Raw genomic sequence first — 55,268 nt, forward strand, 5'->3', positions numbered from 1 at the left:
TCCTTTTACAGCTCCGGCTCTTGGGCATACAGCCCGAGAGCCGGAGCTTTTTTGCGTTGAGGTAGGGTCGGGGAGCATCGTTGGCTCATTTCCGCACAGGAGGCTTCCGGGTGGAGGTCCAGGAGACCCGTGTTCAGACAGAACGGGTGCTCACCATCCCCAACATCCTCAGCATGGCGAGGCTCGTCGGCGTACCCGTCTTCCTCTGGCTGATTCTGCGGCCGGAGTTCGGGGGCCCCAACAGCGACGGCTGGGCGCTGCTCGTCCTGGCCCTGAGCGGGATCAGCGACTATCTCGACGGCAAGCTGGCGCGTCGCTGGAACCAGATCAGCAGCCTCGGGCGATTGCTCGACCCGGCCGCCGACCGGCTCTACGTGCTGTCCACGCTGCTCGGACTCACCTGGCGGGAGATCCTCCCGCTCTGGCTGACCGCGCTGCTCCTCGCCCGCGAACTGCTGCTGGCCGTGATGGTCGGCATCCTCCGTCGGCACGGCTACCCGCCGCCCCAGGTGAACTTCCTCGGCAAGGCGGCCACGTTCAACCTGATGTACGCCTTCCCGCTGTTGCTGCTCAGCGACGGGCACGGCTGGATCGCGTCAGCCGCCGCGGTTTTCGGATGGGCGTTCGCCGTGTGGGGTACAACCCTCTACTGGTGGGCAGGAGTGCTGTACGTGGTACAGGTCCGCCGCCTGGTTCGAGCGGATGCCACGACCGACTGAGCTCGTCGAATTGTCCTGACATGCTGCCGGCCCCCAATGGCCCCGTGCGTGAATGTGCGGGAGACTGGAGGCGGGTGAAGTCGGTTAGACCGTCATCTCTTTGGTAGGAGGACGCTTCCGACATGAAGGCCGTAGTGATGGCCGGTGGCGAAGGCACTCGTCTTCGTCCGATGACCTCCAGCATGCCCAAGCCGCTCCTTCCGGTCGTGAACCGGCCGATCATGGAGCATGTGCTTCGGCTGCTCAAAAGGCATGGGCTCAACGAGACCGTCGTGACCGTGCAGTTCCTGGCGTCTCTCGTCAAGAACTACTTCGGTGACGGCGAAGAACTCGGCATGGAGCTGACCTATGCCAATGAGGAGAAGCCACTCGGTACCGCCGGAAGCGTCAAGAACGCCGAAGAGGCACTGAAGGACGACGCGTTCCTCGTCATTTCCGGCGACGCCCTGACCGACTTCGACCTGACCGACCTCATCAATTTCCACAAGGAGAAGGGTGCGCTCGTCACGGTCTGTCTGACGCGCGTTCCCAATCCGCTGGAATTCGGCATCACCATTGTCGATGAAGAGGGCAAGGTCGAGCGCTTCCTGGAGAAGCCGACCTGGGGCCAGGTCTTCTCCGACACCGTCAACACCGGTATCTACGTCATGGAGCCCGAGGTCTTCGACTACGTCGAAGCCGATGTGTCCGTGGACTGGTCCGGTGACGTCTTCCCGCAGCTGATGAAGGAAGGCAAGCCGATCTACGGCTATGTCGCCGAGGGCTACTGGGAGGACGTGGGCACCCACGAGAGCTACGTCAAGGCGCAGGCCGACGTACTCGAAGGCAAGGTCAACGTCGATATCGACGGATTCGAGATCTCGCCGGGCGTCTGGGTGGCCGAGGGCGCCGAGGTCCACTCCGACGCCGTGCTGCGCGGGCCGCTCTACATCGGTGACTACGCCAAGGTGGAGGCCGGCTCCGAGATCCGCGAGCACACCGTGGTGGGCTCCAACGTCGTCGTCAAGAGCGGTGCGTTCCTGCACCGGGCCGTGGTGCACGACAACGTCTACGTCGGCCAGCACAGCAATCTGCGCGGCTGCGTCGTCGGCAAGAACACCGACATCATGCGAGCGGCGAGAATCGAGGACGGCGCGGTCATCGGGGACGAGTGCCTGATCGGCGAGGAGTCGATCGTCCAGGGCAACGTCCGGGTGTACCCGTTCAAGACGATCGAGGCCGGTGCCTTCGTCAACCAGTCGGTCATCTGGGAGTCCAGAGGCCAGGCGCAGCTGTTCGGGGCGCGCGGGGTCTCCGGCATCCTGAACGTGGAGATCACCCCCGAGCTGGCCGTCCGGCTGGCGGGCGCGTACGCGACGACGCTGAAGAAGGGATCCACGGTCACCACCGCCCGTGACCACTCCCGCGGTGCCCGTGCCCTCAAGCGTGCGGTCATCTCCGCGCTCCAGGCGAGCGCGATCGACGTGCGGGATTTGGAGAACGTGCCGCTTCCCGTGGCCCGGCAGCAGACCGGGCGGGGCAGTGCCGGTGGCATCATGATCCGGACCTCGCCCGGTGTGCCCGACTCGGTGGACATCATGTTCTTCGACGGGCAGGGCGCGGACCTCTCCCAGGGCGGCCAGCGGAAACTGGACCGGGTCTTCGCCCGCCAGGAGTACCGGCGCGCGTTCCCCGGTGAGATCGGTGACCTGTACTTCCCGGCCAGCGTGTTCGACTCGTACACCGGGTCGCTGCTGCGGAACGTGGACACGGCCGGGATCGCGGACTCGGGGCTGAAGGTCGTGGTGGACGCCTCCAACGGCAGTGCCGGACTCGTACTGCCCAGCCTCCTCGGCAAGCTCGGGGTGGACTCGCTGACCATCAACCCCGGTCTGGACGAGGCGCGGCCGACCGAGACCGGCGACATGCGCCGCAAGGGCCTGGTGCGGCTCGGGGAGATAGTGGCGTCGTCCGGTGCGGCGTTCGGCGTGCGGTTCGACCCGGTCGGCGAGCGGCTGTCCCTCGTGGACGAGAAGGGCCGGATCATCGAGGACGACCGGGCGCTGCTGGTCATGCTCGATCTGGTCGCCGCCGAGCGGCGCAGCGGCCGGGTGGCGCTTCCGGTGACCACGACCCGTATCGCGGAGCAGGTGGCCGCGTACCACGGGACGCAGGTCGAGTGGACGACCACGTCGCCCGACGACCTCACCCGCGTCGGCCGTGAAGAGGGCACCATCTTCGGCGGCGACGGCATGGGCGGGTTCATCGTCCCCGAGTTCAGCAGTGTCTACGACGGCACGGCCGCGTTCGTACGGCTGATCGGGCTCGTGGCGCGGACGCAGCTCACGCTGAGCCAGATCGACGCCCGTATCCCGCGCGCCCACGTGCTCAAGCGGGACCTGGCCACGCCGTGGGCGGTCAAGGGGCTGGTGATGCGCCGGGTCGTGGAGGCGGCCGGTGACCGGTTCGTGGACACCACGGACGGGGTGCGGGTCGTGGAGAGCGACGGGCGCTGGGTCATGGTGCTGCCGGACCCGGCGGAGGCCGTCACCCATCTGTGGGCCGAGGGCCCCGACGACGCTTCGGCGCAGGCCCTGCTGGACGAGTGGTCGGCCGTCGTGGACAGCGCGGGCCGGTAGCGAGTCCGTCGTCCGGACCGGTCTCCTCGCGGGGGCCGGTCCGGCACGCTGGTGGGGCCGTTCGGAGCAATCGCGCACGGCGTGCGACGATGTGCGGCATGCCGCAGCAGCCCCCCGTTCGGAGCAGCCCCCGCGGGGCGCCGCGTCCGGACGCCTCCATGTCGTTGATCACCAATGTCATGGACCACAGCCTCGACGACGGTTACGCCGAGGCCGCCACCCGCAAGCGTGCCGCCGGTGGCACGGGCGGGCTGCCGAACACACTGCGCGCGAGGCTGGTGCTGGCGGGCGGGCTCGTCCTCGCCGCGCTGGTCGTCACCCTGGGGGCGGCGCAGACGCATGTCGCGGCGCCCGTCGTGGCCAAGGAGCGCCAGGAGCTGATCGACCGCATCGACCGCGAGACCAAGGACGCCGACCGGTTGCAGGGCGACGTCGATGCGCTGCGCGACGACGTGGGGGAGCGGCAGCGGGTCGCGCTGCGGGAGAGCGGTGGCAGCGCCGGGGCCGATCTGGTGGGGATGCTGTCGGGCGCAACCGCGGTGCACGGTCCTGGCGTCAAGCTGGTGGTGGACGACGCCAAGGAGGCCGACTCCGGTGACGGCGGCACCAATCCGCGGCAGACCGCGGACTTCTCCGACACCGGGCGGCTGCGTGACCGGGACCTTCAGCGGGTGGTCAACGGGCTGTGGGCGTCGGGCGCGGAGGCGGTGTCCGTCAACGGGCAGCGGCTGACCGCCCTGTCGGCGATCCGGGCCGCCGGTGACGCGATACTGGTGGACAACAAGCCGCTGGTGCCGCCGTACACGGTGCTCGCGGTGGGGGACGGACAGCGGCTCGCCACGCGGTTCCAGGACGGTGCGGACGGGCTGTATCTGCACGCGCTGGAGCAGAACTTCGGCATCCGCGCCACCATCTCCGCCGAGGGCGACGTCCGGTTGCCCGCCGCACCGAGTGTGATCGTACGAACAGCACAGCCGAGCACCGAGAAGACTGAGAAGGGCACATCGTGATCGCCGTACTGGGCCTCGTCGTAGGAGTCGTGGCCGGCCTGTTGGTCCGCCCCGAGATTCCGGCGGTCATGGAGCAGTATCTTCCGATCGCCGTCGTGGCCGCGCTGGACGCGGTGTTCGGCGGTCTGCGGGCCATGCTGGACGGCATCTTCGACGACAAGGTCTTCGTGGTGTCGTTCCTGTGCAATGTCGTCGTGGCCGCGCTGATCGTGTTCCTCGGTGACGAGCTGGGCGTGGGTGCCCAGTTGTCCACCGGGGTGGTGGTCGTCCTCGGTATCCGTATCTTCTCCAACGCCGCGGCGATCCGGCGGCACGTGTTCCGGGCGTGACGGGGATGAGCGACGAGCAGGAGCGGCCGGAGCACCGGCTGCGCAGGGAGCTTCCCGCCGAGGTGCCCGCGTCCGAGCCGGAGTACGGGGGTGCCCCGGAGCCCAAGGAGAGCGCGGAGCCGCAGGTCACCGGGCGGCAGCGGCTGTGGGCCGGATTGTGGCCGCCGCGTCTGAGTCGGGCCCAACTGATTGTGGCCGTGCTGCTGTTCGGCCTGGGTTTCGGGCTGGCGGTGCAGGTGGCGTCGAACAGCGACAGCGGCAACGTGCTGCGCGGCGCCCGCCAGGAGGATCTTGTACGCATCCTCGATGAACTCGACGACCGCACCCAACGTCTTGAGGACGAGAAGCAGGGGCTGGAGAAGCAGCGGGAGGAGTTGCAGAGCAGTTCCGACCAGGCGGCGGAGGCCCGCAAGCAGACCGAGGAGAAGGAACGGCAACTCGGCATCCTGGCGGGCACGGTGGCCGCGCAGGGTCCCGGTATCACCATGACGATCGAGGACCCGAAGGGCGCGGTGAAGGCGGACATGCTGCTCAACGCGATCCAGGAGTTGCGCGCGGCCGGTGCCGAGGCGATTCAGGTCGATCAGGTCCGGGTGGTGGCGAGCAGTTACCTGTCCGACACGGACAAGGGTGTCACGATCGACGGGAACAAGATCAACACCCCTTATCGTTTCAAGGTCATCGGCAAGCCGCAGGATCTGGAACCGGCTCTGAACATTCCGGGAGGAGTGGTGCAGACGTTGGAGAAGGAGCAGGCCACGGTGACGGTGGACCGGGCGGACAAGATCGTCGTGGACGCCTTGCGACAGGCGAAGCAGCCTGACTACGCTCGGTCGTCGGCCCGGTGAACCGACGGTGCATGCGGGTCGTCCGGCAGGGGCATGAGGTTGCGGGGGGTCGGCGCACCGAAGGGGTGGTGCGTGATGGAAACTGTCTGGTGGCCACGGACGTTGTGAAGGTGTCCGGGTCGGCCGGTGTAGGCATTCAGGGTTCGTCCTGCCCCACGGGCGGGTCTGTTTCGGTCAAGGGGAATCGCCCGTGAAGTTGTTTGCGAAGTTGTTCGGCAAGAGCGCGCGAGACGGCGGCGAGAACACGGCGGCCCGTCATCGCGCGGAGCCAGACGCGGAGGGGACGCGTCCCCTGTTCCGGGACCAGGTGGCTGGTCCGGGCGGTGACATTCCCGGGAATCCGGGCGGGGCGTCGGTTGACCCTGCTCAGTCCGGCGGCATAGGTTTCGGGCAAGCCTCAAGTGCGGGTGGAGGGTTCGCCTCCGACCCCTATGCGTCGAACGCTCCCGCGGGGCAGCCGCGGCAGGAGGAACCGTCCATGTCGGTCCTGGTGTGTACGAGGTGCGGCAACCGGAACGCGCAGAACGCCCGTTTCTGTTCCAACTGCGGTGCGCCGCTGCGTCCCGGAGTGGCGCCGGAGCGCGCGTCGGAGACGACGTCCACGATCTCCATCTCGGGTCTTGAGGCGTACGACAGCGAGATGACCGGGCAGACGCAGGTGCCCGCGCTGTCGCCCGAGGCGCAGGCGGCGGTCGATGCGCTGCCGATGGGGTCCGCCCTGCTGGTGGTGCGGCGCGGTCCGAACTCGGGCAGCCGCTTCCTGCTGGACAGCGACCTGACCACGGCGGGCCGTCACCCGCAGAGCGACATCTTCCTGGACGACGTGACGGTCTCCCGCAGTCATGTGGAGTTCCGCCGCTCGCCCGAGGGCGCGTTCACGGTCGCCGACGTCGGCAGCCTCAACGGCACCTATGTCAACCGCGAGAGCATCGACCAGGTCCCGCTCGCCAACGGCGACGAGGTCCAGATCGGCAAGTACCGGCTCGTTTTCTACGCGAGTCGGCAGGGCATCTGACCGACCCCCCGGGCGCCGTCCGGGGGGACCCTTAGGGAAGGTCCATGCTTCACACACCGAACGGCGGTGCCCGCGGCGGCATCGCCGGCACGGACAGCGGCCTGCTGAGCATCGGCGCGGTGCTCGGCGCGCTGCGTGACGAGTTTCCCGAGGTCACGGTCTCCAAGATCCGGTTCCTGGAGTCCGAGGGCCTCGTCGAGCCGCGGCGGACCCCGGCGGGGTACCGCAAGTTCAGCCCCGGCGACGTGGAGCGCCTGGCCCACGTACTCCGGATGCAGCGCGACCACTATCTGCCGCTCAAGGTGATCCGGGAGCACCTGGACGCGATGGAGCGCGGCGAGGCCGTACCCCTGCCGGTGGTCGGACGGCAGCGCAGCGGCGAGGAAGCGCCCGAGTCGCCCGAACGGCCGACCGTGGCCCGGATCGGCCGGGACGCGCTGCTCGCGGCGGCCGGCATCACCGAGGCCGACCTCACCGAATGGGAGTCGTACGGCCTGCTCACCGCGCAGGCGGACGGCGCGTACGACGCCGAGGCGGTCACCGTGGCGGGACTCGTCGGCGAACTGGGCCGGTTCGGCATCGAACCGCGCCATCTGCGCCTCATGAAGGCGGCGGCGGACCGGGAGGCCGGTCTCGTGGACCAGGTGGTCGCCCCGCTGAAGATGCACCGCAACCCGCAGACCCGCGCCCACGCGGAGGCCCGCGCGCGCGAGCTGGCGGCGCTCACGGTGAAGCTGCACACCGCGCTGGTGCAGGTCGCTCTCGGCGTCCGGCTGCCCTGAACGGCGGCTCGGCCGGGGCTCGGGCACGGTCTCCGATCGGTCGCCTGTTGAGGGCCCGACTACCCAAACGTCCCGAGCACGGCCTAGGGTTGCTGTGTGAACGAGCTCGATGTCGTAGGTGTCCGGGTCGAAATGCCCTCCAACCAACCGATCGTGCTCCTGCGCGAAGTGGGGGGCGACCGCTACCTCCCCATCTGGATCGGGCCGGGGGAGGCGACCGCGATCGCCTTCGCCCAGCAGGGCATGGCCCCCGCGCGACCGCTGACCCACGACCTGTTCAAGGACGTGCTGGAGGCCGTCGGCCAGGAGCTGACCGAGGTACGCATCACGGACCTGCGTGAGGGCGTCTTCTACGCGGAGCTGGTCTTCGCCAGCGGAGTCGAGGTGAGCGCCCGGCCGTCCGACGCCATAGCGCTCGCCCTGCGCACCGGGACGCCGATCTACGGCAGCGACACGGTGCTGGACGACGCGGGTATCGCCATCCCGGACGAGCAGGAGGACGAGGTCGAGAAGTTCCGCGAGTTCCTCGACCAGATCTCGCCCGAGGACTTCGGCACCAGCAACCAGTGAGCGGTACCGGTGGGCGGCGACCGGTGAGGGGCGCTCGGCGGGCGGACGATCGGTGAGCGGGCGGGCCCTCGGGCCCGCTTCCGCCGTCCGGGCCGCTTCCCGGCCGCCCGCACGGGGTAGACGCGGGAGGGACGGATGGCAATTGCCGGTGTCCCGTGAGAGCGTCCTACGGCCCTCCACGCGCGCATTCGGCTAGCCTTTCCCCGCGGTGGGGCACGGGAAACCACTCCTTGGGTGAATGTCACTCGGCGTGCCGAGTGTGGCGATCGTTGACGCACCCCTGGTGACTGCCTACCGTCGAGAAGGCAGGTCAAGGACGGAGGTCGGCGTGAGAAGCAGCGGCGACGGTACGGCTGGGGGCGCCCCCGGACGAGGGTTCGGGGAGAGCGGTCCGTACCCTCCCCCCGGTTCTCAGCTATTCGCCGGGCGGCCGTACGCCCAGGCGGGCAGCTCGGCCGAGCGTGTCGCGCAGCGGCCCACGGCCCTGCCGCAGGGCGGCGACGAGGTGTCCGAGGAGATCGGTTACCGGGGTCCCACGGCGTGCGCGGCGGCCGGTATCACCTACCGCCAGTTGGACTACTGGGCGCGTACCGGGCTGGTCGAGCCGAGTGTGCGCTCGGCGCAGGGGTCCGGCACCCAGCGGCTCTACAGCTTCCGGGACGTGGTCGTCCTCAAGATCGTCAAGCGGTTCCTGGACACCGGGGTCTCGTTGCAGAACATCCGGACCGCCGTGCAGCATCTGCGTGAGCGCGGGTTCCGTGATCTGGAGCGCGTGACGCTGATGAGCGACGGCGCCACGGTCTACGAGTGCACCTCGCCCGACGAGGTGCACGCGCTGCTCCAGGGCGGCCAGGGCGTGTTCGGGATCGCGGTCGGCGTGGTGTGGCGGGACGTGGAGAGCGCGCTGTCCCAGCTGCACGGGGAGCGGGTGGACACCGGGGAGACCCTGGTCGGTCACAACCCCGCCGACGAGCTGGCCAGGCGGCGCAACCGCGCGGTCTGACCCGCAGAGAGCGGCCCGGCCGCCGGTTGTCAGTGGTGTGGTGCAGCATCGTAGGTGTGAGAAACGCGCCCACGATCCTGCACCTCGACATGGACGCCTTCTACGCGTCGGTGGAGCAGGCGTCCAAGCCGAGTCTGCGCGGGAAGGCCGTGGTCGTGGGCGGCCTCGGTCCGCGCGGGGTGGTCGCCACCGCCTCGTACGAGGCCCGCGTCTTCGGGGTGCACTCCGCGATGCCGATGGGCCAGGCCCGCCGCCTCGCACCGAACGCCGCCTATCTGGTGCCGCGTTTCACGCTCTACCGATCGGTCAGCGAGCAGGTCATGGCGCTGCTGCGGCAGCTGTCTCCGCTGGTGGAGCCGCTCAGCCTGGACGAGGCGTTCGTGGACCTGGAGGCCGGGGGCACGGCGCGGGACGAGGCGACGGCGCGCCGGGTCGGGGTCGGACTGCGGGCCGGTATCCGCGAGATCACCGGTCTCACCGCGTCCGTCGGTCTCGCCGCCTCCAAGATGCTCGCCAAGATCGCCTCAGAGCGGGCCAAGCCGGACGGCCTGGTCGTCATCGAGCCCGGCACCGAACGGGCCCTGCTGGCTCCGCTGCCGGTGCGCACCCTGCCCGGCGTGGGCCCCGCCACCGGCGACCATCTGCGCCGGGCCGGGATCACCACCGTGCAGGAGCTGGAGGAGGCCGGGGAGGACGAACTCGTACGGCTGCTGGGCAGGGCGCACGGGCACGCGCTGTACGCGATGGCGCTGGCCCGCGACGACCGGCCGGTGGTGGCCGAGCGGGAGGCCAAGTCGGTGTCCGTGGAGGACACCTACGACACGGACATCCACGACCGGGCGCGGGTCGGCTCCGAGGTGCGGCGGCTCGCCGAGCGGTGTGTCACCCGGCTGCGCGGGGCGGGGCTGTCCGGGCGGACCATCGTGCTCAAGGTGCGCCGGTACGACTTCTCCACCCTGACCCGCTCCGAGACGCTGCGCGGACCCACCGACGATCCCGCCGTGGTCCGGGAGGCGGCGGCCAGGCTGCTGGAGCAGGTGGACACCACCGGCGGGGTGCGGCTGCTCGGGGTCGGGGTGACGGGGCTCGCGGACTTCACGCAGGAGGACCTGTTCGCGCAGGCGGCGGGGGAGCGGGCGGCGGAGGCGCCCGCCGAACCCGAACCGGAGGCCGTGCCGCGGGTCTCCGCGGAGCCCGCCGAGCGGCAGTGGCGGGCCGGGCAGGACGTACGGCACGCGGGGCTCGGACACGGCTGGGTGCAGGGCAGCGGGCTCGGCCGGGTCACCGTGCGGTTCGAGACGCCGTACTCCGGACCGGGCCGGGTGCGTACGTTCCGCGGCGACGATCCGGAACTGGAGCGGGCCGAGCCGCTTCCGCTGGTGCCGGAGGAGGACCGGGCGGCGGCCGGGGCTCAGCTCTCCCCGGTGCCCGCGATCCGGCCGAAGTCGTGGTCGGGGGGCGGGGAGGAGGCGGCCACGTCGAGGCCGTAGTGGTGGTAGAGCTGGAGTTCCTGCTCGGGGGAGAGATGACGGCCGACGCCGAAGTCCGGGGCGTCCTTGATCAGGGCGCGTTCGAACGGGATGCGGAGCGTGCCCTCGACCAGCTCGCTCGGTTCCAGCGGGACGAACGCGTCGCGGGAGAACAGACCGGTGCGTATCGCCGCCCACTCCGGCACGCCGGTCGCGTCGTCGAGGTACACCTCGTCCACGGTGCCGATCTTGGTGCCGTCGCGGTCGAACGCCTTGCGGCCGATCAGGCTGCGCGGATCGATGTCGGTCTGCACGGTCCCTCTCCCTCCACGTGGTCGCAACTCGCCCCCAGGCTCTACAAAAGAGCACATTCGTGACGGCGGCCACTCGAAGGCCCGGCTCACGGGCTCGCTGGTAGGCTGGCATCGGCCGCGGACCCCGTGCGGGAGAGTCCTCCGAGCACGTCGGAGGCGCCGAAGGAGCAAATCCTCCCCGGAATCTCTCAGGCTCACGTACCGCACGGACGAGGTCACTCTGGAAAGCAGGGCGGGTGTCACGGCTTCCGCTCTCACCGACGGTGAAAACCGGTGCCCCCGCAGGGCCCGGTGAAGCTCTCAGGTTGAGATGACAGAGGGGGAGGCCGTCCGGGGACATCCATGCCGTGGTGTCCCTCACAGGTCGTGTCAGACCAGGAGGCCCCCCGCCATGACCGCCCACCGCACTCCGCTCTCCGAGCTCGAAGCGGGCATCCCCTTCGAACAGCGCCACATCGGGCCCGACCAGGAGGCGCGGGCCAAGATGCTCGCGCAGATCGGCTACGGCTCGCTGGACGAGCTGACCGCCACCGCGGTGCCCGATGTGATCAAGAACGCCGACGCCCTGGACCTCCCCGGCGCCCGCACCGAGGCCGAGGTGCTGGCCGAGCTGCGCTCCCTGGCCGACCGCAACCAGGTCCTGGCCTCCATGATCGGCCTCGGCTACCACGGCACGTTCACCCCGCCGGTCATCCTGCGCAACGTGATGGAGAACCCGTCCTGGTACACGGCGTACACGCCGTACCAGCCGGAGATCTCCCAGGGCCGTCTGGAGGCCCTGCTGAACTTCCAGACGACCGTCGCCGAGCTGACCGGGCTGCCCACCTCCGGTGCCTCGCTGCTCGACGAGGGCACCGCCGCCGCCGAGGCGATGGCGCTGTCCCGGCGCATGGGGAAGAACAAGAAGGGCCTCTTCCTGATCGACGCGGACGCGCTGCCGCAGACCATCGCCGTCATCGAGACCCGCGCCGAGCCGACCGGTGTCGAGGTCGTCGTCGCGGACCTCACCGACGGCATCCCGGCCGACCTCGCCGGGCGCGAGATCAACGGCGTGCTGATCCAGTACCCCGGCGCCTCCGGTGCCGTCCGCGACATCCGCCCGGTCATCGAGCAGGCCCACGAGCTGGGCGCCCTCGTCACCGTCGCCGCCGACCTGCTCGCCCTGACCCTGCTGGTCCCGCCGGGCGAGCTGGGCGCGGACATCGCGGTGGGCACCACCCAGCGCTTCGGCGTCCCGATGGGCTTCGGCGGCCCGCACGCCGGTTACATGGCGGTGCAGGAGAAGTTCGCCCGCAGCCTGCCCGGCCGCCTCGTCGGCGTCTCCGTGGACGCCGACGGCCACAAGGCGTACCGGCTCGCGCTGCAGACCCGTGAGCAGCACATCCGCCGGGAGAAGGCCACCAGCAACATCTGCACCGCGCAGGTGCTGCTCGCCGTCATGGCCGGTATGTACGCCGTCTACCACGGCCCCGAGGGCCTGCGGACCATCGCCCGCCGCACCCACCGCTACGCCACGCTCATCGCCGCCGGTCTGACCGCGGGCGGCGTGGAGACCGTGCACGGCGCCTACTTCGACACCGTCACCGCCCGGGTGCCCGGCCGGGCCGCCCACGTGGTCGCCGCCGCCCGCGACAACGGCGTCAACCTGCGCCTGGTGGACGCCGACCACGTCTCGCTGGCCTGCGACGAGACCACCGACCGGACCGTCGTCGGTTCCGTGCTCGCCGCGTTCGGCGTGGACGGGGACATCGAGGCGCTGGACGCCACCGCCGAGGACACCCTGCCCGGCGCGCTGCTGCGCACCGACGACTACCTCACCCACCCGGTCTTCCACGAGCACCGCTCCGAGACCGCGATGCTGCGCTACCTGCGCAAGCTCGCCGACCGCGACTACGCGCTCGACCGGGGCATGATCCCGCTGGGCTCCTGCACCATGAAGCTCAACGCCACCACCGAGATGGAGCCGGTCACCTGGCCGGAGTTCGGCGCGCTGCACCCCTTCGCGCCCGCCGAGCAGGCCGAGGGCTACCTCACCCTCATCCGCGAGCTGGAGGACCGGCTCGCCGAGGTCACCGGCTACGACAAGGTCTCCCTCCAGCCCAACGCCGGTTCCCAGGGCGAACTGGCCGGACTGCTCGCCGTACGCGGCTACCACCGTGCCAACGGTGACACCGGCCGGACCGTGTGCCTCATCCCGTCCTCCGCGCACGGCACCAACGCCGCGAGCGCGGTGATGGCCGGTATGAAGGTCGTCGTGGTGAAGACCGCCGAGGACGGCGAGATCGACGTCACCGACCTGCGCGCCAGGATCGAGCAGCACCGCGACGAACTCGCCGTGCTGATGATCACGTACCCCTCCACGCACGGCGTGTTCGAGGAGCACGTCGCGGACATCTGCGCCCAGGTGCACGACGCGGGCGGCCAAGTCTACGTGGACGGTGCCAACCTCAACGCCCTGGTGGGCCTCGCCAAGCCCGGTCACTTCGGCGGCGACGTCTCGCACCTCAACCTGCACAAGACGTTCTGCATCCCGCACGGCGGCGGCGGCCCCGGCGTCGGCCCGGTCGCGGTCCGCTCGCACCTCGCGCCGTACCTGCCCAACCACCCGATGCAGCCGTCGGCGGGCCCCGAGACGGGTGTCGGCCCGGTCTCGGCGGCGCCCTGGGGCAGCGCGGGCATCCTGCCGATCTCCTGGGCGTACGTCCGGCTGATGGGCGGCGAGGGCCTCAAGCGCGCCACCCAGGTCGCCGTGCTCTCCGCGAACTACATCGCCAAGCGCCTGGAGCCGCACTTCCCGGTGCTCTACACCGGCCCCGGCAACCTGGTCGCGCACGAGTGCATCATCGACCTGCGCCCGCTCACCAAGGCGACCGGGGTCAGCGTGGACGACGTGGCCAAGCGCCTCATCGACTACGGCTTCCACGCGCCGACCATGTCGTTCCCGGTGGCCGGGACGCTGATGATCGAGCCGACCGAGTCCGAGGACCTGGCCGAGCTGGACCGGTTCTGCGACGCGATGATCGCCATTCGCGCGGAGATCGACAAGGTCGCCTCCGGTACCTGGTCCGCCGACGACAACCCGCTGCGCAACGCCCCGCACACCGCGCGGGCGCTCGGCGGCGAGTGGACGCACGCCTACACCCGCGACGAGGCCGTCTTCCCTGCCGGTGTCTCCGTCGCCGACAAGTACTGGCCGCCGGTGCGCCGCATCGACCAGGCCTTCGGTGACCGGAACCTCGTCTGCTCCTGCCCGCCGCTGGACGCCTACGAGGACTGATCCGCCGTAGTGACACAGGGCAGCCCCCGTCCGCACGGACGGGGGCTGCCCTGTGTCACGGGTGCCGCTACGCCGTCGCCAGGGAGACCTCGGTGGACTTGATCAGGGCGATCACGTCGGAGCCGACGAAGAGGCCGAGGTCGGTGGCCGCGTCCCGTGTGATCACCGCCGTCAGCTCCGCCCCGTCGGTGGCGACCTTCACGGACGCCATGACGTCGCCGAGCGCGAGATGGGTGATGGTGCCGGGGACGTGGTTGCGGATCGACAGGCCCTTGACCTCGGTGGTGGTGAGGGCGATCTCGGTGGACTTCACCAGCGCGCGGACGGTGCTGCCGGGGGCGAGAGCGAGGTCTTCCACGGCCTCCAGGGTGATGGCGGCCATGAGGTGCTGCCCGCCGTCGAGCCGGACCGAGACCGTGGCCATGACCTCGCCGGTACGGACCTCGGTGACGGTGCCGGGCAGCTGGTTGCGAATGCTCAGTGTCATGGGCACCCACCGTAGAGTGCGCGCGGTCAGGCCGGATAGGCGTGCGTCTGCGTCGCCTTGACCGTCGCCCAGACAGCGGCGCCCGGCGCGAGTTCCAGTTCGGCGGCGGCGGCCGTGGTGAGGTCGGCGGCCAGGGGGAGTTCACCGGTGAGGTCGGCGCGGATCTGGTCGCCGTGCGTCTCCAGTCCGCTCACCTCGCAGCGCCACAGGTTGCGGGCGCTGGCGCCGGTCGGCCGGTCGCGGAAGAGGGTGACGGCGAGCGGCGGGAACGCCACGAACACCGGCCCCGACAACTCCTCCGTCGTGGTGATCGCCGGTCCCGCCGCCAGCCGTACGGTGTGTCCGTCGGCCTCGCCCCGGTAGAGGTTGAGGCCGACCAGCTGGGCGATGTAGTCGGTGCGCGGGTGGCGGGCGATGTCGGCGGGGGCGCCCTCCTGGACGATCCGCCCGTCCTCGATGACGACCAGCCGGTCCGCCAGCACCATCGCGTCGAGCGGGTCGTGCGTGACCAGGACGGCGACCGCCTCGAACTCGGCCAGATGGCGCCGGAGCTGGGCGCGTACCTCCAGGCGGGTACGGGCGTCCAGCGCGGCCAGCGGCTCGTCCAACAGGAGCAGCCGGGGCCGGGTGGCGAGGGCGCGGGCGACCGCGACCCGCTGGGCCTGCCCGCCGGACAGCCGACGCGGCTTGGCGCCCGCGTGCGCGGCGAGCCCCATCCGCTCCAGCCACCCCGCCGCCTGCTCGCGTGCCTCCGCCTTGGAGAAGCCCTGGCAGCGCGGCCCGAACGCCACGTTGTCCAGCGCGGTCAGGTGCGGGAACAGCAGGTAGTCCTGGAAGACCACGCCGACCGGACGGGCCTCCGGCGCGGTCCGCTCCAGCGCGGTGCCGTCGAGCCGGAGATGGCCGTCGGAGAGCGGGACCAGACCGGCGAGGGCCCGCAGCGCGGTTGTCTTCCCGGCGCCGTTGGGCCCCAGCAGGGCCACGACGTCGCCGGGTGCCGCGGTGAGGCGCACATCGAGGCGGAAGGTGCCCCGGTCCACGACCAGATGGGCGTCCAGTCCCTGCGCGGCGCCCTCGGACCCGGGCACGAGGGCGGCCCGGCGGGCGTTGGTGTCGGTCATCGGTGAACGTCCAGCGGGGTCTCGGCGGGGCGGCGGGGTCGGGCTGGGGCGGGACGGTGTGCGGGGGAGGGTCCGGTGCGGGTGGCGGGCGCGGCCGTCGGGTGTTCGCCGGGCGCCCGTCGCGTCGTACGCCTTCGATGGTCCCGCATACGCGCCCTCCCGCGTCAGGAGCCGGTCAGCCAGCGGTCGCGGAGGGCGGCCAGGACGGTGATCGACACGGCCAGCAGGACCAGGCTGAGGGCGATGGCGGCGTCCGGGTCGTTCTGCAGCGCGAGGTAGACGGCGAGCGGCATGGTCTGCGTACGGCCCGGGAAGTTCCCGGCGAAGGTGATGGTCGCGCCGAACTCGCCGAGCGCGCGGGCCCAGGCGAGCACCGACCCGGCGGCGATGCCGGGCGCGATCAGCGGCAGGGTGACCCGGCGGAACGCGGTGAACCGGGACGCGCCCAGTGTCGTGGCCGCCTCCTCGAAGCGCGGGTCGGCCGCCCGCAGGGTGCCCTCGACGCTGATCACCAGGAACGGCATCGCCACGAACGCCTCGGCGATGACGACGGCGGTGGTGGTGAACGGCAGCGTGATCCCGAACCAGGAGTCGAGCAGTTGTCCCACGACACCGTTGCGGCCGAGGGCGAGCAGCAGGGCGACACCCCCGACGACCGGCGGCAGCACCAGCGGGAGGGTCACCAGGGCGCGGACCAGGCCCCGGCCGGGGAAGTTCGTCCGGGCCAGCAGCCAGGCCAGCGGGACGCCCAGGACCAGACTGACGGCGGTCGCGGCCGTGGCGCTCAGCAGGGAGAGCCGCAGCGCGGCCCACACCTCGGAGCTGGTGAGCTGGTCGGGCAGGGTCGCCCAGGGGGCGCGGACCAGCAGGGCGAGCAGCGGCAGCAGCAGGAAGGCGAGCGCCACCAGGCCCGGCACCAGCAGCGGCAGCGGCACCCCGCGGCGGCCCGCGCGCACCGGACGGCGCCGCGGCCGCCCCGGACGGGGGCCGGCCGCGGCGCCGGACTTGTCGAGCGGCGTCACGGCTTCAGGAACCCGGCCTCACCCAGTACCTTCTGGCCCTCGGGCGACTGGACGAGCGCGATGAACTCCTTGGCCGCGGCCGGGTTCTGCGCGTTCTTCAGCAGGGTGATCGGATAGTCGTTGATCGCGCTGCTCGACTCGGGGAACTCCACGCCCGCCACCTTGCCACCGGCGGCCTCGACATCGGTCTTGTAGACGACCGCGGCGTCCGCCTCCTTCAGGACCACCTTGTTGAGCGCGCCCTTCACGTCCTCCTCGTAGGAGACCGGGGTGAGCTTGAGGTGGCTGGCGTCCAGGGCCTTCTGGGCGGCGGCGCCGCACGGCACCGTCTTGTCGCACAGGACGACCTTCAGACCGGACTTGGTGAGGTCCTTCAGGCTGGTGATCTTGTCGGGGTTGCCCGGCAGGGTGGCGATCTCCAGCTGGTTGCGGACGAAGGTGGCGGGGGTGCCCTCCGCGTCCTTCTTGTCCGTCACGATCGCCATCGTCTTCGGGCTGGCGGCGGCGAACACGTCGGCCGGGGCACCGCTGGTGATGGTCGCGGCGAGGGTGTCGCTGCCGCCGAAGTTGAAGTTGACCTTGGTGCCGGGGTGGGCCTGCTCGAACTCCTTGCCGAGCGTCGTGAAGCTCTCCTTCAGCGACGCGGCGGCGAACACGGTCAGATCGCCGGAGATCTTCGAGGACGCCGACGCCGACGCGGAGCCCGAGGGGGTGGCCTTGGCCGTGGAACTGTCGGACGACGAGGAGCAGGCGCTCAGGGCCAGCAGCGCGGCGGCCCCCGCACCGGCGAGCTGGACGGTCCGCCGGGTCCGGTGCACGGAACGGGTCATCACGGATTAACTCCTCGGGTTCTGTCGAACACTTGTCGCGCCGTGGCCCGGCCCCAACGTGCGGCAACCTGCGGCCGTGGGGTGATCATACTGCCGCATCTGCCAGGTGTAAGTCTGTTGTCGTATCGCACCGGCCCCCGCTCGGGGCGTGAAGGCCCGCATGTGCGTTTGTACGGGGCGGTGGCGCGGGTACCGTCCTTACGTGCTGCAGGAGGTGGTCGCAGGTGACGCTCGCCGAACTCGCCCTGACCGGTGATCTCGTACGCCCGGTCCGGCTGACCGTGCCGGACCTGCTGCGCTGGCCGCAGCACCGCGCGGACGTCAGCTTCGACTGCCAGACCAGCGGCACCCAGCGGCACGTCTTCACCGGCCCCCGGCTGTACGACGTGCTCTCCGCCGCCGGACCGGGTTTCGACCCCGCCCGCCGCAAGGACCGGCTGCGCTTCCTCATCGCCGTGACCGGCACCGACGGGCACTACGCGCTGCTGTCCTGGGCCGAGATCGATCCCGACTTCGCGGACGCCCCCGTGCTGCTCGCGGTGTCGATGGACGAGGACCCGCTCGACGGCGCCGGATCGCAGCTGGTGCTGCCGCAGGACCGCTGCGGTGCCCGGCACATCAGCGGTATCACCGCGATTCGCGTGGAGGGCGGGCACGGCTTCGGCAGCCCGGCTCCTCCGGTACCGGCCCGTGAGGGCAGGACGGCGGTCGCGGCGCCGTAACCACGCGGGGCGCGCCGCCGGGTGGTCCGTGGCTCAGATCCGGTCGATGTGCACGTTGGTGGACTTCACCCGCGCCGTCGCCTCCACGCCGACCTCCAGGCCGAGCTCCTCCACGGCCTCCCGCGTCAGCAGCGAGACCAGCCGGTGCGGGCCCGCCTGGATCTCCACCTGGGCGGCCACGTCACCGAGCTTGATCGCGGTGACGATGCCGGGGAACGCGTTGCGCACCGAGGTGTACGGGGTCTCCTCGTCGGTGCCGCCCGCGCCCGCCAGTTCGACGGAGAACGCGGCGAGGTCCGCGCCCGCGACCAGGCGTCGCCCGGCCTCGTCCCGATGGGTGGCCACCCGGCCCGCGTCGGCCCAGCGGCGGGCGGTGTCGGGACTCACGCCGAGCAGCCGCGCGGCCTGGCCGATGGTGTAGGACTGCATGCGGCTCACGATAGGGCCCCCGGGCCCGGATCGCGGAACGCGGGGCGGCCCGCCCCGGCGCGCCGTACTCGCTCCGACCAGCGCGGCCGTCGTCGGCCGGTGCGCGCGGCGGCGCTGAGGCCGGTCCCAGCCGGTGCGCGCGGCAGCCGTGGGGCCGGTCTCAGCCGGTGTGCACGCGTGGTCGGCGGGCCCGGTCCGGTTCGGCCTCGCGCAGCACCTCGCGGGTGACCGGGGCGACCTCGCCCTGGCCGAAGAGGAAGAACCGCAGGAAGTTGGCGAACGGACTGCCCTCGGTCCACTCGAAGTAGATGTGCGGGATGCGGCCGGTCAGATCCCGTACGTGCATCAGCAGCGCCGCCAGCCCGTTCGGGATGGAGGACGACTCCACGGTCAGCACCCGGTACCGGTTGTGCAGCACCTCGCCGCGCACCGTCAGGCACGCCTCGAACTCGGACGGGTCCTTCACCGTGACCTCGACGAAGACGAAGTCCTCCTGCTCGGGCATCTCGTTGTCGGCGCGGATCTGCTCGATCTTGTCCCGGTACTCGGCCTTGTCCCGGCTGCCCGGCTCGTTGGCGATGAACCGGATCTTCCGGCTCGCCATGTCCCGTACGAACCGCTCCGCCATCGGGTCCATCGACACGCTGGTCACCCGGAGTTCCAGGGAGCGGGCGATGCGGGACAGCAGGGAGACCAGGATGATGCCCGCGATGAAGCAGGCGCCGATCTTCACACCGTCCGGGCGTTCGATGACGTTGACGACGGTCGTGTACAGGAACACCACCGAGATCACCGCGAACAGGATCGTCCAGCCCCGCTGGCGTGCCTTGCGGGCGGCGATGGTCACCGCGATGGCGGCCGAGCTGATCAGCACCAGCACACCGGTGGCGTAGGCGCCGCCCTGCGCGTCCACGTTGGCGTCGAAGAGCCAGGTCACCAGGAACGCGATCAGGATGAAGACGATGACCATCGGGCGGACCGCCCGCGCCCAGTGCGGGGCCATGCCGTAGCGGGGCAGGTAGCGCGGCATCAGGTTGAGCAGGCCCGCCATCGCGGAGGCACCGGCGAACCACAGGATGAGGATGGTCGAGATGTCGTAGACCGTGCCGAAGACCCCGCCGAGGTACTGGTGCGCGAGGAAGGCGAGGGCGCGGCCGTTGGCCGGGCCGCCCGGCCGGAACTCGTCCGCCGGGATCAGCAGCGTGGTGATGAAGCTGGTGGCGATCAGGAAACAGCTCATGATCAGGGCGGCCGTGGTGAGCAGCTTCTTGGTGTCGCGGATGCGGCCCGCCGGATGTTCCTCGGTGTCGCCCTGGTCGCCCTGGACGTGCGGCATCACGGCCACGCCGGTCTCGAACCCGGAGAGGCCGAGGGCGAGTTTGGGGAAGACGATCAGGGCCAGGCCGATCATCACGAAGACGCTGCCGTGCTGGGCGGTCAGCGCGGCGGTCCAGTCGGTGACGACGTGGGAGGCGGTGGCGACGTGCCACAGGCCGGTGATCACGACGACCACGTTCAGCGTGAGATACACGCCGACCAGGGCGACCGCGACTCCCATCGCCTCCAGGAAGCCCTTGAGGAACACCGCGCCGAGCAGGGCCACCAGAATGAGGGTGATCAGCAGCTGGTGGCTGTCGAGCAGGCTGTTGAGATGCGGGTTCTCCACCAGGTGGGTGGAGGCGTCGGCCGCCGACAGCGTGATGGTGATGAGGAAGTCGGTCGCCGCGAAGCCCAGCAGGGTCAGCACGAACAGCTTGCCCTGCCAGAAGGAGAGCAGGCGTTCCAGCATGGCGATGGAGCCCTCGCCGTGCGGGCTCTCCTCGGCGACCCTGCGGTAGACGGGCAGCGCGCCCGCGAGGGTGACGACGACCAGCACCACGGTGGCGATGGGGGAGAGCAGCCCGGCCGCGAGTGCCGCGATACCCGGCTGATAACCGAGGGTGGAGAAGTAATCGACACCGGTCAGGCACATGACCCGCCACCAGCGCTGGCCCTTGTGCGGAGGCTTCGGCTCCGCGTGCGGACCCGTGTGGCCACCGGGCTTGCCCATGTCGGACAGCCCCTCCAGCATCCAGGCGCGCAGGCGACTGGAGGGGGGCTCGGTCGTGGCCATCGGCGTGCTCCTGTGGGTGGCGTGAGCTGTTTCCGGCCATCACTCGGACGGCGGCACCAGCGTAAGCAGAGAGTGACGTACGGGCCTACGCGATCAAGGCGGCATGGCGTCAATCTTGCGTTAAGAAGGGCCGGATGAGCGGACACTTCAGGAGGTAACCGCCCCGTTTCCCCGTGGAGCGGAGAAGCGGTGGCCGCCAGCGAGCCTCAGGGAGCGGGCGGAACGGGCGGGGTGCGGTCCGGCTGTCGGACACCGAGCGTCATCGTGCCCGGCGGTTCCATGCTGCCTTTCCGCCCGCCGGGGCGCAGCCGCTGGGGGCGCGAGGGGCGAGGCCGGGGCGCCGGGTGACGCGGAGCCGGGTGACACCGGGTCGGGGTCGGGTCGTCGCGGCGCGGACGCCGGTCCCGGCCGGTACACGTCGTACCCACCGGAACACGCCACGCCTACAGGCCCCGCGTGCTCATCGGCAGGTGCCACGCGTTGCGGCGGTGCGCGGTGACGAGGGCCGACTCCAGCGGGGAGGGCGGGACCGCGAACACCGGGCAGGTCGCGTGGGCGAGGCAGTAGCGGGCGATCCGGCCCGCGAACGCGCGGCGCGGCCCGCGCCGCCCCGCGCCGATCACCAGTACGTCGTCGTCGCGGTCCGCCGTCACCACCAGCGCCGGGCCCGGCGTGCCGCGCACCAGCAGGGCGTGCGTCGGCACGCCGGAGCCGTCCTCGCCGAATATCTCGTCCAGTACGGCGGCCAGCCGCTGCCGTGCCAGCCGCTGCCACTCGTCGGCGGGCGGTACGGCACCGGGTGTGCGGCGCGCGGTCGGGTCGCCGCCCGGCGGCTCCCAGGCCAGCACCGGCCACAGCGAGGCACCCGTACCGCGCGCCAGCAGCGCGGCCCGGCGCAGCGCCCGGACACTCCCGAGGGAACCGCTCACCCCCACCAGAACACGGGGGGTTGCCGAGGGGAGGGGACCGGACATGGCTTCACCGTTCGTCGAGTGGGGGGCGGGGTGGGGTTGCGTGCGGGAGTGCTGCGGGTGGTGCGGGTGGTGCGGGTGGTGCGGGTTCGGGTGGTGCGGTGTGGGGGTGTCCTTCCATCCCACGTCCGACCGGCCCGTTGGACCAGTCGGGGGACGAAGATTCTGGCGGGTTCCTGACGCGGGTGCCGGGTGCCGGGTGCCGGGGGCCGCCGGGCGCTCCGCGCGCGCCGTCAGCGTCGCGTCAGGGTGGGCCGCCTCCCCGTCAGCAACGCGTCATGAGGTGCCCCGGCACCCGGCGGGCCGGGCATAGCGTCCATGACGGCCCCGGTCCGCCTCCCCGCGTCCGGGGCCTTCGAGGCCAACCCACTCCTCCGCTCCTCCCAGGAGGCACACATGTCCGAAATCGTCCACGGCGACGACCCGGAGCCTTCCGAACCCGGCCCGGCCGGGACGCTGTTCGTCCCCGTCCGGCCGGGACCCGCCGGGTGCGCGACCCGTCTGTTCCGCACCCCGCTGGGCGACCGTACGGCCGTCGCCTTCACCTCGGCCGCGCGGCTGGCCGCCACCCTCGGCCCCGGTCAGCCCTGTGTCCGGCTCGCCGCACCCGCCCTGCGCGCCCTGACCGCGCCGCTCGGGGTGCACCGCCTCGTCGTTGACCCGACTCTCTCCGCACCGGCGGTCGCCCCGGTCGCCGGTACGGCCGTACGGGTCCCGGAGGTGAGCACCCGATGACCGCACGGCGGACGATCACCGTCCCGGCACCGGCGGGCGTCGTTGCGGAGCCGCTGGACGCGGCCCCGGGCGCGGGCGGACCGGTGGGCGCTCCGAGCGGGGCCTCCGCCCCCGCCGACCTGTCCGTCTGGCCCGCCTCCGCTGCCGAACCCCGCGCCGGAGACCTGAGCGTCGGCGGAGTCCCGCTGGCCGAGGTCGCCGACCGGTTCGGCACCCCGGTGTACGTCCTCGACGAGGGTGAGGTGCGCGACCGCTGCCGTGCCTACCGGCGGGCGTTCCCCGAGGTCGAGGTGCTGTACGCGGCGAAGGCGTTCCTGTGCCGGGCGATGGTCCGGTGGACCGGTGAGGAGGGGCTCGGGCTCGACGTGTGCTCGGCGGGCGAACTCGAACTCGCCGTCACCAGCGGCTTCCCGGCCGACCGGATCGTGCTGCACGGCAACGCCAAGTCCCCGCAGGACCTGGCGACCGCGCTGCGGCTCGGCGTCGGCCGCGTCGTCATCGACAGCACGGCGGAGATCTCCCGGCTCGCCGCCGCGCTCGGCCCCGGCGACCGGCAGCGGGTCCTGGTCCGGGTGGTGCCCGGTATCGCGGCGGGCGGCCACGCGAAGATCCGTACCGGTACGGAGGACCAGCAGTTCGGGCTCTCGGTGCGGGACGGGCACGCCCAGCACGCCATCGCCCGAGTGCTCGACCAGCCCCGGCTGCGGCTCACCGGGCTGCACTGCCATCTCGGCTCGCAGATCACCGAGGTCAAGCCGTACGTCACCGCCGTGCGGCGGATGGTTGGGCTGCTGGCGCGGGTGCGGGACCAGCACGGGGTGGTGCTGCCCGAGCTGGATCTCGGGGGCGGGCACGGCATCGCCTATCGGCCCGGTGAACCGTTCCTCGACCCGGCCGTGCTGGGCCGCCGGGTCCGGGCCGAACTCCACGCGGCGTGCGCGGCGGCCGGGCTGCCGGTGCCCCGGCTGATCATCGAGCCCGGCAGGGCCATCGCCGGTCCGGCGGGCGTCGCGGTCTACCACGTCCTCGCGGTCAAGCACACCGGCGACCGCACCTTCGTCGCGGTGGACGGCGGCATGAGCGACAACCCCCGGCCCGCGCTGTACGGCGTGCGGTACGCGCCCCGGCTGGTCGGCCGGGACAGCGGCGCCGACCCGGTCCCGGTGACCGTCGTCGGCCGCCACTGCGAGGCCGGTGACGTGCTCGCCGAGGCCCTGCTCCCCGCCGACGTACGCCCGGGCGACCTGCTCGCCGTACCGGTGGCCGGGGCGTACCACCTGGCGATGGCCTCCGCGTACAACATGGTGGGCCGCCCGCCCGTGGTCGCCGTCCGGGACGGTCTTGCCCGGCTGCTGGTCCGGCGGGAGTCGGCCGCGGATCTCGCGTCGCGGGACGTGGGGGTGTGAGGGGGCGGGGCGTGCCGTGGGGGAGACGGGCCCCCGATGCCGCAGCCCCGGACGGACGCGGCCTACATGCCCGCGCCCACCGTATCCGTCCGTACGGCTACGGAACGTAGCCGGGCCCGGACACGCGTCGGGGCCGGTGCGCACGGTGCGTGCGGCCGGCCCCCGGTGTCGCCGGACGGTGTCCTCAGCCGTCCGGGGTGCCGCTCAGGCGGCGGTGGTGACCCGGTGCGGGGCGATCACGCGCCCGTCGGGGAGGAGCTCACCGGTGTCCTCGAAGAGCAGGACGCCGTTGCACAGCAGACTCCAGCCCTGTTCCGGGTGGTGAGCCACGAGACGGGCGGACTCCCGGTCGGCGGACTCGGCGGGCGGACACGGCGGCTGGTGCTGACACATGGGCGGGTTCTCTCGCTCGGTCGTGGTCATCTTCGTCCCCCGTGATGTGGTCGGTCGGAACCCAGTGTTGCCCTCCGGGCGTCGTTCCGCAGGGATTTCGCGGCACCGTCTCCCACTCCTGGATGACGCGTCACCCGGCCGGGCGGTTCAGCCCAACCCCCCGGTCCCTTCGGGTGGTTCGGGGTGGCCTGCGTGGGCCATGCGGGGACCGCCCGCGGACGGCGGCCGGGGGTTCGCGCGGACCGGCGGCCGGGGGTGTGCGGCCGGTCGTACAGCCATACCGCCGTACCCCGCGCCTCGTGCGGGCGTGGGGTACGGGGTACGGCGGATCACCGGTGGGTCAGGCGGGCGAGCCGAGCAGCCGTGCCGGACCCGCGCGGTGGGTGAGCAGTGGGAGCAACTCCGCGACCGCGTGCGGACGGTGGGCCGGGATGCCGGGCGGAGCCGGGGCCAGCGGCACCAGCAGGTCGGTGGCGGCGGGCGTGCCCTCGCCGGGGTCGGCGGCGATGTCGCCGTGCAGCCACAGGGTGAGCATGTACAGGCCGGGCACGGACAGCAGACGCGGCTGGTACGGCCCGGTCAGCGCCTCGGCCTGCTGGAGCGCTCTCTCGGTGGACGCGATGTAGGGCCCCTCGAAGAAGTGCGAGAAGGCCCAGCCGTCCGGCGTGAGCATGGTGTCGGCAGCCGCCACCGAACGCTCGCCGCAGCGGATCAGGAAACGCCAGCCGGCGAGTCTGGTGGCCGACGGACCCTGTGCGGTGAGGCGGTCCAACACATGGACGGGGAGCGGGAGTTCGGGCGTCGCCGGGCCCTGGGTGGCGCGCAGGGACGGGGTCCGCGCCTCGCGGACGGCGCTGGGGGAACCGAGGGCCGTGAGGACGGAACGCAGTGCGGGCGCGGGTGCGGGGGACACGTGCAGGGGCATGGTGGGTCGCCTCTCGTTCGACAGGCAGGACGGCGCGGGAGAAAGAAGTGAACGGACGGCGCTGTCTGCTCGCAGATGGCCGGAGAGGTGGGGCCCGGGGCTGGTGGACGAGGGTGCGGCCGTGGTCTGCGGTCCGTCACCTCGACGGCAGCGACAACAGCGGAAACCAGGACCGGGGGCACCAACCTTTGGCCTTCAACGGGAGTTTATACGACAGGTGTTCGCACCCGGTTTCCGCTAACCGGCCGCGCGGAAAACGGCAAGCGGATATTCGGTCGGATTCCCCCTCGATCCACCTCGGATTTCCTCCCGCCCACCCGTACCCACCTGGAAATATGCTCCGGTAACGGTCGGCCGAATGTCGTCGGCGTTTTTCACGAGGCGATCCGGGCACACGGCATCCCATGCCGCGGCATGCCTGGTGAATGTGCCGCGGGGAATATGCGACGAGAGTAGCGGGCGGAGGGGCCGTGCGGGGCGTTATCGATCGCCTCCGCTGGGCATCATCCACCCTGACCCCCGGGACCCCGGCCGCCGTGCCGGGCGCCCGACCAGCCGAGGAGGACACTTCGATGGGGGAGAAGGTCGTGGCGGGACAGGCGCGTCTGTCCGACCGCAGGCGATACCGGGAAAAGCTCCAGAAGTGTCTGGTGGGCCTGGAGCGGCTGCTCGACGAGAAACGGTTCGACCGGCCCAAGAACCTCATGGGCCTGGAGATCGAGCTCAATCTCGCGGGCGCCGACGGCACGCCCCGGATGCTGAACGGACCGGTCCTGGAACGCATCGCCAGCCGTGATTTCCAGACCGAACTCGCGATGTTCAACCTGGAGGTGAACATCGCCCCGCACCGCCTCGGCGGCCGGGTCCTCGACCAGTTGGCGGAGGAACTGCGCACCTCCCTCGCCTACGCCGACCGCAAGGCGGGCGAGGTGGACGCCGGGATCGTCATGATCGGCATCCTGCCCACCCTCGGCCGGGACGACCTCGTCTCCTCCAACCTCTCCGAGGCCGACCGGTACACCCTGCTCAACGACCAGATCGTGGCCGCGCGCGGGGAGGACTTCCACCTCGACATCGAGGGCGTCGAGCATCTGGTGTGCACCTCGAAGTCCATCGTCCCCGAGGCCGCCTGCACCTCCGTCCAACTCCATCTCCAGGTCACGCCGGGCCGCTTCGCCGACGTGTGGAACGCCGCCCAGGCCGCCTGCGCCGCGCAGATCGCCGTCGGCGCCAACTCGCCGTTCCTGTTCGGGCACGAGCTGTGGCGCGAGTCCCGCCCGCCGCTGTTCCTCCAGGCCACCGACACCCGCCCGCCCGAACTCCAGGCCCAGGGGGTGCGCCCGCGCACCTGGTTCGGGGAGCGCTGGATCTCCTCCGCCTACGACCTGTTCGAGGAGAACCTCCGCTTCTTCCCGTCCCTGCTGCCGATCTGCGACGACGAGGAACCGCTGGAGATCCTGGACGCGGGCGGAATCCCCCGGCTCGCCGAACTCGTCCTGCACAACGGCACGGTGTACCGCTGGAACCGGCCCGTCTACGACATCGCCGACGGCGTGCCGCATCTCCGCGTGGAGAACCGCGTGCTGCCCGCCGGGCCCACCATCACCGACGTGATCGCCAACGCCGCCTTCTACTACGGCCTGGTGCGTGCCCTCGCCGAGGAACCGCGCCCGGTATGGACCCGGCTGCCCTTCGAGGCGGCCGAGGCCAACTTCGACGCGGCCTGCCGACACGGCATCGACGCCCGCTTCGTCTGGCCCCGGCGCGGTCGCTACGGCGGCACGGGCGAGGTGGACGCGGTCACCCTGGTCCGCGACGAACTGCTCCCGCTGGCGGCGGCGGGCCTGGACGCCTGGGGAGTGGAGGCCGCCGACCGCGACCTCTACCTCGGGGTGATCGAGGAACGCTGCCGCCGCCGGGTCAACGGCGCCTCCTGGCAGGCGGCCACCTTCCGGAGGTTCCTGGAGAGCGGGCTCAGCAGGGAGGACGCCCTCGCCGCCACGACCCGGCGGTACGCGGAGCTGATGCACGCCGGGGAGCCGGTGCACACCTGGCCGGTGGGGCTGCCGGAGCCGGTGCCACTGGGGTGAGGGGTCCCTCCGGGGGTTCGCGGGGGTGGGGGTGCGGGTTCTCTCCGGGGGGTTGGTGCGGGGTGCGGAGCGCGAAGTCCCTGCACCCTGCCGCCCCCGTGACGTCCCCGCCCCCGCCCCGCTACGCGCTCCACAGGGCGATCCGGCATGCTGTGATTCCACGCTGGACGAACCCAGGAGTGCACGTGCAGACCGACCCGGTGGCAGAGACGTATCCGGCCGAGCGGCTCCCGCGGCGTATGTTCCGGGACGAGACCCTGCTCGTACTGGCCCTGTCACTGGGCGCCAGCGGGGTGTCCGCGCTGATCAGCTTCATCGGCTCGGTCACCAAGCCGGGCGGCCTCAAGGACCAGGCGGCGACCCTCAACGCCTCGGCCGCGCCCGGCCGTCCGTGGCTCGACCTCGCCTGGCAGCTGTTCGGCATCGCCACCGCCCTCGTCCCGGTCGCCCTCGTCGCCCATCTGCTGCTCCGCGAGGGCCGCAGCCTGCGCACCATCGGCTTCGACCGCGCCCGTCCCTTCCCCGACCTCGGCCGGGGCGCGCTCATCGCGGCCGTGATCGGCAGCGCGGGGATCGCCTTCTACCTCCTCGCCCGCGGCCTGGGCTTCAACCTCACCGTCGTACCCGAGGCACTGCCGGACGTGTGGTGGAAGTTCCCCGTACTGATCCTCTCCGCGATGCAGAACGCCATCCTCGAAGAGGTCATCGTCGTCGGCTATCTCCTGCGCAGGCTCGGGCAGTTGGGCTGGACGCCGGGCACCGCGCTGGTGGCCAGCGCCGTACTGCGCGGCTCGTACCACCTCTACCAGGGCATCGGCGGGTTCATCGGCAACATGGTCATGGGCGTCGTCTTCGTACTGCTCTACCGCCGCTGGGGCCGTGTCGGACCCTTGGTCGTCGCGCACTCGCTGCTCGACATCGGCGCCTTCGTCGGATACGCCCTGCTCGCGGGCAAGGTCGGCTGGCTGCCGACCGCCTGATCGGCTCGGCCGCGCGGGCAGCCGCGCCGATCGGCCACACACGCCCGCTGTCCCGGTCCGTGTGGCGGGGTGATCACGCCTCGGCGGACGCGACTCCCTTGCCGGTGTCGGGGGTCGCGGCCGTCGGCTCCAGGAGGAAGATGCGGAAGATGCCGCGCCCACTGTTGTCCAGGTACTTCTGGTACACGGCACCGGAGGCGGTGAAGAACCGCCACACCTCGTCGTGTTCGGCGCCGTCCAGGAGCCGGGCGGTGACGGGCAGTTCCTGGTTGTCCAGGGTGACCGTCGCGCGGGGCGTGGCGAGGAGGTTGCCGGACCAGGCGGGGTGGGCGCTGCCGCCGAAGTTGGAGGCGACGACCGCGAATCCGTCCCCCTGTGGCTTGTAGAACAGCGGCGTGGCGCGCGGTTGCCCGCTCCGCCGCCCGGTGGTGGTGAGCAGCAGAGTGCCCGCGCCGGTCGTACCGCCGAAGCTGTAGCGGCCCTTGCTGCGGCTGAGCAGGAACCGGTCGGTCGGCACCATCGCGGTGCGCATGACGGTGACGAACCAGGGCTTGGCCGCCAGTCGGACCATCGTCTTCCAGAGGCGGCTGCGGACGGCGTCGGAGATCACGGAGAGACTCCCGGTGGTCGGGTGCGGGGTGGAGACAGGGATTCCACAGGGTGCACGGGATCAGGGGGGTCCGGGGTTCGACGTGGAGTGTCCGGGGCTCGGCGGGGTTCTGGTTGGGGTGGTGGCGGGGCATGCGGATGGGGATGCGGACTTTGGTGTAGCCGTGGACTTGGTGAACGTGCTTGAGGGCGTAGGCGTGTCCGTCCCGTCTCGTCCGCGTCCGCGTCCGTTTCCAGGTGCGGGGATGCGCAACAGCCCTTGTCCTGCCAGGTGTTGAGTCCTTCCCTCACCGCGATGGCGGCGATGAACAGGGCGACGAACAGGGCGGCGAGGGGGTCGGCCCAGGTCCAGCCGAGGGTGAGGTTGAGGATCAGGCCGACGAGGAGGACGGCGGAGAGGTAGGTGCACAGCAGGGTCTGCCTGGAGTCCGCGACCGCCGAGGCGGAACGCGGCGAGGGCGAAGAACGAGTCGGCGATGACGCGCAGGGTGCGGTGTTCGCGGGCTTCCCGTACGGCGTGGTCGGCGGCGGAGGCGAGGGTGCTCACGGCGACGGCCGCCTCGACGACGTTGGAGGTGGTGGTCGCGGCGACCAGCAGGCGGATGCGGTGCGTGAGCGCGTCGCGGCGCGCCGGGGGCGGGCCGAACGGGACCGACTGGTATGGGCGTGGCCATCAGCAGCAGCCCTTCTCCTCTGCGTCCGGGCAGGTCCGGTGTCCGGTCTCTGGTCGGACTCCACCGCGACCACGGCCGTACGCAGGGCGTCCAGTGCCTGGCCGAGGCGGACGTCCGCCAGTTCGTGACGGGGTACGGCGGCCGTCGGGCACGGTGACGACCAGGCCGCAGCTCCGCAGACACGCCATGTGGTTCGACAGTCGGGTCCGAAAGACACCGAGCGCATCCGCGAGGTCAGACGGGTACGCGGGGGCCGCGCGCGGCACGAGCAGGGTGCGGCAGCGGATCGGGTCGGCGAGCGCGCGGCCGAAACGGGTCAGCATCTCGGTGTCGGGGGCGACGGTGAGTGTGGTTCGACGGCACACGTGATCCCGGATTCAGGAGAGCCTGACGTGTGAGAGGTCCCCGCCTGTCAGTCGAGGCAGAACTCGTTGCCCTCGATGTCCTGCATGACCATGCACGACTCGTTGTGGTCGTCGGCCACCAGTAGCCGGACGCGCGTCGCCCCGAGCGGCACGAGCCGCGCGCACTCGGCCTCCAGCGCCGCGAGCCGCTCCGCCCCTTTCAGCCCGGTGCCCACCCGTACGTCGAGATGCACCCGGTTCTTCACGGCCTTCCCCTCGGGAACTCGCTGGAAGAACAGCCTCGGCCCCACCCCCGACGGGTCACCGCACGCGAACCCCGCCCCCTGTTGCACCGGCGGCAACGCCCGGTCGTACTCCTCCCACGACCCGAACCCCTCCGGCGGCTCCGGCACCACATACCCCAGCACCTCGCACCAGAAGCGCGCCAGACGCTCGGGGTCGGCACAGTCGAAGGTGACTTGGAACTGCTTGATGGAGGTCATTGGATCACCGTACTGGGGTGGGGAGTTCGGGGAGGAAGGGTTTTCGGGAGGCCTGTGTGCGGGCGGGGATGTCATGGCTCCGACACCCGGAAGTGCCTGGGCGCGGGGCGACTTGGGGTCTTCGCCCGGTGCCGGTCGAACAGGGGGTTGGGGGGAGCGTGCGTTTCCGTGCCTCACCTTCCTGTGCCCCGGCTGACTGTCCTCGACGGGCCCGCCCAGCCGCTGTCCGGTGTCAATGGCAAGCTGCAGACTGCGCGCATGAATGATGCCCTTGAATCTGATCGCAGTGACCGTGCTGAGCTGGCTTGGGTCAGCTCGATGGGCGGCCCGTTGATCGTCGTTCCCGAGTCCTGCATCGGCGCATGGGGCGGGTGCACGGAGGAGGGAGCTGTACTGGGCGAGGACGGTGGCCGTGATGACTATGACCGGGCTTGCGAGGTAGACGGCTGGGCTGGCGTGATCGCTGTGCGCGCAGAGGCTGCCACTGCGCTTGTTCTGGCCGATGAACCTGCGATGACGTGCTTCCTGCCGGAGGGGTTGTTCTTCGTGCGATGGCTGGCTGCGGATTCGGAGGAAGAATTGCTCGCCATAGCGGAAGCAGCCGTTGCCGACCCGGACACTCAATGGGAGGACGGCGGCTTGTGGGTCACTGATGGCCCAGCGGTGCTGATGGACTCGGCCGTGGCTGGCGCCGATCTCGGAGTGGAGTATCCCGGTGGTGGCCAGCCGGAACAGGCTCCCGTGCAGCTTCCGGCAGGTCGGTGGAGGGTCCGCGCTGTCCATACGAAGAACGAGTTCGTGTGGGTCGGCGTGGTGCAGCTTGTTGCCGAGGATGGCTCGGTCTGAAGGCTGGCATCGCGCGCCACTCACCCTTCTATGGCACGTGCTGAGCGTTTGGTGTCGCAGGAGAGACGGTCGCGGTAGGCCCTCTGGCGACAACGGTGAGAGCAGGTTCGCCGCTGTGCCTGGTTAGAAGTGATCTCATTAGGTGGTTGCCGTGACCGGAGCGGCGGCCTCTCACATGCCGCGGTCTGGGCCGTACCAAGGTTCGGTGCGTTCGTCAGCGGACATCGGAAGGCGCTCCAACTTCACGGGGCCGGGGTAAAAAGCTGCGCTGTTGGGCCCGCTCATGTCCTCGCCGATGAGATAGCGGTAGAGCCATTCTGCGAAGCTCATGCGGTGCTCTGCCCAGGTTTCGTCGTAGCTTACCAGGAGCCTCGGGGCCTCAGGGGCAGCGATCAGGAAGATGATCTCGCCTCGGTCGGTGCTCGCGATCGGCCACAGACCGTTGCGAGTGCCAAAGCTCAGGTCGTCGAGTCCGAAGAGCTGGCGGGGGTCCTCGTCCGGGTCGAGATGGAGGTCGCCCCACGGCACCTCGGACCATGCCTTGATCGTGCTGCGGATGTTTTGGCCGAGGTTCCACCGTTCGGTCGCGGGGTGGGAGAGATACAGGTGTCCGTTGATCTGGATGGGGGCGAACGCGTCCACGAGGGCCCTGTAGTCGGGTGGAAGTTCTATGCCGAGCTCTGTGTGGAGACGGTCCCAGGCGGCTGGGTCCGCGTAGCGGTTCTGGGCCGGGCCCAGCATCTCCAACACGGCAGCCAGGTAGTCAGTCATGAGTTCCTCGACGGTGTGTCCGCGGCGCGGTCCACCGCCTTGGGCCGCACCTTCTGGAGCCGTACTCTACGGATCACGTCGGGGTGATGACCTTCGCAAATCTGCGGTAGCAGATCAGAGCGGCGGCGATGCCGGCGAAGGCGAGGAAGTGTCCTGCCTTGCGTTCGTACCGCCGGTGCAGACGGCGGCACCCGGCAAGCCAGGCGACCGTCCGCTCCACGGTCCACCGATGACGGCCCAGGCGCTGGGAGGATTCGATGCCCCTGCGCGCGATGCGCGGGGTGATGTTTCGTGAGCGCAGCCACCGGCGCAGGTGATCGTAGTCGTACCCCTTGTCGCCATCGCGATGGGGGCGGCGACGACAGTTCTGCTCCTTCAGCCAGGGAGGTAACTGGGTGAGGCGGTGGTGTGCTTCGCCAGCTGACGACAAGGTTGGGAGCACGTTCGGCGTTTCGAAGAGGGCCTTCCGGGCGGTAGGGGACGCTCGCAGATGGGACGCAGGGGTGGTTCGGTCTCCTCGGCCTGGTCGGATCGTTCTGGGCGACGTCGCTGTCGTTCGAGGTAGGCGTCCCGGCGGCACCGCGATGAGCACAGGTGGCGGCGCCCTCCGGGCCGAATCGGCATGATCTCGCCGCACTCCAGGCAGTGCCGGGTCTCCAGCGTGATCCGCAGGAAGTCCGGATCGCGGCCCGTGACGGCCGCCAGCCGTGACCAGTTCGGGATGCCTCGATGATCCGGCGGTTCGCAGAGAAACATCCGCAGATAGCCGGGGATCAGGTGGTTGGCATGGGCGAGGCGGGCGATGAGCGACGGACTCCTTGGAGCGTCACGGACCCCACGTAAGTTTCCGAAGCTCGATCGCCGGTTGCCGAAGGTCATATTCGGCGCGGTACGGCCCCGTCCTGCCAGCGGTAGAGGTCGCGCAGCAGGGAGATCTCGGCGCCATGATGGATCAGCTCCCTGTTGACGTGCAGGACCCTGTTCTCCATGAGAAATCGCTCGGGACCCTCAGTGGGCGAATTGTCCAGCTCGGCGTCCGAGAGTTCGCGGACCCCCGCGTTCCATCTCCTGTACATCTCATCGAGCTGTTTCAGCGACTCGTCAGCGGTCCCCGCGTAGGCGAATGTCTGGGAGTCGATGTCCTGGCCGCCGAAGTACCATCCGACCCGATAGCCCAGGCACGAGACGATGATGTGCGCCAGCCGCCAGGCAATCGTGGTCACCGGCGCTGGCACTGGGGCAGGGTACGTGGAGTCCATCGTCCATTCCCCCGAACCTTCCAACATCGGTGCGGCCGACGGGCCACATGGGCGGATGCTCCAGCAGCCGCGCACCGGCTCCCAGAAGTACTCCTCGTCAGTAAGACCGTCCAGCCGTGGCCGCAGGTTCTTGCGCCAGTGCCAGTCCAACTGCTCCGCGAGCCGCTCGCCTCTTGTCATTGCCGCACATTACAGACCCGTCGAGCAGAGTGATCGTCGCCGTCCGCGGTCATCCTCTGCTGTCACGAATCCCACGGGCAGTCGTCTCCAACTGGCACAGAACTCAGTTGATCGGCCTTCGCCGGCAATTGATCAACATCCACTGGCACAGGTCAAAGCCCGACGGAGGGGGCTTGTCGGTGGGGTTGTTTCCGATATATCGTTGCTGTGTCGCGTAACGAACGCGATGCACTGCGACAGATCGACGATGGGATGGAGTGATCGTGATGCACGGCCACGGTTTTGAGCACGGACATGGACATGGGCATGGGCGGCCGCAGGGTGGGCCCGCGCCGTTCGGGCGGGGTGGGTTCGGGGGGTTTGACGGGCGGCGGGCCGCTTTCGGGCCGTTCGGGCCCGGGCCGGGTGGGCCCGGTGGATTCGGTGGTGGACCGGGGTGGGGGCCCGGACCCTGGGGGCCGCGCGGGCGTGGCGGGCCGAGGGGGCGGGCGCGGCGCGGTGACGTACGGGCCTCGATCCTCGCGCTCCTCAAGGACCGCCCCATGCACGGCTACGAGATGATCCAGGAGATCGCCGAACGCAGCGGCGGAGCGTGGAAGCCCAGCCCCGGTTCGGTGTACCCCACCCTCCAACTCCTGGAGGACGAGGGTCTGATCGTCAGCGAGAGCGAGGGCGGCAAGAAGCTGTTCGCGCTCACCGAGTCGGGCCGCAGCGCCGCCGAAGAGGGAGCCGACGCCCCCTGGGAGGAAGCCTCGCGCGGTGTGGACTGGGAGGCACTGGGCGAGATCCGGCAGGCCGGATTCGGGCTGATGCAGGCGTTCGGCCAGGTCTGGAACACCGGTACCAAGGAGCAGCGGGAGAAGGCGCTCACAGTCATCAACGACGCCCGCAAGAAGCTCTACCTCATCCTCGCCGACGAGGACTGACATCCCCAGGAGCAGCTCTCGGACGAGGCCGGTCGATGATGTGGATGGTCCCCGGCGGATGGCTCGACGCGCGCCGTCTGGCGGGGATCGCCGGGTCGCGGGTCACGCCGCCGCCGGTCGGCGGCAGCGTGACCGTGCCGACGCGGGGGCGGGGACGGGTACGACCGCCGGGCGAGTCGGCCGCCGGTGAGGTTCCGGGGAGAGGTGATCGGGCCGCGTTCGACGCCTCCGCCCCGGCTGAGATCGGGCCGCCTGCGACGCCTCCGCCCCGGCTGCCGTGAATCCGGCCGAATCTCCTCCGTAGGGATGACAACCCCTCCCGCCGCCTCCACTCAGCGTGGGAGGGCGGGATGGTTCCCGTCGGGGATGACCGGGGGAGCGCGGGTCTGGTGAGGTGGGGGGCGTGCAACACCGCAGAGTTGGCCGTCCGTCCGTCTCCGATCGGGACGGGGCCCGCGCACCCGATGATGGCGACGCCGGGCCGAGTCCCGCGCTGGCGGCGGTGGTCGCGGGTGCCCGGCGCCGGGCCGTGCGGGACGGTGACCGGCAGATCGACACCGCTCACCTGCTGCACTCCCTCCTGGAAGCGGATCCCGAGTGCCGCGCCGCCGTGGGCGGCACCGCGCAACTCGCGCGTGTTCTCGGCTACTTGGTGCAGCGCAGCATCGGTTACGGCCTGCGCTGGCAGGGCAGTGTCGAGGACTCCGGCGCGCTGCCCCTCGTACCCCGGACCGCAGGAGACGGTGACCACCTGCCGTGGGACGCGGGCGCCTGGTCGCCCGTCGCCGCCGACGCGATGCGGGAGGCCGTACGGCGGGCCCGGTGCCGTGGGGTCCGGTACGCGTCCGGCACCGATCTCCTCGGCGCGCTCGTCGCGGACCCGCGTGCGCGGGCCGTCGAGGTGCTGGACCACGCGGGGGTGTCCGTCGAGGTGCCGGCCGCCGGGGAAGGCCGGGCGGAGCCGATGTCCGGGTCCCGGCCGGAACAGCTTCCCGGCGGGCGCGCCTTTCTCTGAGCGCCGCCGGAACCCCGTGCCCGTCCATCCCGTGAGACAGGTGCCAACGGGGGTGACGGTCCTGACGTCCTTTGTCATCATGAGCCGGTGGACACCTCCGAGAACACGCGTGGGCCCCGCACCAGAGGCGTAGGACTCGGGCTGGCGCTCGTGTCGGCGTTGGCGTTCGGCGGGTCCGGGGTGGCGGCGAAGCCGCTGATCGAAGCGGGGCTCGGCCCGCTGCACGTGGTGTGGCTGCGGGTGGCCGGGGCTGCGCTGGTCATGCTGCCGGTCGCGGTACGGCACCGGGCGCTGGTGCGGCGGCGGCCCGCACTGCTCGCCGGGTTCGGACTGCTCGCCGTCGCCGGTGTGCAGGCCTGCTACTTCGCCGCGATCTCCCGCGTGCCGGTCGGTGTGGCCCTGCTCATCGAGTATCTGGCGCCCGCGCTGGTACTGGGCTGGGTGCGGTTCGTGCAGCGTCGGCCGGTCTCGCGCGCCGCCGCGCTCGGTGTCGCCCTCGCGGCAGGCGGGCTCGCCTGCGTGGTCGAGGTCTGGTCGGGGCTCGGCTTCGATCCGCTCGGCCTGCTGCTCGCCCTCGGCGCGGCCTGCTGCCAAGTCGGCTACTTCGTTCTGTCGGACCACGGCGGCGACGCGGGCGACGGGGCGCCCGACCCGCTCGGCGTCATCGCGTACGGCCTGCTCATCGGCGCCCTCGTCCTGACCGCCGTCGCCCGGCCCTGGACCATGCGCTGGTCCGTGCTGGCGGGCCCGGCCGACCTGGACGGCACGGCCGTACCCGCGTACGCGCTGCTCGCCTGGATCGTTCTCGTCGCCACGGTCGCCGCCTACATCACCGGCGTCGTCTCCGTTCGGCGGCTGTCTCCGCAGGTCGCGGGCGTCGTCGCCTGCCTGGAGGCGGTCATCGCCACCGTCCTCGCGTGGGTGCTGCTCGGCGAGCATCTGTCGCTGCCGCAGATCCTGGGCGGCGGTGTCGTCCTGCTCGGCGCCTTCATCGCCCAGTCGGCCACACCCGCCCGAGGCTCGGCGGACCCCGTCGCCTCCGGCGGCCCGGAACGCGAGCTGTCGGCGCGGGGAACGGCCGCGTGAGGGCGGTCGCGGCGTGGTCCCGGCACGCGAGTGGTCCGGGCGCCGCGCCGGGTGTCCGGCGCGGCCGGTCCGGGGCGTGGCTCTACGATGCCCGCCGCGCCCGCCCGCAGCGGGTAGCCGGTTGTCATATGGATGTGCGTACGCACCCGTCGTACGCACGCCGGTCAGGGTGCGGCCAAATACTCCGGTACGTCGATCCCGGCCGCCAGATCCGCGTTCGGCACCGGTGCCTCGTACCCCGTGCGCAGCGGAACGACGCCCGCCCAGTGCGGCAGGGACAGGTCCTCGGGCTCGTCGTTGGCGCCGCCGGTGCGCAGTTTGGCGGAGACCTGGTCGAGGTCGAGGCGGATGACGGCGGTGGCGGCGAGTTCCTTCTTGTTGGCGGGCCGGGAGTCGGCGGCGCGACCGGGGACGACATGGTTGACCAGCGCGTCCAGGGCGAGCCGTCGTTCCTCGGGGTCGGTGACCTCGTACGCGGTGCCGTGCACCACCACGGAGCGGTAGTTGATGGAGTGGTGGAACGCGGAGCGGGCGAGGACCAGTCCGTCCACGTGGGTCACCGTCAGGCACACCGCGAGACCGGGGTCCGCCTCTCCGGTCATCCGCAGCGGGCGTGAACCGGTGGACCCGTGCACATAGAGCCGCTCCCCGACCCGGCCGTACAGCGTCGGCAGCACCACCGGCGCGCCGTCCCGGACGAAGCCGAGATGGCAGACGTACCCCTCGTCGAGGATCGCGTGCACCGTCGCGCGGTCGTACGAGGCCCGGTTCGCGGAACGCGTGGGCACGGTGCGGTCGGTCGGTGTGTACGCGGCGGACTGGGCCGGTATCCCGTGGGTGCCCTCGGCGGTGGTCCCCTGCATGCCGTCCTCCGTTGCACTAGTGCATAATGATGTTTGTGCTAGGAGAGTATCCGATCCAGGGTCGCGGCGCAGCCGAGATCGCGGCCAGCGTCGAACGCGCGGTGGGTGCCGGTGCGCTGGAACCCGGTCAACCACTGCCGCCCATGCGGGAGTTGGCGACCACGCTCGGCGTCAACCCCAACACCGTCGCCGCCGCCTACCGCACCCTGCGCGAGCGCGGGGTGATCGAGACCGCCGGGCGCCGGGGCAGCAGGGTCCGGCCCAGACCGGCCACCACGGGCCGCGAAGTGCTGCGGTCGGACGTACCGGACGGGGTGCGTGACGTGTCCGGCGGCAGCCCGGACCCGGCGCTGCTGCCCCGTCTCGCGGACGCGTTCGCACAGGCCGCCGCCTGGAGCGACCGCGAGCCCGTCCTGTACGGACACGCCCCCGTGGAACCGGAGTTGGCCCGGCTCGCCCGCGCCGCCCTGGACGCCGACGGGGTACCCGACGGACCGGTGATGGTGGCGTCCGGCTCCCTCGACGCCATCGAGCGCGTCCTCACCGCCCACCTGCGGCCCGGTGACACGGTCGCGGTGGAGGACCCCGGCTGGGGCAGCCTGCTGGACCTGATCCCCGCGCTCGGGCTGCGCCCGGTGCCGGTCGGACTGGACGAGGAGGGCCCCCTTCCGGACGCCGTGCGTGCCGCGCTCCGGGGAGGCGCCCGCGCGCTGATCGTCACCGACCGGGCGCAGAACCCCACCGGGGCCGTGATCACCGCCGCGCGGGCGCGGGCGTTGCGCGCGGTGCTCCGCGAGCACCCCGAGACCCTGCTCGTCGAGGACGACCACGGCCACGGCATCGTGGACGCGCCCCTCCACCCCCTCGCCGGAACCACCCGCGCCTGGGCCTTCGTCCGCTCCGTCGCCAAGGCGTGGGGACCCGATCTGCGGCTCGCCGTCCTCACCGGCGACACCCGCACCGCGGACCTGGTACGCGGACGACAGCGCCTCGGCCCCGGCTGGGTCAGCCTGCTCCTCCAGCGCGCGGTGACCGTGCTGTGGCGCGACGGCGCGGTGGACGCGCGGGCGGTGGCGCGCGCCTACGGCGTCCGCCGCGACACCCTGATCGGCGCACTCGCCACACACGGAGTGCCCGCGTACGGCCGCAGCGGGCTCAACGTCTGGATTCCGGTCCCCGACGAGACCGGAGCCGTCGCCCGTCTCCTCCACGCCGGGTGGGCCGTCGCCCCCGGCGCCCGCTTCCGCCTCACCTCCCCACCGGGCATCCGCGTCACCGTCTCGACGCTGGGGCCCGCCGAGGCGGCCCGGCTGGCGGCGGAGATCGCGCGGGCGGCGGGGCCCGGCCCCTCGCGGAGTTACGCGTAGGGGGCGGTGGGCGAGTCCGGTGCGGCTGAGGTGGGGTGACCCCGCCTCTACGATCGCCCCCATGCTGAACCTGGAGCGCCTCCGCACCCTCGACGCCCTCGCCCGGCACGGTTCCGTCAGCGGGGCCGCCGGGGCGTTGCACGTGACGACCTCGGCGGTGTCGCAGCAACTCGGCAAGCTGGAGCGGGAGGTGGGGCAGCGGTTGCTGGCCAAGCACGGGCGGGGAGTGCGGCTGACGGATGCCGGGCGGTTGCTGGCGGAGCACGCGGAACGGATTCTCTCCCAGGTGCAGCTCGCGCAGTCCGACCTGGAGGCGCATCGGGGTCAGGTCGTGGGGGAGCTGCGTCTCTCCGCCTTCCCCACGGCCGCACGGGGCCTGTTCCCCCTCGCGCTCGCCACACTGCGCGCCCGGCATCCGGGGCTGCGGGTCCGCTCCGGGGAGCTGGAACCCGTACCCGGAGTCGCCGCCGTCGTACGCGGTGACGTGGACCTGGCCGTCGTGCTGGACTGGTACAACAAACCGGTGCCCGTCCCCGAGGAGTTGGTGAAGGCGCCGTTGCTGGACGACCCCGCCGATGTGGCGCTGCCCGTCGGGCACCGGCTCGCGGAACGCGCCGAGGTGGACCTCGCGGAACTGGCCGGGGAGGAGTGGATCACCTGGGGCGAGGGCGAGTTCTGTCACGAGTGGCTGGTGTTCACGCTGCGGTCCAAGGGGATCGAGCCGAACATCGCGCACCGCGCCGGTGAGACGCACTCCCAACTCGGCCTCGTACGCGCCGGGTTCGGTGTGTGCATCGCGCCCGCGCTCGGGCGGAACCCGGTGCCGCCCGGAGTCGTCACCGTGCCGCTCACCCAGCGGGTGCGCCGGCATGTGTTCGCCGTGTGGCGGGCGGACGCCGACCGCCGCCCGTCGATCCGGGCGGCGGTCGATGCGCTGCGTACGGCGGCCGGTCAACTCGGTTGACACGGCGAATGGTTGGCCGCTACACCGGGCCCAGTTTCCGGAAGTCCCAGGACACGATCTTCTCCGGGGTGAGTCGTACCCAGGCGTGCCGTCCGTCGTGGGGGAGTTCCTCCAGGCCGAAGTTCTTGCGGGCGAACAGGGTTTCCGCCGTGTCGAGTTCGGCGCGCAGTTCACCGACGCGCGGGATCTCGCCCACGAACTCCACCCGCCCGGACAGCTCGACGCCCCGCAACTGGTCGTACTCCTCGCCGGAGTCCACGATCACGGCGACCCGCTGATCGTGCCGGAGCTGCGCCCAACGGCGGCTGCGCACCACTGAGTACAGCCACAGCGAGCCGCCGTCCCAGGCGAACCAGAGCGCGCTGACGTGCGGGGTGCCGTCCGCCCCGACGGTCGCCACCCGGCAGGTGCGCTGGGTGCTCAGGAAATCGTCCAGCTCGCCGGGGCTCATCATGATCCTCCGGCCCCGGCGCTGCTCGGCGACGGTCATACGGCCCCCCTTCCGTCCCAGTACCGACGTACCGCGTACCGACCTACCGCGTACCCGCACAACGACTCACCGGGGCAGGCCGGTTCCCGTTCCCACCGGCCTGCCCGCCCCGCCCTGTTCCGCGCCCCGCTCAGGCGAGCTTGATCTCGTCGCCGGACACCGCGATCTTCGCCTCCGGCAGCGGTTCCGTCGCCGGGCCGCTCTTCACGCTGCCGTCGTCCACGGAGAAGTGACTCTCGTGACAGGGGCAGACGATCACGCCGTCCTTGATGCCGCTCACCGCGCAGCCGCGGTGGGTGCACTTCGAGGAGAACGCCTTGTACGTCCCGGCGGACGGCTGGGTCACCACCACGCCCGCGTCCTTGAAGATCCTGCCGCCGCCCTCGGGGATGTCGGCCGTCTTCCCCAGGACGGTGCCGGGCGTGGCCTTGCCGTCGTCGTCGGAGGAGTCCTCGCCGGAGCCGCAGGCACTCAGCGAGGCCGCGATGCCCACCGCTCCGGCCGCCGCCATGACCGTACGGCGGCCCGGTCCCCTGCCCGAGGTGGACGATGTGCTGGTCATATGGGATTCCCTTCCCGGAGCCGTCAGTCGGGCCGGTCCGGCACGCCGCCGCGCGGGCGGTGGGCCGGTCCTCTCCGGAGTACGGCCGCGGGCCGCCGATGGTTCACACGGCGGCGGCCGTTCGTCGCCCCAGTACCCTGGGGCGATGCTCAAGGAAGTCACCGCGACCCGCTACATCACGCCCCTGCGGGAGGGCGGTTCGCTGCCGGGGCTCGTCGAGGCCGACGATCTCGGCACGTACGTGCTGAAGTTCACCGGCGCCGGACAGGGCCGCAAGACGCTCGTCGCGGAGGTCGTCTGCGGGGAACTCGCGCGGCGTCTCGGACTCCGGATGCCCCGCCTGGTCACCGTAGAGCTGGATGCCGTGCTGGGCCTCGGCGAGCCCGACCAGCAGGTGCAGGAACTCCTCCGGTCCAGCGGCGGCACCAACCTCGGCATGGACTTCCTCTCCGGCGCCCTCGGCTACGATCCGCTCGCCTTCCCGGTGACCCCCGAGGAAGCGGGGCGGATCGTGTGGTTCGACGCGCTGGTCAACAACGTGGACCGCTCCTGGCGCAACCCCAACCTCCTGGTCCACCGCGGCGAACTCTGGCTCATCGACCACGGCGCCACCATGATCTGGCACCACAACTGGCCCTCCGTGGACGCCTCGGCGAACCGCCGTTACGACGCCTCCGACCACGCCCTCGCCCGGTTCGTGCCGGACATCGCCGCTGCCGCCGCCGACCTCGCCCCGCGCGTCACCGAGGAACTGCTCACCGAGGTCACCGCCGAGATCCCGGACGTCTGGCTGGCCGGTGAACCCGGCTTCGGCACCCCGGACGACCTCCGCCGCGCCTACGCGCGTCCCCTGCTCGCCCGCGCCGCCGCCGTCCACGAGCGCATCGACGGCATTCCGGCCCCGGCCCGTACCACCGGCACCACCGGCCCCCAGGAGAGCAAGTGAGCGAGCGCCACATCCACATGGCCGGTCATGTGGTCGAACGGCACATCACGCGGGCCGGACAGGGCGGCGGACGGGACGTGTTCGAGTACGCCCTGCTGCGCGTCGTACCCCGTGTCGAGCGCGGCGAGTGCGTGAACGCCGGAGTGGTCCTGTACTGCCGTGCGCGGGGCTGGGTCGGGGCCCGGACCCATCTGGACGAGGCGCGGCTGCTGGCGCTGGACCCGGCCGCGGACGTGGCCGGGGTGCGGGCCGCGCTCGACGCCGTCGAGCGGGTGTGCGCGGGCGGCGAGGACGCCGGACCCGCGGCGCAGGACGACGCGGGGCGCCGCTTCCGCTGGCTGATCGCGCCGCGCTCCGCCGTCGTGCAGCCGGGCCCCGTGCACACCGGTCTGACCACCGATCCGGTGGCCGAGACCGAGCGGTTGCTGGAGCTCCTGGTGAGGTAATGGATCACACCGCGCCGGTGTCCCGTTGACACCGGGTGCCAGGGCTTCTAGCGTCACGGGTGCGCACTGCGTACTAAGCGGTCGCTCATCGCACGGCAGGGTTCCCCGCCAGGGCCCGCCGGGTTCCCTCAAGGGCGAGGAGAAGCAGCATGTCCACCACTGAACAGCGGGTCGCGGTCGTCACCGGCGCGGCGCGCGGCATCGGGGCCGCCACCGCCGTACGGCTGGCCGCCGAGGGGCACGCGGTCGCCGTCATCGACCTGGACGAGGCCGCCTGCAAGGACACCGTCGAGCGGATCACCTCGGCCGGTGGCCGGGCCGTCGCGGTCGGCGCCGACGTCTCCGACGAGGCCCAGGTCCAGGCGGCCGTCGCCCGGATCGTCGAGGAGCTGGGCGCGCCGACCATCCTCGTCAACAACGCGGGCGTGCTGCGCGACAACCTGCTGTTCAAGATGAGCGTCACGGACTGGGACACCGTGCTCGGCGTCCACCTGCGCGGCTCGTTCCTGATGACCAAGGCCGTGCAGAAGCACATGGTGGACGCGGGCTTCGGCCGGGTCGTCAACCTGTCGTCGTCCTCCGCGCTCGGCAACCGGGGCCAGGCCAACTACTCGGCCGCCAAGGCCGGTCTCCAGGGCTTCACCAAGACCCTCGCCCTCGAGCTGGGCAAGTTCGGCATCACCGCCAACGCCGTCGCCCCCGGCTTCATCGCCACCGAGATGACCAAGGCCACCGCCGACCGCGTCGGCATGGGCTTCGACGACTACAAGGCCGCCGCCGCCACCCAGATCCCGGTGCAGCGCGTCGGCGAGCCCGAGGACATCGCCAACGCCATCGCCTTCTTCACCGGCGAGGCCGCCGGCTTCGTCTCCGGCCAGGTGCTGTACGTCGCCGGTGGACCGCTCGACTAGCTGGACCGGCGGCACGCCGACGGACACGGGCCACGGGACACGGGCCACCTGGACACTTACGGAGACACGGACATGACTGAACTCCCCGAGCCTTCCGGCCGGGCCGCGATCGTCACCGGCGCCAGCCGGGGCATCGGCTACGGCATCGCCGAGGCGCTGGTCGCGCGCGGCGACCGGGTCGTCATCACCGGCCGCAACGAGGACGCGCTGAAGGAGGCCGTGGAGAAGCTCGGCGCCGAGCGGGTCGTCGGCGTGGCGGGCAAGGCGCACGACCTCGACCACCAGAGCGAGATCGTCGAGCGCGCCATGACGGCCTTCGGCCGGGTGGACTTCCTCGTCAACAACGCGGGCACCAACCCCGCCTTCGGTCCGATCGCGGACCTGGACCTGGACGTGGCCCGCAAGGTCTTCGAGACCAACGTGATCTCCGCGCTCGGTCTCGCCCAGAAGACCTGGCACGCCTGGCAGAAGGAGAACGGCGGCGCGATCGTCAACATCGCGTCCATCGCCGGGCTCGCGCCGTCCCCGTTCATCGGGGCCTACGGCATCAGCAAGGCCGCCATGATCAACCTGACCGAGCAGCTCGCGCACGAGTTCGCGCCGAGGGTACGGGTCAACGCGATCGCCCCGGCGGTCGTGAAGACCAAGTTCGCCCAGGCGCTCTACGAGGGCCGCGAGGAGGAGGCTGCCGCCGCCTACCCGCTCGCCCGGCTCGGGGTGCCGTCGGACATCGGCGGGGCCGCCGCCTTCCTCACCTCCGAGCAGTCGGCCTGGGTGACCGGGCAGACGCTCGTCGTGGACGGCGGGCTGTTCCTCAACGCGGGCGTCGGCTGAGTCGGCCCGACCCGCGCCGGGTGCCGTAGCCGTGGGCGCCGTTCCGATCCGGAGCGGCGCCCACGGGCGTCTGCGGGAACACCTGATCCGGGTGCGGAGGCACCCCGTCCCGGCCTCCGCACCGCGTTGTCAGTGGTCGCGTGTAGCTTCGTGAGCAGTGAAGTGACCGCACATCGTGAGGACGTTGACGTGACCGACATCGCCATGCTGCCCGAGTCCTGGCGCGAGGTGCTGGGCGACGAGCTGGAGCAGCCCTATTTCAAGGAGCTGACCGAGTTCGTCGAGGAGGAGCGGGCGAACGGCCCCGTCTATCCGCCGCGCGAGGAGGTATTCGCCGCCCTCGCCGCCACCCCGTACGACAAGGTGAAGGTCCTCGTCCTCGGCCAGGACCCGTACCACGGCGAGGGACAGGGCCACGGCCTCTGCTTCTCGGTCCGCCCCGGTGTGAAGACCCCGCCCTCGCTGCGGAACATCTACAAGGAGCGCGAGGCGGAGCTGGGCCTGCCCGTGCCGGACAACGGCTATCTCATGCCGTGGGCCGAGCAGGGCGTACTGCTGCTCAACGCGGTGCTCACCGTCCGCGCCGGTGAGGCCAACTCGCACAAGGGCAAGGGCTGGGAGAAGTTCACCGACGCCGTCATCCGCGCCGTCGCCTCCCGCCCCGACCCGGCCGTCTTCGTCCTCTGGGGCAACTACGCGCAGAAGAAGCTCCCGCTGATCGACGAGACCCGGCACATCGTCGTCAAGGGCGCCCACCCGTCGCCGCTGTCCGCGAAGAAGTTCTTCGGATCGCGGCCGTTCACGCAGATCGACGAGGGGATCGCGGCGCAGGGGCACGAGGCGATCGACTGGACCATTCCGAATCTGGGATGAGCTGGGGGTTGATGGGCGGCCGACGAGGGGCTGATGGGCGGCCGACGCGGGGCGCCGCCCCCGACCCTGCCGTACGGGCCCCGTACGAGCAGGCTCCCGTGTCGTACGGGGCCGCCTGCCCCGGTTTGCCGCCGCCTGCGGCTAGCGTCGGTGCGGACGGACCCCGGCTCGGCGGGGGCCGGTACGGACGACCGGCGGCACGGCCGTCGAGGCCCGGAGGATCTGGTGGCGGAGCGACAGGAGCAGACGGCACCGGACGCGCTGCTGACGCGGATCGGGCAGGTCGTCATGCTGCACCACGGCGGCGACCGCGAGGAGGCCAGGATCCGTCTGCTCGACCTCTGGACCGAGATGGGCGCGGCCGGGGACCCGCTCCACCGCTGCACCCTCGCCCACTACCTGGCCGACACCCAGGACGACCCCACCGACGAACTCGCCTGGGACCTGCGCGCGCTGTCCGCCGCACAGGAACTGACCGACGACCACGACGGCGACGCCCCGCCCGGCGCCCGCGCCTTCTTCCCCTCCCTCCACCTCAACCTGGCCGCCGACTACGCCAAGCTGGGCCGCGCGGCGGACGCCCGCAGCCATCTCCGCCGGGCCCGGCTGGCCGCCGGTGCGCTCTCCGACGACGGGTACGGGGTGGGCGTGCGGGCGGCCATCAGCAGACTGGAGACCAGCCTCGGCGGGGAGAGCGGGCCGGGCGGCGACGGCAGGCCGGGGGGCGAAGGGCGGCCGGGAGGCGGGGGCAGGCCGGGCGGTGAGGGCTGGGGTCCGCCGCGTCAGCGGCCCACCCCCTGATCCGCGCACCGGCCCCGCGCCTCAACCCCCGTACGTCCGGCGGCAGATGACCGACTCCGGGCTGTCCTTGCGCCAGCCCCCGTACTTCCTGCCGAGCGCGCACACGTCGGTCGCGGAGCGCGGCACCGAGCGCACGGCGTCGGGCGGGCCGACCGGCTTCCGCCGGGGCCGAGCGGAGTGGCGCCGGGCGGGCGGAGCGGCGGGCGGCGCCTGTACGGGGCGCCGGTGGCGCGGTGCCGTGGGTGGCGCGGGAGCGTGGCGCACGGGACGGGACTTCCGGGCGCCGGTCGCCGGGTGCGGGGACGGCCCGGTCGTCTCCAGCGCCTCGCGCGCCGGGGCCTGCACGGCCTTCGGTACGGCACTGCCGTCCGGCCGGGGCGCCGACGCGCGGTTCTCCACGCCGGTCCGCGTGGGGGAGGGGGCGGGTGCCGGGTCGGGTACCGTCACGCATCCCGACAGGACCGAGACGGCCAGGGCGAGCAGCAGCACGGCGGTGGTGGTTCGATGCACGCGGGCAACTCTGCTGGCCGACCGGGGCGTTGATCCCGTACAACGGCGGCGGATGCGCCCGCACGGGTGACTCCCTACCCCGTACGGGTGGCTCGGCGTGCCCGAGTTGACGTCGGCCCCGCTGTCACCGGCCCGGGCCCGCGCGCTCTCCCCGTAGGCTTCCGGAGAGTGCGGGACGGCACGACACGGCACGGCACGGCACGGGACGGGTGACGGCGTGTCACCGGAACCGCAGGCGAGGACGGACGAGGGAGCGCGCGTGAAGGTCGGCTGCATCGGGCTGGGAGACATCGCGCGGAAGGCGTATCTGCCGGTGCTGGGCACACAGCCCGGCATCGACCTCCACCTCCAGATCCGCACCCCCGCCACCCTGGACCGGGTCGCGGACGCCCTGCACCTGCCGGACGACCGGCGGCACGCCACCCTGGACTCGCTGCTCGACGCCGGACTCGACGCGGCCTTCGTGCACGCCCCGACCGACGTCCACCCCGAGATCGTCACCCGCCTCCTCGACGCGGGCGTCCCCACCTACGTGGACAAGCCGCTCGCCTACGAACTCGCGGACTCCGCACGCCTGGTGGAGCGTGCCGAACGCGACGGCATCCCGCTCTTCGTGGGCTTCAACCGCCGCTACGCGCCCGCCTACGCCCAGTGCCTCGACCACCCGCGCGAGCTGATCCTGCTCCAGAAGAACCGGGTCGGCCTGCCCGAGGAACCGCGCGCGATGATCCTGGACGACTTCATCCACGTCGTGGACACCCTGCGGTTCCTGGTGCCGGGCCAGGTGGACGACGTGACCGTCCGCGCCCGTACCCGAGGCGGGCTGCTGCACCACGTGGTGCTCCAGCTCTCCGGGGAGGGGTTCACCGCGCTCGGGGTGATGAACCGGCTCAGCGGGTCGGCCGAGGAGATCCTGGAGATCTCCGGGCAGGACACCAAACGGCAGGTGCTCAACCTCTCCGAGGTCGTCGATCACAAGGGCCAGCCGAGTGTGCGCAGGCGCGGCGACTGGGTGCCGGTGCCCCGGCAGCGCGGCATCGAACAGGCCGCCCTCGCCTTCCTGGACGCCGTCCGCGCGGGCCGCCCGGTCAGCGCCCTGGACGCGCTGGCGACCCACGAACTGTGCGAGCGGGTGGTACGAGCGGTTCAGGACCCGACCGGCGCGGCCTGACCGCCCGCAGCGCCTCCGCCGCCCCGAGCGCGGCCAGCACCAGCAGCGCGCCGTGCACCGGCCAGTCCCCGAAGCGGACGTACGGCGTGACCCCGCGCGCCACCGGTACGTCGTACACGCGGGCGGTGCTCGCGTCCGTACCGAGCCACGGACCGAGGGGCTGTCCGGACGGGCCGTAGACGGCGGACACGCCGGTCAGGGTGGCGTGCACCATCGGGCGGCCGGTCTCGGCGGCCCGCAGCGCGGCCAGCGAGGCGTGCTGCTCCGGTGCCCAGCTCCGCTGGAACGACGAGGTGGAGGACTGGCCGAGCAGTACGTCGGCGCCGTCCGCCGCGAGGTGCCGGCTCATGTCCGGGAACGCCGTCTCGAAGCAGATCAGCGGGCCGATCCGCAGCCCGTGCCCGGCGTTCATCACCACCTGCGCGTCCCCGCGCCGCCGGTCCTCCCCGGCGGCCTTGCCGACCGAGGTGGCCCAGCCGAGCAGCGAACGGGCCGGTATGTACTCACCGAACGGGACGAGGCGCATCTTGTCGTACCGGTCGCCGGTCGGACCGTCCGGGCCGACGAGCACCGAACTCTTGTAGATGCCGGGCCGGTCCGAGCGGCGCGCGTCCACGTTGACCAGGATGTCCGCGCCGGTCGCGCGGGACAGCGCGGCGAGCCGCCGGGCCAGATCGGGACGGGCCGCCAGGTCGGCGCCGACGCTGGACTCGCCCCAGACGACCAGATCGACGTCCTGGCCGACGAGCCGTCGGGTCAGCTCCTCCTCACGCGCGAACCGCCGCTCGCCGCTGTCCCGGCCGTCCACCATGCCCGGCTGCACCACGGCGATCCGGACCCGCCCGTCCACGTCCGGGCGCGGCGCCCACACCCAGGCCGCCGAGGTCGCGGCGGCCGTGGCGACCAGCGAGGCGACGGCCGGGACCCGGGCACCGCGCACCGCGACCAGCACGGCCACGGCCACGTTCACCGCGACCACCAGGAAGCTCAGCAGCCACACCCCGCCCACCGAGGCCAGCCGCAGCGCCGGGCCCACCTGCCACTGGCTGGAGCCGAGCATGCCCCACGGCCCGCCGAGCCCCTGCCACGACCGCACCAGCTCCACCATCAGCCAGGCCGACGGCAGCACCAGCACGGCCACCGCGCATCGGCCCGGCGACGGCACCCCGCCCAGCAGGCGGCGCACCAGCCAGGCCCACGGCGCCCACAGCAGGCCCAGCAGCGCGGCGAGCAGGAAGATGAAGACGTGCAGGCTCGGCAGCAGCCAGTGGTGCACGGCCACCATGAACCCCAGGCCACCGCACCAGCCGTCCAGCGCGGCCCGCCGCCCGCTCGGCGCCGACCGGATCAGCAGCACCCACGGGACCAGCGCGACATACGCGAACCACCACCACGCGGGTGCCGGGAAGGCGAGCGCCGGGAGCGCCCCCGCCACCACGGCCACCCCGCCCCGCCGCCAGCCGGACCCCGCCCACCACTCCGTCCACCGCATACGAGCCTCCCTACCCAGCTCTGGCTCCAGTGTGCGTGGGGGAGCGGGAGTGCGACAGGCGGGGCGGGTACGGCGGCGGGCGGCGGTGACCGGACCCCGGCCCGGAGGGACGGCCGGTCAGTCCACCTCGATCCCGAAGTCCCGGACCAGTTCCTCCAGGCCGCCGGTGTACCCCCGGCCGCCGAGGACGAAGTCCCAGTCGTCCCCCGCGCGGCGGCGGAAGGAACCGAGGACGAGGGCGGTCTCGCCGGGGCGGCCGTCGGAGACGGCGAGTTCGCCGAGTTCGGTCAGCGCGGGGTCGAGGAGGCGGATGCGGGCGTCGGTGAAGCCGGAGAGGTCGGCGTCCGCGTTGACCTCGGGATCGACGGCGGCCACCAGGACGAACCGGTCGGCCTCGGGCGGGAGTCCGTCGAACGCGACGCACACGGCCGCCTTGTCGGGCGCGGTCGGTGTCAGGGTGCGGACCGAACCGTCCGGGGTGCTCGGGTTGTTGTAGAAGACGAAGTGCTCGTCCCCCAGCACCTTGTTGCCCCGGCAGACCAGCGCGCAGACGTCCAGCGCCACGGAGCCCGTCCAGGCCATGCCGAGGATGTTGTAGTCCTCGGGCAGCCGCAGGTCGGGGACCGTGGGCGTGGGCTGGACCGTCCGGCTCGGGGTGCCGTCGCCGAGCCGCCCGCGCAGCCCGTGCCGGTGCAGCAGATCGACCAGTTCGGGCCCGGAGATCAGCTCCAGCGGCTTGCCGTTGGCGAAGGTGTGCGAACCGGGCCCGAACCGGGACGTGGTCACCAGCACGCCCTTGTTGGCACCCCGGTCCTGCACAGTGCCGAACAGATCGCGCACGGCGGACGGCGGCACGGTGTTCCGGTACCGCTTGACCTGGACGACGATCTTGCCGCCCCGGATCGGTGTCGGGTCGAGCGCGTCCACGTCCACCCCGCCGTCCCCGGAGCGCCGGGTGGTGACCGCCTCCATCCCCATCGCCCGGAACAGCTCGGCCACCAGGTCCTCGAACGCGAGCGGGTCCATCCCGAGCAGGTCCGGCTCGGTGTCCCCGCCGTGCGCGACCACCCGGTTGCCGACCTCCTCCGGGCGGCGGCCGGGCCGTACGGCGGTGAGCTGGTCGGGGCGGCCGGAGAGCTGTCCGTGCAGCGCGTCGGTGAGACAACTGGCCGCGTCCACCTGGGCGAGCCGCAGCTCCCGGAACGTCGTGCGGTCCGCCCGCACGGTCGCCAGACACATCCGCTCCGGACGGCCCGTGGTCGGATCGTGGCCGTCCACCAGCCCGTTGAGCACCACCGACTCCAGCACCCCGGACTCGTCGGCCGCGTACAGCTCGTGCAGGACCAGCAGCACGCACTGTGCGAGGAGGTCGCGGTAGAGGGCGCGGCGCTGTGTGACGGGGCGGGCGACCTCCTTGTCCTGGTCCAGGTTGTACATGTACCGCACCGACTTGGCCTCCGGTACGGCGTCGTAGCCGGGGAGTTCCCAGTCCAGGACGAGTTGGGACGCCGCCGTGTCGTAGGCCGCCGCGACCCGGCGGGGGAAGTCCTCCGGCCAGGCCGTCGAGGCGTAGAGCGCGGCGGTGAAGAACTGGACGACGGTCTCGGGGTCGCGGCGCCGGACGCCGTCGGTCAACTCCCGTACCCCGGCGTTGTACTGACGGGTCTCCGCGAGCCGGGCGTCCGCCCACCGCTGGTACTCCCGCTGGTAGGCGGCGAGTTGCCGCTGACGCTGGTTCTCCGCCTCCTGGGCGGCGTACCAGTCGTGCTCGAAGCGGGCGCGGGCCTCGGCCTGCGCCTGGCCGGTGTGCCAGCCGCCGGTGGCCTGGTAGTGCGCGGGGTCGGGCAGGGTCAGCGGCACGGCGAGGGCGCCCGGCGCGAACGGTTCGACGGTTTCGGGGCGCAGCAGGGAGGCCGTCCGGAACGCCGGTGCCTCGCAGCCCGAGGCGAGCAGCGACTGCAACACCGCGACCCGCGCGTCCAGTTCCTCGGTACGGCGCCGGGCCTCCGCCGCGCGGAACTCCCGGTGTCCCTGGGTGGCCCGCATCTGGTAGGCCTGCGTCTGCTGATCGGCCTCCCACCGCCGTCTGGACTCGGCCACCGTCTGCCGCTGCTGCTGCCGCTGCATCTCGGCCCAGACACCGACCATGTCACCAGAACGACGACTCATCTGTTGCAAGCCCTCCCCAGGAGCTCCGGCCGCCACCGGCACAGGTGCCGACGCAACCAGGTGTAAAGGGAAAACTCTATCCAGGGATGGACGTCCCGCCTATCCGTGGGAGGGGGGCGGGTGCGGGGCAGCGCGGCCGCGGGGCGCGGGAGTCGCCGTGCCCGGTGGGCCGGGTCGGTCGCGGGGTTCGGGCCGCCGGGGTTCGGGTGCCGGGGGTCAGGCGGCCTCGATGACCTGATCGCGTACGGCCGCGGCCCATTCGACCACCAGGAGTTCGTACTCCTCGCGTTCCTGGGCCGAGAGGATTCCGCCCGCGCGCAGCCAGAGCGCGCGGATCTGCTCGTTCACCTCGGCGGCGGGCCGGGTGGTGCCGAGGGGTGTGGAATCGGTGGACATGCGGACAACCCTAGGGGCAGACACTGACAGTGCGCTACCAGGCCGCTACACAAACCGTAGGGGCTTGGTCACCGCCCCGCTGCAACGCTCCGGGGAACACCCCAGGCCGGGAGGCATATGCCTGATCGGGCTGACGGAAGGGACATGTCAGAGGTGACCGAGAAATTGTCTCAAACGGTCAACATCGGTACGAGAGTGGTCAACGGCCGCTCCGTATCGACCTGTTTCCGGGGTCAGCCCGCCGACTCGGCCGCGTGCGGGCTCAGTACGCCCGCGCTGACCAGGGCGATGATGACGATGCCGAGGAGGACGCGGTAGTAGACGAAGGGCATGAAGCTCTTGTTGGAGATCCACTTCATGAACCACGCGATGACCGCGTATCCGGAGGCGAAGGCGATCACCGTGGCGAACAGGGTGGGGCCCCAGTCCACATGACCGTCGCTCAGGGAGTCCTTCACCTCGAACAGGCCGGACGCCAGCACGGCGGGGATGGCCAGCAGGAACGAGTAACGGGCCGCCGACTCGCGCCGGTAGCCCATGAAGAGGCCGCCGCTGATCGTCGCGCCCGAGCGGGAGACGCCGGGAATCAGCGCGCACGCCTGGCAGAGACCGAAGATCAGACCGTCCTTGACGCTCAGGTCCTCCAGCGACTTGCGCTGCTTGGGCGCGCGGTGCCGCCCGCCGGACTCGTCGCGGGCCGCGAGCCGGTCCGCGATGCCGATGACCACACCGACCACGATCAGCATGGTCGCGGTGACCCGCAGATCCCGGAACGGCCCCTCGATCTGGTCCTTCAGCGTCAGTCCGAGGACGCCGATCGGGATCGACCCCACGATCACCAGCCACCCCATCTGGGCGTCGTGGTCCCGCCGCAGCTCCTTGTTGAACAAGGAACGGAACCAGGCCGAGACGATCCGCCCGATGTCCTTGCGGAAGTAGATCAGCACCGCCGCCTCCGTGCCGATCTGCGTGATCGCCGTGAAGGCCGCGCCGGGATCGTTCCAGCTGGCGAAGGCGGCCGTCAGCCGCAGATGCGCGCTGGAGGAGACGGGCAGGAACTCGGTCAGCCCCTGGACGAGTCCGAGGACGAGGGATTCAAACCAAGACATGAAAGCAGGGCGTCCAAGCGCTGAGGGGGAACGTGGCGAGGGGGAAAGTGGTGATCATGTGACGAGGGCAGCGTAGCGCCCCCCGATCACGGACCGGCCACAGGGGCCGCCCGCTCACCGCCCGCTCCCGGGCCCCTGCCCGGCCGTTCCCCGCCCCCTCAATTCCCTTGGAAGTGGTGCCGTTTGCGCCACGCCACCACCGTGCCGACCAGCGCGGGGACGGCGATGGCGGACATGGCGATCAGGAAGGCGGGCGACGTCGGCGCCGACGCACGCGCCCCCGCCACCGCGTACGCGGCCGTGTTCGGGATCGAGCCCAGCGCCGTGGCCAGCAGATACGGCAGCCAGCGCATCCGGGACACGGCCGCGCAGTAGTTCGCCGCCCAGAACGGCACCCCCGGAAACAGCCGCGCCGCGAGCATCGAGCGGAACCCGTGTCGGCTCAGCTGCCCGTCGGCCGCCTTCAGCCAGCGCCCGCGCAGCAGCGGCCGCAGCGCGTCCTGGCCCAGCATCCGGCCCAGACCGAACGCCAGTCCGGCGCCCAGCACGGTCCCGGCCAGCGCGGTCGTCAGACCCAGCACCGAGCCGAACAGGGCGCCCGCCGCGAGGTTCAGCAGCGGACGCGGTACGAACGCCACCGTGCACAGGCCGTACGCGGCGGCGAACACCAGGGCCGCCGCCGCGCCGCCGAGCTGTGGCGGCCAGCCGTGGGTGAGCAGCCGCTGCGGATCGAAGACCAGCACGGCGGCGCCCGCACCCGCGAGGAGCGCGAACAGCAGGGAGAGCCGGGTGTACGGCGACATCAGTGCCCGCAGGCAACGGCCGCCCGGGCCGCGGCGGTACGACGGCGGAACGGCGAGAGCGGTGGAGGCGGTGGCAGCGGTCAGCTCCGCGGCTGTGGCCGTGGGGACGGCCGTGGCGGTGCCTCCGGAACGGTCGGTGGCATCGAGCATCCAGCGACACTAACCGACGGACTCCTGTGATCGCCGTATGGTTCGTTCCATGACCGTCACAGGTGCGGCCGTCCCGGCCGTTCCGCCCAGCGCCCTCGCCGACCGCGTCCTTGACCGGCTCACCGTGGTCTACGGCGCCGCGGCCGACCCCGCGCGGGCCGTCGGGATGCGGGCGTACATGAAGGACGCGGCCCCCTTCCTCGGCATCCCCGCCCCGGCCCGCCGTGCCCTCTCGCGCACCGTCCTGGAGGGCGTGCCCCGGCCCGACGAGGCCGACTGCACCGCCCTCGCCCTGCGCTGCTGGGCGCTGCCCGAACGCGAGTACCACTACTTCGCCGTGGACTACCTGCGACGCCACGTCGCCCGCCGCACCTCGGCGTTCCTGCCCGTCGTCCGGCACCTCGTCGAGACCGTGTCCTGGTGGGACACCGTCGATCCACTCGCCGCGCACGTCGTCGGCCCCCTGGTCGCCGCCGACCCCCGGCTCACCGCCGACATGGACGCCTGGATCGCCGACCCCAACCTCTGGACCGCCCGCACCGCCCTCCTCCACCAACTCCGCTACCGCCGGCACACCGACACCGCCCGCCTCTTCGCCTACTGCCTCCGCCAGTCCGGCCACCCCGACTTCTTCATCCGCAAGGCCATCGGCTGGGCGCTGCGCGAGTACGCGAAGACCGACGCGGACGCGGTACGGGGCTTTCTGGCACGCGAGCGGGGGAGGTTCGCCCCACTGTCGGTGCGGGAGGCGTTGAAGAACGTGGGGGAGCGGGGGGAGTAGGGGGGTGTCCGGCGCGGAAAATCGTTCGACGCCGGGCCCGCCGTCGTACAGGATCGTCCGCATGTTCCGGTTCGCCTTCCTCCTGGTCGTATCCGCAGTCGCGGATACGCCGAAGGCTGCCGTCATGATCCTCGCGGCCGCGTCCGACGGCGCCCGAAGCTGACCCTCCCCGGAACGTCCGGCGGACCCCGCAGGGGGAGGGTCGGCCGGATTCCGGGGTCCCCGCTTCCACCGCCTCCCACGAGGCACACGCGAGGAATCATCCATGTCCAAGATGGCGTACGTGCGGACCAAGCCGCATCTGAACATCGGCACGATGGGCCACGTCGATCACGGCAAGACCACCCTGACCGCAGCCATCACCAAGGTCCTGGCCGAGCGCGGCACTGGCGCCTTCGTCCCGTTCGACCGCATCGACCGGGCCCCGGAGGAGGCCGCGCGCGGTATCACCGTCAACATCGCCCACGTCGAGTACGAGACCGCCACCCGGCACTACGCCCACGTGGACATGCCGGGCCACGCCGACTACGTCAAGAACATGGTCACCGGCGCCGCGCAGCTCGACGGCGCGATCCTCGTCGTCTCCGCGCTCGACGGGATCATGCCGCAGACCGCCGAACACGTGCTGCTCGCCCGGCAGGTGGGCGTGGACCACATCGTGGTCGCGCTCAACAAGGCCGACGTGGGCGACGAGGAGCTGACCGACCTGGTGGAGCTGGAGGTGCGCGAACTGCTCACCGCGCAGGGCTATCCGGGGGACACCGTGCCGGTCGTACGGGTCTCCGGACTGAACGCGCTGGCGGGCGAACCCCGTTGGACGGCGTCCGTCGAGGCGTTGCTCGACGCGGTGGACACCTACGTGCCCGTGCCCGAGCGGTACCTGAACGCGCCGTTCCTGCTCCCGGTGGAGAACGTGCTCACCATCACCGGCCGGGGCACCGTCGTCACGGGTGCCGTGGAGCGCGGGACGCTGCGGCTCGGGGACCGGGTCGAGGTGCTGGGCGCCGGCCTGGAGAGCGTGGTCACCGGCCCGGAGACCTTCGGCAAGCCGATGGCGGAGGCGCAGGCCGGGGACAACGTCGCGGTGCTGCTGCGCGGGGTGGCCCGCGGTGCCGTACGGCGCGGGCACGTCGTCGCCGCGCCGGGCAGCGTCACGCCCGGCAGCCGGTTCACGGCGCGCGTGTACGTGCTCTCGGCCAGCGAGGGCGGTCGGACCACGCCGCTGTCCACCGGGTACCG

General features: G+C 71.8%; 55 protein-coding genes, 2 pseudogenes and 1 riboswitch (1 of these 58 running past the window's edge). Of the genes and pseudogenes, 31 read left to right on the forward strand and 26 right to left on the reverse strand.

Annotation, left to right across the window (positions count from 1 at the left end):
• The first annotated feature begins 110 nt into the window (after window positions 1–110).
• The 10 genes from clsA to KUM39_RS18515 all read left to right on the forward strand — a co-directional run bounded on the left by clsA (window position 111) and on the right by KUM39_RS18515 (window position 10,384).
• A complete protein-coding gene (clsA, locus tag KUM39_RS18470; RefSeq protein ID WP_217786802.1) occupies window positions 111–719 on the forward strand; it encodes a cardiolipin synthase ClsA in 609 nt (202 codons plus the stop codon).
• Between the two features lie 122 nt (window positions 720–841).
• A complete protein-coding gene (locus KUM39_RS18475) occupies window positions 842–3,337 on the forward strand; it encodes a mannose-1-phosphate guanyltransferase (protein ID WP_217786803.1) in 2,496 nt (831 codons plus the stop codon).
• A gap of 89 nt (window positions 3,338–3,426) precedes the next feature.
• The gene (locus KUM39_RS18480; protein ID WP_217786804.1) at window positions 3,427–4,347 is read left to right on the forward strand and encodes a DUF881 domain-containing protein; all 921 of its coding nucleotides are present in this window, start codon (window positions 3,427–3,429) and stop codon (window positions 4,345–4,347) included.
• Window positions 4,344–4,676, forward strand: a complete 333-nt coding sequence (locus tag KUM39_RS18485; RefSeq protein ID WP_217786805.1) for a small basic family protein — start codon at window positions 4,344–4,346, stop codon at window positions 4,674–4,676. The genes KUM39_RS18480 and KUM39_RS18485 overlap by 4 nt, the downstream gene beginning before the upstream one ends.
• Before the next feature lie 5 nt (window positions 4,677–4,681).
• Window positions 4,682–5,524, forward strand: a complete 843-nt coding sequence (locus KUM39_RS18490) for a DUF881 domain-containing protein (protein ID WP_217786806.1) — start codon at window positions 4,682–4,684, stop codon at window positions 5,522–5,524.
• A 190-nt stretch (window positions 5,525–5,714) separates the two neighbouring features.
• Window positions 5,715–6,539: an FHA domain-containing protein gene (locus KUM39_RS18495; RefSeq protein WP_308288172.1), complete on the forward strand. Its 825-nt coding sequence runs from the start codon at window positions 5,715–5,717 to the stop codon at window positions 6,537–6,539.
• Window positions 6,540–6,583: 44 nt separating this feature from the next.
• A complete protein-coding gene (ftsR, locus tag KUM39_RS18500) occupies window positions 6,584–7,321 on the forward strand; it encodes a transcriptional regulator FtsR (protein WP_217786807.1) in 738 nt (245 codons plus the stop codon).
• A 96-nt stretch (window positions 7,322–7,417) separates the two neighbouring features.
• On the forward strand, window positions 7,418–7,891 hold the full coding sequence (locus KUM39_RS18505) for a bifunctional nuclease family protein (RefSeq protein ID WP_004934251.1): 474 nt from the start codon (window positions 7,418–7,420) through the stop codon (window positions 7,889–7,891).
• A 328-nt stretch (window positions 7,892–8,219) separates the two neighbouring features.
• Window positions 8,220–8,894 (forward strand): MerR family transcriptional regulator, encoded by a 675-nt coding sequence (locus KUM39_RS18510; protein WP_217786808.1) that lies wholly within the window; start codon window positions 8,220–8,222, stop codon window positions 8,892–8,894.
• Window positions 8,895–8,950: 56 nt separating this feature from the next.
• On the forward strand, window positions 8,951–10,384 hold the full coding sequence (locus KUM39_RS18515; protein WP_217786809.1) for a DNA polymerase IV: 1,434 nt from the start codon (window positions 8,951–8,953) through the stop codon (window positions 10,382–10,384).
• On the opposite strand, the gene KUM39_RS18520 is transcribed toward KUM39_RS18515, so the two are convergent.
• Window positions 10,306–10,677 (reverse strand): PRC-barrel domain-containing protein, encoded by a 372-nt coding sequence (locus tag KUM39_RS18520; RefSeq protein ID WP_217786810.1) that lies wholly within the window; start codon window positions 10,675–10,677, stop codon window positions 10,306–10,308. The two genes, KUM39_RS18515 and KUM39_RS18520, sit on opposite strands and share 79 nt — an antisense overlap.
• 119 nt (window positions 10,678–10,796) lie before the next feature.
• Window positions 10,797–10,891: riboswitch (glycine riboswitch) on the forward strand.
• Window positions 10,892–11,068: 177 nt separating this feature from the next.
• On the opposite strand from KUM39_RS18520, the gene gcvP reads away from it, so the two are divergent.
• A complete protein-coding gene (gcvP, locus tag KUM39_RS18525) occupies window positions 11,069–13,954 on the forward strand; it encodes an aminomethyl-transferring glycine dehydrogenase (RefSeq protein ID WP_217786811.1) in 2,886 nt (961 codons plus the stop codon).
• A 67-nt stretch (window positions 13,955–14,021) separates the two neighbouring features.
• Here the strand turns inward: gcvP and KUM39_RS18530 are convergent, their stop codons facing one another.
• The 4 genes from KUM39_RS18530 to modA all read right to left on the reverse strand — a co-directional run bounded on the left by KUM39_RS18530 (window position 14,022) and on the right by modA (window position 17,414).
• Window positions 14,022–14,441 (reverse strand): TOBE domain-containing protein, encoded by a 420-nt coding sequence (locus tag KUM39_RS18530; RefSeq protein WP_217786812.1) that lies wholly within the window; start codon window positions 14,439–14,441, stop codon window positions 14,022–14,024.
• A gap of 26 nt (window positions 14,442–14,467) precedes the next feature.
• Window positions 14,468–15,562: an ABC transporter ATP-binding protein gene (locus KUM39_RS18535; protein ID WP_217786813.1), complete on the reverse strand. Its 1,095-nt coding sequence runs from the start codon at window positions 15,560–15,562 to the stop codon at window positions 14,468–14,470.
• Between the two features lie 164 nt (window positions 15,563–15,726).
• On the reverse strand, window positions 15,727–16,584 hold the full coding sequence (gene modB / locus KUM39_RS18540) for a molybdate ABC transporter permease subunit (RefSeq protein ID WP_217786814.1): 858 nt from the start codon (window positions 16,582–16,584) through the stop codon (window positions 15,727–15,729).
• Window positions 16,581–17,414 (reverse strand): molybdate ABC transporter substrate-binding protein, encoded by an 834-nt coding sequence (modA, locus tag KUM39_RS18545; RefSeq protein ID WP_217786815.1) that lies wholly within the window; start codon window positions 17,412–17,414, stop codon window positions 16,581–16,583. The genes modB and modA overlap by 4 nt, the downstream gene beginning before the upstream one ends.
• A gap of 224 nt (window positions 17,415–17,638) precedes the next feature.
• Between modA and KUM39_RS18550 the strand changes: the two genes are divergently transcribed.
• Entirely contained in the window at window positions 17,639–18,136 is a 498-nt protein-coding gene (locus KUM39_RS18550) for a molybdopterin-dependent oxidoreductase (RefSeq protein WP_217786816.1), read from the forward strand.
• A 33-nt stretch (window positions 18,137–18,169) separates the two neighbouring features.
• Here KUM39_RS18550 and KUM39_RS18555 read toward each other — a convergent pair whose 3' ends face one another.
• From KUM39_RS18555 to KUM39_RS18565, 3 genes are all read right to left on the reverse strand, one after another.
• Entirely contained in the window at window positions 18,170–18,565 is a 396-nt protein-coding gene (locus tag KUM39_RS18555) for a TOBE domain-containing protein (RefSeq protein WP_217786817.1), read from the reverse strand.
• A gap of 160 nt (window positions 18,566–18,725) precedes the next feature.
• The gene (locus KUM39_RS18560) at window positions 18,726–20,678 is read right to left on the reverse strand and encodes an APC family permease (RefSeq protein ID WP_217786818.1); all 1,953 of its coding nucleotides are present in this window, start codon (window positions 20,676–20,678) and stop codon (window positions 18,726–18,728) included.
• A gap of 443 nt (window positions 20,679–21,121) precedes the next feature.
• Complete coding sequence (locus KUM39_RS18565; protein ID WP_217786819.1) at window positions 21,122–21,652, reverse strand: universal stress protein; 531 nt, start codon at window positions 21,650–21,652, stop codon at window positions 21,122–21,124.
• A gap of 393 nt (window positions 21,653–22,045) precedes the next feature.
• On the opposite strand from KUM39_RS18565, the gene KUM39_RS18570 reads away from it, so the two are divergent.
• Both KUM39_RS18570 and lysA read left to right on the forward strand, forming a co-directional pair.
• Entirely contained in the window at window positions 22,046–22,384 is a 339-nt protein-coding gene (locus KUM39_RS18570; RefSeq protein ID WP_217786820.1) for an SAV_915 family protein, read from the forward strand.
• A complete protein-coding gene (lysA, locus tag KUM39_RS18575) occupies window positions 22,381–23,790 on the forward strand; it encodes a diaminopimelate decarboxylase (RefSeq protein WP_217786821.1) in 1,410 nt (469 codons plus the stop codon). The genes KUM39_RS18570 and lysA overlap by 4 nt, the downstream gene beginning before the upstream one ends.
• Before the next feature lie 204 nt (window positions 23,791–23,994).
• Here lysA and KUM39_RS18580 read toward each other — a convergent pair whose 3' ends face one another.
• The gene (locus tag KUM39_RS18580; RefSeq protein WP_217786860.1) at window positions 23,995–24,183 is read right to left on the reverse strand and encodes a DUF5999 family protein; all 189 of its coding nucleotides are present in this window, start codon (window positions 24,181–24,183) and stop codon (window positions 23,995–23,997) included.
• 340 nt (window positions 24,184–24,523) lie between these two features.
• Window positions 24,524–25,108 carry a hypothetical protein gene (locus KUM39_RS18585; protein ID WP_217786822.1) on the reverse strand — a complete coding sequence of 195 codons (585 nt, stop codon included), beginning with the start codon at window positions 25,106–25,108 and terminating at the stop codon, window positions 24,524–24,526.
• 572 nt (window positions 25,109–25,680) lie between these two features.
• Between KUM39_RS18585 and KUM39_RS18590 the strand changes: the two genes are divergently transcribed.
• Together KUM39_RS18590 and KUM39_RS18595 are read left to right on the forward strand one after the other, a co-directional pair.
• The gene (locus KUM39_RS18590) at window positions 25,681–27,198 is read left to right on the forward strand and encodes a glutamate-cysteine ligase family protein (RefSeq protein WP_217786823.1); all 1,518 of its coding nucleotides are present in this window, start codon (window positions 25,681–25,683) and stop codon (window positions 27,196–27,198) included.
• A gap of 239 nt (window positions 27,199–27,437) precedes the next feature.
• Complete coding sequence (locus tag KUM39_RS18595) at window positions 27,438–28,178, forward strand: CPBP family intramembrane glutamic endopeptidase (RefSeq protein WP_217786861.1); 741 nt, start codon at window positions 27,438–27,440, stop codon at window positions 28,176–28,178.
• Window positions 28,179–28,251: 73 nt separating this feature from the next.
• Here the strand turns inward: KUM39_RS18595 and KUM39_RS18600 are convergent, their stop codons facing one another.
• The 4 genes and pseudogenes from KUM39_RS18600 to KUM39_RS18610 form a co-directional block, all read right to left on the reverse strand.
• Complete coding sequence (locus KUM39_RS18600; RefSeq protein ID WP_217786824.1) at window positions 28,252–28,788, reverse strand: nitroreductase family deazaflavin-dependent oxidoreductase; 537 nt, start codon at window positions 28,786–28,788, stop codon at window positions 28,252–28,254.
• Between the two features lie 239 nt (window positions 28,789–29,027).
• Window positions 29,028–29,391, reverse strand: a pseudogene (locus KUM39_RS28245) (cation transporter); the annotation flags it as partial.
• 69 nt (window positions 29,392–29,460) lie between these two features.
• Window positions 29,461–29,784 (reverse strand): annotated as a pseudogene (locus tag KUM39_RS18605) (ArsR/SmtB family transcription factor).
• A gap of 89 nt (window positions 29,785–29,873) precedes the next feature.
• Window positions 29,874–30,308 (reverse strand): VOC family protein, encoded by a 435-nt coding sequence (locus KUM39_RS18610; protein ID WP_217786825.1) that lies wholly within the window; start codon window positions 30,306–30,308, stop codon window positions 29,874–29,876.
• A 258-nt stretch (window positions 30,309–30,566) separates the two neighbouring features.
• Here KUM39_RS18610 and KUM39_RS18615 point away from each other — a divergent pair, with 258 nt between their 5' ends.
• Window positions 30,567–31,154 carry an Imm21 family immunity protein gene (locus KUM39_RS18615; protein WP_246620366.1) on the forward strand — a complete coding sequence of 196 codons (588 nt, stop codon included), beginning with the start codon at window positions 30,567–30,569 and terminating at the stop codon, window positions 31,152–31,154.
• 171 nt (window positions 31,155–31,325) lie between these two features.
• On the opposite strand, the gene KUM39_RS18620 is transcribed toward KUM39_RS18615, so the two are convergent.
• The 3 genes from KUM39_RS18620 to KUM39_RS18630 all read right to left on the reverse strand — a co-directional run bounded on the left by KUM39_RS18620 (window position 31,326) and on the right by KUM39_RS18630 (window position 33,364).
• Complete coding sequence (locus KUM39_RS18620) at window positions 31,326–31,925, reverse strand: SMI1/KNR4 family protein (RefSeq protein WP_217786826.1); 600 nt, start codon at window positions 31,923–31,925, stop codon at window positions 31,326–31,328.
• 73 nt (window positions 31,926–31,998) lie between these two features.
• Window positions 31,999–32,562: a transposase gene (locus KUM39_RS28795; RefSeq protein ID WP_372455782.1), complete on the reverse strand. Its 564-nt coding sequence runs from the start codon at window positions 32,560–32,562 to the stop codon at window positions 31,999–32,001.
• Window positions 32,563–32,800: 238 nt separating this feature from the next.
• Window positions 32,801–33,364, reverse strand: coding sequence for a DinB family protein (locus KUM39_RS18630; RefSeq protein WP_217786827.1), 564 nt, complete (start codon window positions 33,362–33,364; stop codon window positions 32,801–32,803).
• Window positions 33,365–33,630: 266 nt separating this feature from the next.
• On the opposite strand from KUM39_RS18630, the gene KUM39_RS18635 reads away from it, so the two are divergent.
• From KUM39_RS18635 to KUM39_RS18645, 3 genes are all read left to right on the forward strand, one after another.
• Window positions 33,631–34,290, forward strand: coding sequence for a PadR family transcriptional regulator (locus tag KUM39_RS18635; RefSeq protein WP_217786863.1), 660 nt, complete (start codon window positions 33,631–33,633; stop codon window positions 34,288–34,290).
• A gap of 403 nt (window positions 34,291–34,693) precedes the next feature.
• On the forward strand, window positions 34,694–35,305 hold the full coding sequence (locus KUM39_RS18640; protein ID WP_372455783.1) for a Clp protease N-terminal domain-containing protein: 612 nt from the start codon (window positions 34,694–34,696) through the stop codon (window positions 35,303–35,305).
• Between the two features lie 87 nt (window positions 35,306–35,392).
• Complete coding sequence (locus KUM39_RS18645) at window positions 35,393–36,391, forward strand: EamA family transporter (RefSeq protein WP_217786829.1); 999 nt, start codon at window positions 35,393–35,395, stop codon at window positions 36,389–36,391.
• 164 nt (window positions 36,392–36,555) lie between these two features.
• Here KUM39_RS18645 and KUM39_RS18650 read toward each other — a convergent pair whose 3' ends face one another.
• Window positions 36,556–37,254, reverse strand: a complete 699-nt coding sequence (locus KUM39_RS18650) for a pyridoxamine 5'-phosphate oxidase family protein (protein ID WP_217786830.1) — start codon at window positions 37,252–37,254, stop codon at window positions 36,556–36,558.
• Window positions 37,255–37,289: 35 nt separating this feature from the next.
• Here KUM39_RS18650 and KUM39_RS18655 point away from each other — a divergent pair, with 35 nt between their 5' ends.
• Window positions 37,290–38,621, forward strand: a complete 1,332-nt coding sequence (locus KUM39_RS18655) for an aminotransferase class I/II-fold pyridoxal phosphate-dependent enzyme (RefSeq protein WP_217786831.1) — start codon at window positions 37,290–37,292, stop codon at window positions 38,619–38,621.
• A gap of 61 nt (window positions 38,622–38,682) precedes the next feature.
• Window positions 38,683–39,585, forward strand: a complete 903-nt coding sequence (locus tag KUM39_RS18660; RefSeq protein WP_217786832.1) for a LysR family transcriptional regulator — start codon at window positions 38,683–38,685, stop codon at window positions 39,583–39,585.
• 19 nt (window positions 39,586–39,604) lie between these two features.
• Here KUM39_RS18660 and KUM39_RS18665 read toward each other — a convergent pair whose 3' ends face one another.
• A complete protein-coding gene (locus KUM39_RS18665; RefSeq protein ID WP_217786833.1) occupies window positions 39,605–40,075 on the reverse strand; it encodes a pyridoxamine 5'-phosphate oxidase family protein in 471 nt (156 codons plus the stop codon).
• A gap of 130 nt (window positions 40,076–40,205) precedes the next feature.
• Window positions 40,206–40,637, reverse strand: a complete 432-nt coding sequence (locus tag KUM39_RS18670) for a Rieske (2Fe-2S) protein (RefSeq protein ID WP_217786834.1) — start codon at window positions 40,635–40,637, stop codon at window positions 40,206–40,208.
• 145 nt (window positions 40,638–40,782) lie between these two features.
• Here KUM39_RS18670 and KUM39_RS18675 point away from each other — a divergent pair, with 145 nt between their 5' ends.
• From KUM39_RS18675 to KUM39_RS18700, 6 genes are all read left to right on the forward strand, one after another.
• Window positions 40,783–41,583, forward strand: coding sequence for a HipA family kinase (locus KUM39_RS18675; RefSeq protein WP_217786835.1), 801 nt, complete (start codon window positions 40,783–40,785; stop codon window positions 41,581–41,583).
• Window positions 41,580–42,029, forward strand: coding sequence for a DUF3037 domain-containing protein (locus tag KUM39_RS18680; protein WP_308288173.1), 450 nt, complete (start codon window positions 41,580–41,582; stop codon window positions 42,027–42,029). Before KUM39_RS18675 ends, KUM39_RS18680 begins: the two co-directional genes overlap by 4 nt.
• A gap of 149 nt (window positions 42,030–42,178) precedes the next feature.
• A complete protein-coding gene (gene fabG, locus KUM39_RS18685) occupies window positions 42,179–42,940 on the forward strand; it encodes a 3-oxoacyl-ACP reductase FabG (protein WP_217786836.1) in 762 nt (253 codons plus the stop codon).
• Window positions 42,941–43,012: 72 nt separating this feature from the next.
• Complete coding sequence (locus KUM39_RS18690; RefSeq protein WP_217786837.1) at window positions 43,013–43,774, forward strand: SDR family oxidoreductase; 762 nt, start codon at window positions 43,013–43,015, stop codon at window positions 43,772–43,774.
• Window positions 43,775–43,963: 189 nt separating this feature from the next.
• Entirely contained in the window at window positions 43,964–44,647 is a 684-nt protein-coding gene (gene ung, locus KUM39_RS18695) for a uracil-DNA glycosylase (protein ID WP_217786838.1), read from the forward strand.
• Window positions 44,648–44,872: 225 nt separating this feature from the next.
• Window positions 44,873–45,448 carry a hypothetical protein gene (locus KUM39_RS18700; RefSeq protein ID WP_217786839.1) on the forward strand — a complete coding sequence of 192 codons (576 nt, stop codon included), beginning with the start codon at window positions 44,873–44,875 and terminating at the stop codon, window positions 45,446–45,448.
• Window positions 45,449–45,469: 21 nt separating this feature from the next.
• Here KUM39_RS18700 and KUM39_RS18705 read toward each other — a convergent pair whose 3' ends face one another.
• Window positions 45,470–45,958 (reverse strand): hypothetical protein, encoded by a 489-nt coding sequence (locus KUM39_RS18705; RefSeq protein ID WP_217786840.1) that lies wholly within the window; start codon window positions 45,956–45,958, stop codon window positions 45,470–45,472.
• Window positions 45,959–46,217: 259 nt separating this feature from the next.
• On the opposite strand from KUM39_RS18705, the gene KUM39_RS18710 reads away from it, so the two are divergent.
• Window positions 46,218–47,129, forward strand: a complete 912-nt coding sequence (locus KUM39_RS18710) for a Gfo/Idh/MocA family protein (protein ID WP_217786841.1) — start codon at window positions 46,218–46,220, stop codon at window positions 47,127–47,129.
• Here the strand turns inward: KUM39_RS18710 and lnt are convergent.
• From lnt to KUM39_RS18735, 5 genes are all read right to left on the reverse strand, one after another.
• Entirely contained in the window at window positions 47,047–48,621 is a 1,575-nt protein-coding gene (lnt, locus tag KUM39_RS18715; protein ID WP_217786842.1) for an apolipoprotein N-acyltransferase, read from the reverse strand. The genes KUM39_RS18710 and lnt overlap by 83 nt on opposite strands.
• 117 nt (window positions 48,622–48,738) lie before the next feature.
• Window positions 48,739–50,790, reverse strand: coding sequence for a restriction endonuclease (locus KUM39_RS18720; protein ID WP_217786843.1), 2,052 nt, complete (start codon window positions 50,788–50,790; stop codon window positions 48,739–48,741).
• 216 nt (window positions 50,791–51,006) lie between these two features.
• The gene (locus KUM39_RS18725; protein ID WP_217786844.1) at window positions 51,007–51,186 is read right to left on the reverse strand and encodes a hypothetical protein; all 180 of its coding nucleotides are present in this window, start codon (window positions 51,184–51,186) and stop codon (window positions 51,007–51,009) included.
• Between the two features lie 233 nt (window positions 51,187–51,419).
• Window positions 51,420–52,295 (reverse strand): undecaprenyl-diphosphate phosphatase, encoded by an 876-nt coding sequence (locus tag KUM39_RS18730; protein WP_217786845.1) that lies wholly within the window; start codon window positions 52,293–52,295, stop codon window positions 51,420–51,422.
• 158 nt (window positions 52,296–52,453) lie between these two features.
• Window positions 52,454–53,248, reverse strand: a complete 795-nt coding sequence (locus KUM39_RS18735) for a TVP38/TMEM64 family protein (protein WP_217786846.1) — start codon at window positions 53,246–53,248, stop codon at window positions 52,454–52,456.
• A 49-nt stretch (window positions 53,249–53,297) separates the two neighbouring features.
• Here KUM39_RS18735 and KUM39_RS18740 point away from each other — a divergent pair, with 49 nt between their 5' ends.
• Window positions 53,298–54,029, forward strand: a complete 732-nt coding sequence (locus tag KUM39_RS18740) for a DNA alkylation repair protein (protein WP_217786847.1) — start codon at window positions 53,298–53,300, stop codon at window positions 54,027–54,029.
• A gap of 265 nt (window positions 54,030–54,294) precedes the next feature.
• Window positions 54,295–55,268, forward strand: partial view of an elongation factor Tu gene (gene tuf, locus KUM39_RS18745; RefSeq protein WP_217786848.1) — the 5' portion only. 247 nt of this gene lie beyond the right edge of the window; only the first 974 of its 1,221 coding nucleotides appear in the window; the start codon lies at window positions 54,295–54,297; its stop codon lies beyond the right edge, outside the window.

This window comes from Streptomyces corallincola, assembly GCF_019104725.1.
Taxonomy (GTDB): Bacteria; Actinomycetota; Actinomycetes; order Streptomycetales; family Streptomycetaceae; genus Streptomyces; species Streptomyces corallincola.

Bases quoted from the DNA above. Each gene is read 5' to 3' on its own strand.
- KUM39_RS18475 (WP_217786803.1), top strand. From the start codon at position 842: ATGAAGGCCGTAGTGATGGCCGGTGGCGAAGGCACTCGTCTTCGTCCG.
- KUM39_RS18480 (WP_217786804.1), top strand. From the start codon at position 3,427: ATGTGCGGCATGCCGCAGCAGCCCCCCGTTCGGAGCAGCCCCCGCGGG.
- KUM39_RS18490 (WP_217786806.1), top strand. From the start codon at position 4,682: ATGAGCGACGAGCAGGAGCGGCCGGAGCACCGGCTGCGCAGGGAGCTT.
- ftsR (WP_217786807.1), top strand. From the start codon at position 6,584: ATGCTTCACACACCGAACGGCGGTGCCCGCGGCGGCATCGCCGGCACG.
- gcvP (WP_217786811.1), top strand. From the start codon at position 11,069: ATGACCGCCCACCGCACTCCGCTCTCCGAGCTCGAAGCGGGCATCCCC.
- KUM39_RS18530 (WP_217786812.1), bottom strand. From the start codon at position 14,441: ATGACACTGAGCATTCGCAACCAGCTGCCCGGCACCGTCACCGAGGTC.
- KUM39_RS18535 (WP_217786813.1), bottom strand. From the start codon at position 15,562: ATGACCGACACCAACGCCCGCCGGGCCGCCCTCGTGCCCGGGTCCGAG.
- modA (WP_217786815.1), bottom strand. From the start codon at position 17,414: ATGACCCGTTCCGTGCACCGGACCCGGCGGACCGTCCAGCTCGCCGGT.
- KUM39_RS18555 (WP_217786817.1), bottom strand. From the start codon at position 18,565: ATGCAGTCCTACACCATCGGCCAGGCCGCGCGGCTGCTCGGCGTGAGT.
- KUM39_RS18560 (WP_217786818.1), bottom strand. From the start codon at position 20,678: ATGGCCACGACCGAGCCCCCCTCCAGTCGCCTGCGCGCCTGGATGCTG.
- KUM39_RS18565 (WP_217786819.1), bottom strand. From the start codon at position 21,652: ATGTCCGGTCCCCTCCCCTCGGCAACCCCCCGTGTTCTGGTGGGGGTG.
- KUM39_RS18570 (WP_217786820.1), top strand. From the start codon at position 22,046: ATGTCCGAAATCGTCCACGGCGACGACCCGGAGCCTTCCGAACCCGGC.
- lysA (WP_217786821.1), top strand. From the start codon at position 22,381: ATGACCGCACGGCGGACGATCACCGTCCCGGCACCGGCGGGCGTCGTT.
- KUM39_RS18580 (WP_217786860.1), bottom strand. From the start codon at position 24,183: ATGTGTCAGCACCAGCCGCCGTGTCCGCCCGCCGAGTCCGCCGACCGG.
- KUM39_RS18585 (WP_217786822.1), bottom strand. From the start codon at position 25,108: ATGCCCCTGCACGTGTCCCCCGCACCCGCGCCCGCACTGCGTTCCGTC.
- KUM39_RS18590 (WP_217786823.1), top strand. From the start codon at position 25,681: ATGGGGGAGAAGGTCGTGGCGGGACAGGCGCGTCTGTCCGACCGCAGG.
- KUM39_RS18595 (WP_217786861.1), top strand. From the start codon at position 27,438: ATGTTCCGGGACGAGACCCTGCTCGTACTGGCCCTGTCACTGGGCGCC.
- KUM39_RS18610 (WP_217786825.1), bottom strand. From the start codon at position 30,308: ATGACCTCCATCAAGCAGTTCCAAGTCACCTTCGACTGTGCCGACCCC.
- KUM39_RS18615 (WP_246620366.1), top strand. From the start codon at position 30,567: ATGAATGATGCCCTTGAATCTGATCGCAGTGACCGTGCTGAGCTGGCT.
- KUM39_RS18620 (WP_217786826.1), bottom strand. From the start codon at position 31,925: ATGACTGACTACCTGGCTGCCGTGTTGGAGATGCTGGGCCCGGCCCAG.
- KUM39_RS18630 (WP_217786827.1), bottom strand. From the start codon at position 33,364: ATGACAAGAGGCGAGCGGCTCGCGGAGCAGTTGGACTGGCACTGGCGC.
- KUM39_RS18635 (WP_217786863.1), top strand. From the start codon at position 33,631: ATGCACGGCCACGGTTTTGAGCACGGACATGGACATGGGCATGGGCGG.
- KUM39_RS18650 (WP_217786830.1), bottom strand. From the start codon at position 37,254: ATGCAGGGGACCACCGCCGAGGGCACCCACGGGATACCGGCCCAGTCC.
- KUM39_RS18660 (WP_217786832.1), top strand. From the start codon at position 38,683: ATGCTGAACCTGGAGCGCCTCCGCACCCTCGACGCCCTCGCCCGGCAC.
- KUM39_RS18665 (WP_217786833.1), bottom strand. From the start codon at position 40,075: ATGACCGTCGCCGAGCAGCGCCGGGGCCGGAGGATCATGATGAGCCCC.
- KUM39_RS18670 (WP_217786834.1), bottom strand. From the start codon at position 40,637: ATGACCAGCACATCGTCCACCTCGGGCAGGGGACCGGGCCGCCGTACG.
- KUM39_RS18675 (WP_217786835.1), top strand. From the start codon at position 40,783: ATGCTCAAGGAAGTCACCGCGACCCGCTACATCACGCCCCTGCGGGAG.
- fabG (WP_217786836.1), top strand. From the start codon at position 42,179: ATGTCCACCACTGAACAGCGGGTCGCGGTCGTCACCGGCGCGGCGCGC.
- KUM39_RS18690 (WP_217786837.1), top strand. From the start codon at position 43,013: ATGACTGAACTCCCCGAGCCTTCCGGCCGGGCCGCGATCGTCACCGGC.
- lnt (WP_217786842.1), bottom strand. From the start codon at position 48,621: ATGCGGTGGACGGAGTGGTGGGCGGGGTCCGGCTGGCGGCGGGGCGGG.
- KUM39_RS18720 (WP_217786843.1), bottom strand. From the start codon at position 50,790: ATGAGTCGTCGTTCTGGTGACATGGTCGGTGTCTGGGCCGAGATGCAG.
- KUM39_RS18725 (WP_217786844.1), bottom strand. From the start codon at position 51,186: ATGTCCACCGATTCCACACCCCTCGGCACCACCCGGCCCGCCGCCGAG.
- KUM39_RS18730 (WP_217786845.1), bottom strand. From the start codon at position 52,295: ATGTCTTGGTTTGAATCCCTCGTCCTCGGACTCGTCCAGGGGCTGACC.
- KUM39_RS18735 (WP_217786846.1), bottom strand. From the start codon at position 53,248: ATGCTCGATGCCACCGACCGTTCCGGAGGCACCGCCACGGCCGTCCCC.
- KUM39_RS18740 (WP_217786847.1), top strand. From the start codon at position 53,298: ATGACCGTCACAGGTGCGGCCGTCCCGGCCGTTCCGCCCAGCGCCCTC.